The sequence below is a fragment of the Nocardiopsis sp. SBT366 genome, from assembly GCF_001083815.1.
Taxonomy (GTDB): Bacteria; Actinomycetota; Actinomycetes; order Streptosporangiales; family Streptosporangiaceae; genus Nocardiopsis; species Nocardiopsis prasina.
In genome coordinates this window covers 1-55,766 of record NZ_LAVM01000017.1, presented here as the reverse complement: position 1 = coordinate 55,766, position 55,766 = coordinate 1, and the positions used below count along the sequence as shown (strand labels likewise).

General features: G+C 70.7%; 51 protein-coding genes, 1 pseudogene and 1 riboswitch (1 of these 53 running past the window's edge). Of the genes and pseudogenes, 29 read left to right on the top strand and 23 right to left on the bottom strand.

What is annotated here, in order from left to right:
* On the bottom strand, window positions 1–932 hold the 5' portion of the coding sequence (locus ADX84_RS25965; protein WP_156208041.1) for a hypothetical protein. It extends 37 nt beyond the left edge of the window; only the first 932 of its 969 coding nucleotides appear in the window; its start codon is at window positions 930–932; the stop codon falls past the left edge of the window.
* Between the two features lie 312 nt (window positions 933–1,244).
* On the opposite strand from ADX84_RS25965, the gene ADX84_RS07490 reads away from it, so the two are divergent.
* Window positions 1,245–2,000, top strand: coding sequence for an SDR family oxidoreductase (locus ADX84_RS07490; RefSeq protein ID WP_049569577.1), 756 nt, complete (start codon window positions 1,245–1,247; stop codon window positions 1,998–2,000).
* 147 nt (window positions 2,001–2,147) lie between these two features.
* On the top strand, window positions 2,148–3,782 hold the full coding sequence (locus ADX84_RS07485; protein WP_369801062.1) for an AMP-binding protein: 1,635 nt from the start codon (window positions 2,148–2,150) through the stop codon (window positions 3,780–3,782).
* A gap of 109 nt (window positions 3,783–3,891) precedes the next feature.
* On the opposite strand, the gene ADX84_RS07480 is transcribed toward ADX84_RS07485, so the two are convergent.
* Both ADX84_RS07480 and pfkB read right to left on the bottom strand, forming a co-directional pair.
* A complete protein-coding gene (locus ADX84_RS07480; RefSeq protein ID WP_049569569.1) occupies window positions 3,892–4,161 on the bottom strand; it encodes an HPr family phosphocarrier protein in 270 nt (89 codons plus the stop codon).
* A gap of 89 nt (window positions 4,162–4,250) precedes the next feature.
* Entirely contained in the window at window positions 4,251–5,195 is a 945-nt protein-coding gene (gene pfkB / locus ADX84_RS07475) for a 1-phosphofructokinase (protein WP_049569566.1), read from the bottom strand.
* A gap of 363 nt (window positions 5,196–5,558) precedes the next feature.
* On the opposite strand from pfkB, the gene ADX84_RS07470 reads away from it, so the two are divergent.
* The 6 genes from ADX84_RS07470 (at window position 5,559) to ptsP (ending at window position 11,159) form a co-directional block, all read left to right on the top strand.
* Window positions 5,559–6,320 carry a DeoR/GlpR family DNA-binding transcription regulator gene (locus ADX84_RS07470; protein ID WP_017544105.1) on the top strand — a complete coding sequence of 254 codons (762 nt, stop codon included), beginning with the start codon at window positions 5,559–5,561 and terminating at the stop codon, window positions 6,318–6,320.
* A gap of 67 nt (window positions 6,321–6,387) precedes the next feature.
* Window positions 6,388–7,485: a PTS mannitol transporter subunit IICB gene (gene mtlA, locus ADX84_RS07465; RefSeq protein WP_049569563.1), complete on the top strand. Its 1,098-nt coding sequence runs from the start codon at window positions 6,388–6,390 to the stop codon at window positions 7,483–7,485.
* A gap of 42 nt (window positions 7,486–7,527) precedes the next feature.
* On the top strand, window positions 7,528–7,836 hold the full coding sequence (locus ADX84_RS26270; protein WP_017544103.1) for a PTS lactose transporter subunit IIB: 309 nt from the start codon (window positions 7,528–7,530) through the stop codon (window positions 7,834–7,836).
* On the top strand, window positions 7,826–8,266 hold the full coding sequence (locus ADX84_RS07455) for a PTS sugar transporter subunit IIA (RefSeq protein WP_017544102.1): 441 nt from the start codon (window positions 7,826–7,828) through the stop codon (window positions 8,264–8,266). Before ADX84_RS26270 ends, ADX84_RS07455 begins: the two co-directional genes overlap by 11 nt.
* 79 nt (window positions 8,267–8,345) lie before the next feature.
* Complete coding sequence (locus ADX84_RS07450) at window positions 8,346–9,386, top strand: zinc-dependent dehydrogenase (protein WP_049569560.1); 1,041 nt, start codon at window positions 8,346–8,348, stop codon at window positions 9,384–9,386.
* A gap of 84 nt (window positions 9,387–9,470) precedes the next feature.
* On the top strand, window positions 9,471–11,159 hold the full coding sequence (gene ptsP / locus ADX84_RS07445) for a phosphoenolpyruvate--protein phosphotransferase (RefSeq protein ID WP_049569557.1): 1,689 nt from the start codon (window positions 9,471–9,473) through the stop codon (window positions 11,157–11,159).
* Between the two features lie 92 nt (window positions 11,160–11,251).
* On the opposite strand, the gene ADX84_RS25335 is transcribed toward ptsP, so the two are convergent.
* Window positions 11,252–11,446, bottom strand: a complete 195-nt coding sequence (locus ADX84_RS25335) for a DUF397 domain-containing protein (protein WP_082206336.1) — start codon at window positions 11,444–11,446, stop codon at window positions 11,252–11,254.
* A 233-nt stretch (window positions 11,447–11,679) separates the two neighbouring features.
* Between ADX84_RS25335 and ADX84_RS07440 the strand changes: the two genes are divergently transcribed.
* From ADX84_RS07440 to ADX84_RS07430, 3 genes are all read left to right on the top strand, one after another.
* On the top strand, window positions 11,680–12,909 hold the full coding sequence (locus ADX84_RS07440) for a helix-turn-helix transcriptional regulator (protein WP_049569554.1): 1,230 nt from the start codon (window positions 11,680–11,682) through the stop codon (window positions 12,907–12,909).
* Between the two features lie 159 nt (window positions 12,910–13,068).
* Window positions 13,069–13,290, top strand: coding sequence for a hypothetical protein (locus ADX84_RS07435; RefSeq protein ID WP_049569551.1), 222 nt, complete (start codon window positions 13,069–13,071; stop codon window positions 13,288–13,290).
* Window positions 13,290–13,796, top strand: a complete 507-nt coding sequence (locus tag ADX84_RS07430) for a hypothetical protein (protein WP_049569548.1) — start codon at window positions 13,290–13,292, stop codon at window positions 13,794–13,796. Before ADX84_RS07435 ends, ADX84_RS07430 begins: the two co-directional genes overlap by 1 nt.
* Before the next feature lie 38 nt (window positions 13,797–13,834).
* On the opposite strand, the gene ADX84_RS07425 is transcribed toward ADX84_RS07430, so the two are convergent.
* Both ADX84_RS07425 and ADX84_RS07420 read right to left on the bottom strand, forming a co-directional pair.
* Window positions 13,835–14,170, bottom strand: coding sequence for a glyoxalase superfamily protein (locus tag ADX84_RS07425; protein WP_049569545.1), 336 nt, complete (start codon window positions 14,168–14,170; stop codon window positions 13,835–13,837).
* Window positions 14,160–14,801: a TetR/AcrR family transcriptional regulator gene (locus tag ADX84_RS07420; RefSeq protein WP_049569542.1), complete on the bottom strand. Its 642-nt coding sequence runs from the start codon at window positions 14,799–14,801 to the stop codon at window positions 14,160–14,162. The genes ADX84_RS07425 and ADX84_RS07420 overlap by 11 nt, the downstream gene beginning before the upstream one ends.
* A 161-nt stretch (window positions 14,802–14,962) precedes the next feature.
* On the opposite strand from ADX84_RS07420, the gene ADX84_RS07415 reads away from it, so the two are divergent.
* Window positions 14,963–16,579 (top strand): MFS transporter, encoded by a 1,617-nt coding sequence (locus ADX84_RS07415; protein WP_049569539.1) that lies wholly within the window; start codon window positions 14,963–14,965, stop codon window positions 16,577–16,579.
* An 80-nt stretch (window positions 16,580–16,659) separates the two neighbouring features.
* Here ADX84_RS07415 and argJ read toward each other — a convergent pair whose 3' ends face one another.
* The gene (gene argJ, locus ADX84_RS07410) at window positions 16,660–17,820 is read right to left on the bottom strand and encodes a bifunctional glutamate N-acetyltransferase/amino-acid acetyltransferase ArgJ (protein ID WP_049569536.1); all 1,161 of its coding nucleotides are present in this window, start codon (window positions 17,818–17,820) and stop codon (window positions 16,660–16,662) included.
* A 380-nt stretch (window positions 17,821–18,200) separates the two neighbouring features.
* Here argJ and ADX84_RS07405 point away from each other — a divergent pair, with 380 nt between their 5' ends.
* Window positions 18,201–19,172, top strand: a complete 972-nt coding sequence (locus ADX84_RS07405; protein ID WP_017544092.1) for a serine hydrolase domain-containing protein — start codon at window positions 18,201–18,203, stop codon at window positions 19,170–19,172.
* Here the strand turns inward: ADX84_RS07405 and otsB are convergent.
* Together otsB and ADX84_RS07395 are read right to left on the bottom strand one after the other, a co-directional pair.
* Window positions 19,141–19,986: a trehalose-phosphatase gene (gene otsB / locus ADX84_RS07400; protein ID WP_049569526.1), complete on the bottom strand. Its 846-nt coding sequence runs from the start codon at window positions 19,984–19,986 to the stop codon at window positions 19,141–19,143. The two genes, ADX84_RS07405 and otsB, sit on opposite strands and share 32 nt — an antisense overlap.
* Window positions 19,987–20,097: 111 nt before the next feature.
* Entirely contained in the window at window positions 20,098–20,382 is a 285-nt protein-coding gene (locus ADX84_RS07395; protein ID WP_017544090.1) for a DUF3263 domain-containing protein, read from the bottom strand.
* Between the two features lie 230 nt (window positions 20,383–20,612).
* On the opposite strand from ADX84_RS07395, the gene ADX84_RS07390 reads away from it, so the two are divergent.
* The 3 genes from ADX84_RS07390 to ADX84_RS07380 all read left to right on the top strand — a co-directional run bounded on the left by ADX84_RS07390 (window position 20,613) and on the right by ADX84_RS07380 (window position 23,439).
* Window positions 20,613–21,770 carry a S8 family serine peptidase gene (locus tag ADX84_RS07390; RefSeq protein WP_049569522.1) on the top strand — a complete coding sequence of 386 codons (1,158 nt, stop codon included), beginning with the start codon at window positions 20,613–20,615 and terminating at the stop codon, window positions 21,768–21,770.
* Window positions 21,771–21,927: 157 nt separating this feature from the next.
* Window positions 21,928–22,719 (top strand): class I SAM-dependent methyltransferase, encoded by a 792-nt coding sequence (locus tag ADX84_RS07385; protein WP_049569519.1) that lies wholly within the window; start codon window positions 21,928–21,930, stop codon window positions 22,717–22,719.
* A gap of 114 nt (window positions 22,720–22,833) precedes the next feature.
* A complete protein-coding gene (locus ADX84_RS07380; RefSeq protein ID WP_049569516.1) occupies window positions 22,834–23,439 on the top strand; it encodes a GrpB family protein in 606 nt (201 codons plus the stop codon).
* Window positions 23,440–23,660: 221 nt separating this feature from the next.
* On the opposite strand, the gene ADX84_RS07375 is transcribed toward ADX84_RS07380, so the two are convergent.
* Complete coding sequence (locus ADX84_RS07375) at window positions 23,661–25,100, bottom strand: trehalose-6-phosphate synthase (protein ID WP_049569608.1); 1,440 nt, start codon at window positions 25,098–25,100, stop codon at window positions 23,661–23,663.
* Between the two features lie 270 nt (window positions 25,101–25,370).
* Window positions 25,371–25,511: riboswitch (SAM riboswitch) on the top strand.
* Window positions 25,512–25,524: 13 nt separating this feature from the next.
* Here ADX84_RS07375 and thrC point away from each other — a divergent pair.
* The 3 genes and pseudogenes from thrC to ADX84_RS07360 form a co-directional block, all read left to right on the top strand.
* Window positions 25,525–26,784 carry a threonine synthase gene (gene thrC, locus ADX84_RS07370; protein ID WP_017544085.1) on the top strand — a complete coding sequence of 420 codons (1,260 nt, stop codon included), beginning with the start codon at window positions 25,525–25,527 and terminating at the stop codon, window positions 26,782–26,784.
* Between the two features lie 62 nt (window positions 26,785–26,846).
* The gene (locus ADX84_RS07365; protein ID WP_017544084.1) at window positions 26,847–27,125 is read left to right on the top strand and encodes a ubiquitin-like small modifier protein 1; all 279 of its coding nucleotides are present in this window, start codon (window positions 26,847–26,849) and stop codon (window positions 27,123–27,125) included.
* 111 nt (window positions 27,126–27,236) lie between these two features.
* Window positions 27,237–27,452 (top strand): annotated as a pseudogene (locus ADX84_RS07360) (PadR family transcriptional regulator); the annotation flags it as partial.
* A gap of 149 nt (window positions 27,453–27,601) precedes the next feature.
* Here the strand turns inward: ADX84_RS07360 and ADX84_RS07355 are convergent.
* Entirely contained in the window at window positions 27,602–27,961 is a 360-nt protein-coding gene (locus ADX84_RS07355; protein WP_049569511.1) for a hypothetical protein, read from the bottom strand.
* A gap of 370 nt (window positions 27,962–28,331) precedes the next feature.
* On the opposite strand from ADX84_RS07355, the gene groL reads away from it, so the two are divergent.
* Window positions 28,332–29,963: a chaperonin GroEL gene (groL, locus tag ADX84_RS07350; protein ID WP_049569508.1), complete on the top strand. Its 1,632-nt coding sequence runs from the start codon at window positions 28,332–28,334 to the stop codon at window positions 29,961–29,963.
* A gap of 123 nt (window positions 29,964–30,086) precedes the next feature.
* Here groL and zwf read toward each other — a convergent pair whose 3' ends face one another.
* From zwf to ADX84_RS07335, 3 genes are all read right to left on the bottom strand, one after another.
* A complete protein-coding gene (zwf, locus tag ADX84_RS07345; protein ID WP_049569503.1) occupies window positions 30,087–31,514 on the bottom strand; it encodes a glucose-6-phosphate dehydrogenase in 1,428 nt (475 codons plus the stop codon).
* A 324-nt stretch (window positions 31,515–31,838) separates the two neighbouring features.
* A complete protein-coding gene (locus tag ADX84_RS07340) occupies window positions 31,839–32,330 on the bottom strand; it encodes an NUDIX hydrolase (protein WP_049569500.1) in 492 nt (163 codons plus the stop codon).
* 76 nt (window positions 32,331–32,406) lie between these two features.
* Entirely contained in the window at window positions 32,407–32,730 is a 324-nt protein-coding gene (locus tag ADX84_RS07335) for a hypothetical protein (RefSeq protein ID WP_199776502.1), read from the bottom strand.
* A gap of 512 nt (window positions 32,731–33,242) precedes the next feature.
* On the opposite strand from ADX84_RS07335, the gene ADX84_RS07330 reads away from it, so the two are divergent.
* Complete coding sequence (locus ADX84_RS07330) at window positions 33,243–33,530, top strand: hypothetical protein (protein ID WP_017544075.1); 288 nt, start codon at window positions 33,243–33,245, stop codon at window positions 33,528–33,530.
* Between the two features lie 151 nt (window positions 33,531–33,681).
* Here the strand turns inward: ADX84_RS07330 and ADX84_RS07325 are convergent, their stop codons facing one another.
* The 3 genes from ADX84_RS07325 to ADX84_RS07315 all read right to left on the bottom strand — a co-directional run bounded on the left by ADX84_RS07325 (window position 33,682) and on the right by ADX84_RS07315 (window position 38,099).
* Window positions 33,682–34,437 carry a cyclopropane-fatty-acyl-phospholipid synthase family protein gene (locus tag ADX84_RS07325; RefSeq protein WP_049569496.1) on the bottom strand — a complete coding sequence of 252 codons (756 nt, stop codon included), beginning with the start codon at window positions 34,435–34,437 and terminating at the stop codon, window positions 33,682–33,684.
* 102 nt (window positions 34,438–34,539) lie between these two features.
* Window positions 34,540–36,387 carry an ABC transporter ATP-binding protein gene (locus ADX84_RS07320; RefSeq protein ID WP_049569494.1) on the bottom strand — a complete coding sequence of 616 codons (1,848 nt, stop codon included), beginning with the start codon at window positions 36,385–36,387 and terminating at the stop codon, window positions 34,540–34,542.
* Window positions 36,384–38,099 carry an ABC transporter ATP-binding protein gene (locus ADX84_RS07315; protein WP_049569490.1) on the bottom strand — a complete coding sequence of 572 codons (1,716 nt, stop codon included), beginning with the start codon at window positions 38,097–38,099 and terminating at the stop codon, window positions 36,384–36,386. The genes ADX84_RS07320 and ADX84_RS07315 overlap by 4 nt, the downstream gene beginning before the upstream one ends.
* 142 nt (window positions 38,100–38,241) lie before the next feature.
* On the opposite strand from ADX84_RS07315, the gene ADX84_RS07310 reads away from it, so the two are divergent.
* A complete protein-coding gene (locus ADX84_RS07310; RefSeq protein ID WP_049569483.1) occupies window positions 38,242–39,096 on the top strand; it encodes a CPBP family intramembrane glutamic endopeptidase in 855 nt (284 codons plus the stop codon).
* A 244-nt stretch (window positions 39,097–39,340) separates the two neighbouring features.
* Here ADX84_RS07310 and ADX84_RS07300 read toward each other — a convergent pair whose 3' ends face one another.
* Window positions 39,341–39,766, bottom strand: a complete 426-nt coding sequence (locus ADX84_RS07300) for an NUDIX domain-containing protein (RefSeq protein WP_049569475.1) — start codon at window positions 39,764–39,766, stop codon at window positions 39,341–39,343.
* 136 nt (window positions 39,767–39,902) lie between these two features.
* On the opposite strand from ADX84_RS07300, the gene ADX84_RS07295 reads away from it, so the two are divergent.
* From ADX84_RS07295 to ADX84_RS07285, 3 genes are all read left to right on the top strand, one after another.
* Window positions 39,903–41,003: a zeta toxin family protein gene (locus tag ADX84_RS07295; RefSeq protein WP_049569473.1), complete on the top strand. Its 1,101-nt coding sequence runs from the start codon at window positions 39,903–39,905 to the stop codon at window positions 41,001–41,003.
* 11 nt (window positions 41,004–41,014) lie between these two features.
* A complete protein-coding gene (locus ADX84_RS07290; RefSeq protein ID WP_049569470.1) occupies window positions 41,015–41,602 on the top strand; it encodes an LURP-one-related/scramblase family protein in 588 nt (195 codons plus the stop codon).
* A 209-nt stretch (window positions 41,603–41,811) separates the two neighbouring features.
* Window positions 41,812–42,048, top strand: a complete 237-nt coding sequence (locus tag ADX84_RS07285; RefSeq protein WP_017544066.1) for a hypothetical protein — start codon at window positions 41,812–41,814, stop codon at window positions 42,046–42,048.
* 25 nt (window positions 42,049–42,073) lie between these two features.
* On the opposite strand, the gene ADX84_RS07280 is transcribed toward ADX84_RS07285, so the two are convergent.
* The 4 genes from ADX84_RS07280 to ADX84_RS07265 form a co-directional block, all read right to left on the bottom strand.
* Entirely contained in the window at window positions 42,074–43,720 is a 1,647-nt protein-coding gene (locus ADX84_RS07280; protein ID WP_049569469.1) for a DNA repair helicase XPB, read from the bottom strand.
* Between the two features lie 117 nt (window positions 43,721–43,837).
* Complete coding sequence (locus ADX84_RS07275) at window positions 43,838–44,080, bottom strand: hypothetical protein (RefSeq protein ID WP_233515740.1); 243 nt, start codon at window positions 44,078–44,080, stop codon at window positions 43,838–43,840.
* A gap of 339 nt (window positions 44,081–44,419) precedes the next feature.
* Entirely contained in the window at window positions 44,420–44,842 is a 423-nt protein-coding gene (locus ADX84_RS07270; RefSeq protein WP_049569462.1) for a hypothetical protein, read from the bottom strand.
* Between the two features lie 153 nt (window positions 44,843–44,995).
* On the bottom strand, window positions 44,996–47,449 hold the full coding sequence (locus tag ADX84_RS07265) for a helicase-associated domain-containing protein (RefSeq protein WP_049569460.1): 2,454 nt from the start codon (window positions 47,447–47,449) through the stop codon (window positions 44,996–44,998).
* A 153-nt stretch (window positions 47,450–47,602) separates the two neighbouring features.
* On the opposite strand from ADX84_RS07265, the gene ADX84_RS07260 reads away from it, so the two are divergent.
* From ADX84_RS07260 to ADX84_RS07245, 4 genes are all read left to right on the top strand, one after another.
* Window positions 47,603–48,361, top strand: coding sequence for a hypothetical protein (locus ADX84_RS07260; RefSeq protein ID WP_049569452.1), 759 nt, complete (start codon window positions 47,603–47,605; stop codon window positions 48,359–48,361).
* Window positions 48,362–48,866: 505 nt separating this feature from the next.
* Window positions 48,867–49,250, top strand: a complete 384-nt coding sequence (locus ADX84_RS07255; protein ID WP_049569450.1) for a cold-shock protein — start codon at window positions 48,867–48,869, stop codon at window positions 49,248–49,250.
* A 339-nt stretch (window positions 49,251–49,589) separates the two neighbouring features.
* Window positions 49,590–50,345: a DUF3027 domain-containing protein gene (locus tag ADX84_RS07250; RefSeq protein WP_049569448.1), complete on the top strand. Its 756-nt coding sequence runs from the start codon at window positions 49,590–49,592 to the stop codon at window positions 50,343–50,345.
* Window positions 50,346–50,591: 246 nt separating this feature from the next.
* On the top strand, window positions 50,592–53,723 hold the full coding sequence (locus tag ADX84_RS07245) for a sacsin N-terminal ATP-binding-like domain-containing protein (RefSeq protein WP_049569445.1): 3,132 nt from the start codon (window positions 50,592–50,594) through the stop codon (window positions 53,721–53,723).
* Between the two features lie 972 nt (window positions 53,724–54,695).
* Here the strand turns inward: ADX84_RS07245 and ADX84_RS07240 are convergent.
* Window positions 54,696–55,541: an MOSC domain-containing protein gene (locus tag ADX84_RS07240; RefSeq protein ID WP_049569438.1), complete on the bottom strand. Its 846-nt coding sequence runs from the start codon at window positions 55,539–55,541 to the stop codon at window positions 54,696–54,698.
* Between the last annotated feature and the right edge of the window lie 225 nt (window positions 55,542–55,766).

Here is a 55,766-nt window from a genome sequence, read left to right as displayed (position 1 = left end):
ACCAACCCGATGTTGACTGAATCTAGAAGGTCACGCAGATCGGGATGCGGCTCCTGGGGGAGGAGGACAGCAAGGTTGGGGTCGCTGGGGGTCACGTGTCTGCGATAGTCCATGAGTTGGCCAATAGCCATGCGTACTGATTCACGAGAACTTGCGCCCTTTGCTTCGTACAAAATGTGAGAGTCTGCGTCGTACAGGTCTGTTAGAAGGCTTGAGGAGAGTCCCGCGACCCTGATCTGAAATCTTTTCACCTCGCGCTCGTGTTCTTCGAGTAGAATTCGGAATTCATCACAAAGTGAAGCTTCGCGCCTGCTCACGTCGGTGCGAGGAAGTGCTGACCTGGAGATCGGCCCCCCGTGGTTGGCTTCGGGTTCTACCATCGCGCTGGTTGTGAGCTCGGCCGGCACTGGCACCGATTCTGTTTTTGGAAGAGGAGTGATGGAATCCCGATCGGCCACTTCCAGAGTATCGATGGGGCGAAGTCGAAAGACAATGACCCTTCGAAGCTGCCCTTTCGTGTTTGGCGCCTGGCGCACAACATAGGGAAGTTCTGTGTCGAGCTCGAACAGTCCAATATACCTTTGCCGTTTTGCTCCACTGCCAGGAACCTTCCCGTCGGCCTTGAATAGTCGCAGTCCACGACCATCGTCGACATGCATGAGAATGGCACGGTTCCTCTGCCCGTGGCGACCTTTAAATACCTGATCTCCGTCCCCGTCGCCGGTGTACTCGAAGATTGGGCCGGTCCCGTCGTCGGTCGGGGCCCAGCCGTCGTAGTATCCCCATTGCTCGCCAGAGGAAGGATCTGTGTAGAGCAAAACATTTGGCGTGGTCGAAGATGGATGAATTCCCATTCCCTGGCCGCCGCCAAAAACGGATTTCATTTCCAGGCGTGTGGTGAACTCGCCGGGCCTGATGTTTCTGTCGATCATATGCCCAATGTACAACTTCACGAAGAATTAGTCATCCCCTCTGTCGGGTTCGTGAGTGAACTGCATGAATGGTCTTGTGTGAGGAGCGTGCATTTGTGCAGTTCAGAGGCGTGAGAAATCTGGTTGCTAGCCTCCGTCAACCACCCCCGCAACAGAGGGGCAGCGGTGACACTCATGCTCGATCCAAGCTCGAACACGTTCAGCGCCTGCAGGGGGCTTCAGCTTTAGGGTCCACCTCTGCGGCCCCGCCACGTGGTGGGGACCCCGTCCCCGGATACGCTCGGCGCGACACCTGACCTTGGGAGGAACCACATGACAGCGACCGCGGTCGTCACCGGAGCCAGCAGCGGGATCGGTGCCGCCACCGCTCGCGGGCTCGCCGCCGAGGGCTACGAGGTGGTCCTGGTGGCCCGCCGCGCCGACCGGATCGAGGCGCTCGCCGAGGAGATCACCGGGAACGGTCACTCGGCCCGCGCCCGGGTCCTCGACGTCACCGACCGCGCGGCCGTCGACGCCTTCGCCGAGGAACTGGGCTCCTGCGACGTCCTGGTCAACAACGCGGGCGGCGCGATCGGCACCGAGACCGTCGCCAACGGCGACCCCGCCGACTGGCGGCGCATGTACGAGGTCAACGTCCTGGGCGTGCTCAACATGACCCAGGCCCTGCTGCCCAAGCTCATCGCCAGCGGGGACGGCACCGTCCTGGTCGTCTCCTCCGTGGCCGGACACGGCGTCTACGAGGGCGGCGGCGGTTACGTGGCCGCCAAGCACGGAGCCCACACCTTGGCCGCCACCCTGCGCCTGGAACTGTGCGGGGAACCGGTCCGTGTCCTGGAGGTGGCCCCCGGCATGGTCAAGACCGAGGAGTTCTCCCTCAACCGCCTGCGTGGGGACGCCGAGGGAGCCGAGGCCGTGTACGCAGGGGTTCCGGACCCGCTGAGCGCCGAGGACGTGGCCGACACCATCGTGTGGGCGATCACCCGGCCGCCGCACGTCAACGTCGACTTGCTCGTGGTCCGTCCGCGCGCCCAGGCGGCCGCGCACAAGGTGCACCGAGTCAAGGAGTAGGCGTCGTCCCGGGGTGGAGGGGAAGGCCTTCCCCCGGGCCTGGGCGCGTGATAGGTGTGATCTGGCTTACACGCCCGGAGGGGTGCGGCAGCACTCCTCCGGGCGTGGGATCCACTGTCCCGCACGGCTAGGAGCCTGGACTTGAGTGTGAACGCCGCCCTTCCCAGCTACGCCTCCGGCACCTCCACCACCCCTCTGCTCGGCGACACCATCGGCGGCGACCTGGCCCGGACCGTGGCCGCGCACCCCGACCGGGACGCCCTGGTGGACCGGGCCTCCGGGCTCCGGCTCACCTACCGGGAGTTCGGCGCGGAGGTCGAGCGGGTGGCGCTGGGACTGCTCGACCTCGGCGTGGTGAAGGGGGACCGGGTCGGCGTCTGGGCGCCCAACCGGTCCGAGTGGGTCCTCGTGCAGTACGCGACCGCCCGCGTGGGCGCCGTCATGGTGAACATCAACCCCGCCTACCGCACCCACGAGTTGGAGTACGTGCTCAACCAGGCGGGGATCTCGGTGCTGGTCGCCGCGCCCTCGTTCAAGTCCTCTGACTACGCCGCGATGATCGAGCAGGTGCGCGGCGAGTGCCCCGAGCTGCGCGAGGTGGTGCTCTTCGACGGCCCGGCCTGGGCGGCGCTGCTCGCCGCCGGTGACGGGGGCGATCCGGACGGACTCGCCGCGGTCGAGGCCACGCTCTCCCCGGACGATCCGGTCAACATCCAGTACACCTCCGGCACGACCGGGTTCCCCAAGGGCGCGACCCTCTCCCACCACAACATCCTCAACAACGGCTACTCCGTCGGTGAGCTGCTGGGATATACCGAGGCCGACCGGATCTGCATCCCCGTGCCCTTCTATCACTGCTTCGGCATGGTGATGGGAAACCTGGCCGCCACCAGCCACGGCGCGTGCATGGTCATCCCGGGCCCCGGGTTCGACTCCGCAGCCGCGCTCGACGCCGTCCAGGCGGAGCGCTGTACCTCGCTCTACGGCGTGCCCGCCATGTTCATCGCCGAGCTGGCCCTGCCCGACTTCGACTCCTACGACCTCTCCACGCTGCGCACCGGCATCATGGCTGGGTCACCCTGCCCGGTCGAGGTCATGCGCCAGGTCATCGACCGGATGGGGATGGCCGGGGTGTCGATCTGTTACGGGATGACGGAGACCTCCCCGGTGAGCACCCAGACGCGGACCGACGACTCGTTGGAACGCCGGGTGTCCACCGTGGGCAGGGTCGGGCCGCATCTGGAGGTGAAGGTCATCGACCCGGCCTCCGGGGTCACGGTCCCTCGCGGTGTCCCCGGCGAACTGTGCACCCGGGGCTACTCGGTGATGCTCGGCTACTGGAACCAGCCGGACAAGACGGCCGAGGCGGTCGACGCGGGCCGCTGGATGCACACCGGCGACCTCGCCGTCATGGACGACGACGGCTACGTGAGCATCACCGGGCGGATCAAGGACATGGTGATCCGGGGCGGCGAGAACATCTACCCGCGGGAGGTGGAGGAGCTGCTGTACACCCACCCCGACCTGCTGGACGCCCAGGTCATCGGGGTCCCGGATCAGAGGTACGGCGAGGAGCTCATGGTATGGGTGCGCATGCGCGACGGCGCCGAACCCCTCACCGCCGAGGCCCTGCGCGTCTTCTGCGAGGACCGGATCGCACACTACAAGATCCCGCGCTACGTCCACGTGGTGGATGAGTTCCCCATGACGGTCACCGGCAAGGTCCGCAAGGTCCAGATGCGCGAGGAGGCCGTCCGTCTACTCGACGGCGGGCTGATCTGAGGGGACGGGTCGGCCTGGAGCGGCCAGTTGGCTTGGGGCGGGTCCGCCCTGCCCGGCGGAGGGTCGGCCTGGAGGGGCGGGCGGGGACGGCCGCCCGCCCCGGTCCCGGCTACTTCGGGTCCAGTTCCTTGCCGAGCATCTCCACCAGCCCGTCCAGGGCCGCGTCCGAGCTCTCTTCCTCGCAGGTCAGCGTGACGGTCTCGCCGTGCGAGGCCCCCATCGCCATGACCGCCAGCACACTGCGGGCGTCCACCGGCTTGTGGTCCGCGCGGGAGACGGTCACGGGCAGACCGGTCTCGTTGACCGCCTGGACGAAGAGTGTCGCGGGCCGGGCGTGCAGGCCGAGGAGGGATCCGATGACAACGGTGCGCTCGGGCATGTCAGTCCTTGGGGGTGTCGGGCGGGGCCGGGAGGTCCGGCCCCGGTCACGGTGGTCGGTGGCTGTGGCTGTGGCTGTGGAACGGGTGGTCACGACGACGGTTCGATGCGCCAGTCCGGGTCGGGCTCGGTCGCCGCGCTGACGCCGTCGGTGGCGACGTCGTCGGGGTGGGGGACGGTCGTTCCCGGAAGCGCGACGGCCGCGGTCCCCCAGGCCACGGCCTGACGGAGGCGCTCCTCAGGGGAGCCGTCTCCGGCGAGGAATCCCGCGAGCGCGCTGTCGCCCGCGCCCACGGTACTCCGGGTGCGTACCCGGGGACCGCGTGCCCAACGTACGTCCCGCTCCGTGACGAGGAGCGCTCCGTGGCCGCCCAGGGTGACCAGGGCGGACTCGTTTCCCCAGGCGAGGACCTCGCGGGCCGCCTCGGTGACGTCGCCGAGGGTGGTCAGCTCGCGGCCGACCAGCGCCGCGAGCTCCTCCTGGTTGGGCTTGAGCAGGGTGATGGATCCGGCCTTGGCGGCGGCGGTCAGCGGCGCACCGGAGGTGTCCAGGGCCAGGGGCACGCCGTGGGCGGAGGCCAGGCTCGCGACCCGCACGTAGAGGTCCTCGGGGACCCCGGCGGGGAGGCTGCCACTCGCCACCACCCAGGCGGGGGAGCGGGTCAGCTCGTCCTCCAGGGCGCCGAGCAGGGCCTCGACCTCCTCGGGGGACATCACGGGGCCGGCCGCGTTGAGCTTGGTGGTGGTGCCGTCGGACTCGGTGACGGTGACGTTCCCGCGGGTTTCTCCGGCGATGGGCACGGTGACGCGGGGCAGGTCGCCGAGGAGGGTGACGAGTTCGGCCCCACCGCCGCCGCCGATAGGGAGGAGCGCGCGGGTGGTGACCCCGTTGCCGAACAGGGCTCGGGAGACGTTCACTCCCTTGCCGCCCGCCTGAGAGCGGGTGTCGCGCACGCGGAGCACCTCGCCTCGGACGAGGCGGTCGACCTCAAGGGTGTGGTCGACGCTCGGGTTCGGGGTGAGGGTCAGGATCATGGGTGCTCTCTTCGAGGGGTGTGACGCGCCCGGTCCGGGTGCCTCCGCAGTGGAAGGGTGCGCCCGAGGAGGTGGGGTTCCGCTGGCTGGTGGGTGGCTCCATGGGGGATGTGGTTCTGTCTTTGATTATGTGTGTTTGTCTGTGTGTGTCAATGGTGTGACGCGGATCGGATGGATGCTCCTCGGTGGACCGAGGGTCGGGTGACCCGTGCTGTCTCCTGGTCACAACGCCCGAGGGTCGGATGATCCTTCTCCTGACAACCTGGTGGGGTTGCTGGGATATTGGGGGGAGATACCCCTTGTGTGTCCCATGCAACACCATTAAACTCACCGAAAACCACACCGAAACACAGGTGATCCAACATGTACGCGGAAGAACGCCAGAAGGTGATCCTCGAACGCGCCCGGCACGACGGCCGGGTCGACGTGACGGGGCTCGCCTCGGAGTTCGACGTGACCTACGAGACCGTCCGCCGTGACCTCACCGCCCTTGAGCGGCACGGGGTCCTGCGCAGGGTCCACGGTGGCGCGATCCCCGTTGAGAGACTGGGTTTCGAGCCCGCTCTCACTGTGCGCGACTCCGTCATGACCCAGGAGAAGGAGCGGATCGCCAAGGCCGCGCTCGCCGAACTTCCGGACGAGGGCGCCATCCTCCTGGACGCGGGATCCACCACGGGGCGTCTGGCTGAACAGCTGCCCACGGACCGCGAGCTCACCGTCGTCACCAACTCCCTCTCAATAGCTCTCACCCTCACCCCACGAACCAACATCAACCTCATGCTTCTCGGCGGCCGCATCCGTACCCGGACCCAGGCCAGCGTCGAGTCCTGGGCCCTGCGCGCCCTCGCCGAGTGCTACGTCGACGTGGCCTTCATGGCCTCCAACGGAGTGTCCGTCGAACGAGGCCTGACCACCCCCGACCCGGCCGAGGCCGAAGTCAAGAGGGCCATGATCGCCTCCTCTCGGCGCTCCGTGCTCCTCGCCGACCACACCAAGGTCGGCAACGACCACTTCGCCCGTTTCGCCGCTGTCGAGGACCTCGACCTCGTCATCACCGACAACGGACTCGCCGACGGACTCGCGGACGAACTGGAGACGGCCGGTCCCAACGTCCGCGCCGTCTGACCACCCCACCATCACTCTCTCCCCGGCCGAGGCAGACCGCCCGCCGGACCTCCCAGGAGGTTCCCCCATGTCAACCCAGCAGAGCAGACTCGTCAACGTGCGCTCGGGAGTCCAGCGCTTCGGCGGCTTCCTGGCGAGCATGGTGATGCCCAACATCGGCGCGTTCATCGCCTGGGGCCTCATCACAGCGCTGTTCATCCCTGACGGCTGGTGGCCCAACGAGCACATGGCCCAGCTCGTCGACCCGATGATCGGCTTCCTGCTGCCGCTGCTGATCGGGTACACCGGCGGTCACCTCATCTACGACAAGCGCGGCGGCGTGGTCGGCGCCATCGCCACCATCGGTGTGATCGTCTCCGCCGACATCCCGATGTTCCTCGGCGCGATGCTGGCCGGTCCGCTCGCCGCGTACCTGATCAAGCAGATCGACAAGGTCCTCCAGCCCAGGACCCCCAGCGGCTTCGAGATGCTGGTCAACAACTTCAGCGCCGGCATCCTCGGTGGCCTCATGGCCATCACGGGGCTCTACGCCATCGGCCCGGTGGTCACGACCATCGCCTCCTGGCTCGGCCGGGGCGTGCAGTTCCTCATCGACCTGTCGCTGCTGCCGCTGGTCTCGATCCTCATCGAGCCCGCCAAGGTCCTGTTCCTCAACAACGCCATCAACCACGGTGTCCTCGGACCCCTGGGCGTGGTGCGGGTCGCCGACCAGGGCAAGGCCATCGAGTTCCTCATCGAGACCAGCCCCGGCCCGGGCCTGGGCATCCTTGTGGCCTGCATGCTCTTCGGCCCGAAGCTGAGCAGGGCGACCGCCCCCGGTGCGATCATCATCCACTTCTTCGGTGGCATCCACGAGATCTACTTCCCGTACATCCTCGCCCAGCCCAAGCTCATCCTCGCGGCGATCGCCGGCGGCATGTCCGGCATCACCACGTTCCTCCTCTTCGACGTCGGCCTGCTCGCCACCCCGGCGCCCGGCAGTATCTTCGCCCTCATGGCGGTCACCCCGCGCGGTGACCACATCGGGGTCCTGGCCGGAGTCCTGGTCGGAACGCTCGCGTCGTTCGCCGTCGCCTCGCTGCTCCTCGGCTTCGGCCGGGCCGAGCGCAAGGCTGAGCGGGAGGCCGCCGAGGCGGAGAAGGCCAAGGCAGACAAGGGCGAGTAGCCCACCGAAACCCCAACCACCACAGAACTGGGAGAACCGTTCATGGCCACCATCGAAGGCTCCGACATCAAGAAGGTCGTCGTCGCCTGCGACGCCGGGATGGGCAGCAGCGTCCTGCTCACCTCGCAGCTCAAGAAGAGCCTGTCGCCCCACGGCGTCACCGTCGAGCACTCGCCGGTCGACCGCATCCCCGAGGACGCCGACCTCGTCCTCTGTCACGCCGGTCTCGTCGACCGCGCCCGCCACCGGGCGGGCGACACCGTGGTCGTGCCCTTCCAGATGTTCCTCGGCGACCCGGCGTTCGCCCGCGTGGAGGCGGCCATCCGGGACGGTGGCACCCTTGGCGACTGACCTCACCCTCACCGCCGAGTCGGTGCGGCTCGGCGGGACCGCCAAGGACCGCGCCGACGCCATCGACCAGTGCGGGGCCCTCCTCGTGGAGCTCGGCGCCGTCGAACCCGGCTACGTGCCCGCCATGCACGAGCGCGAGGCCTCCATCCCCACCTTCGTGGGGGAGGGGGTGGCCATCCCGCACGGCACCGACGCCTCGCGGACGATGGTCAAGAAGACGGCCCTGGCCGTGATCCAGTTCCCGGAGGGGATCGACTGGGGCGGGCCCACCGTGCACGTCGCCATCGGCATCGCGGCCTCCGGCGACGAGCACCTCAAGGTGCTGTCCTCGCTGGCCGGGGTCCTCACCGACCCCGAGCGCGCTGCCAGCCTGCGCGGAGCGACCAGCGTCGAGGACGTCCTCGAGCTCCTCGCGCCCGCCGCGGGCTGATCCCCCACCACCGAACAGACGCTCCACCGGTCGGGGCGGAGAACCCGCCCCGACCAAGCCCCACCAGAAAGGCCCGAACATGCTCGTCGCCCGCTTCTACGCCCCAGGTGACATCCGTCTGGAGCAGGCACCCGAGCCCACCCCCGGACCGGGGCAGCTCAAGATCGCCGTCGCCAACTGCTCCACCTGCGGCACCGACGTGAAGATCTCCAAGCACGGCCACCACCACATCCGCCCGCCCCGGGTCATCGGCCACGAGATCGCGGGCCGGATCGTCGAGGTCGGCGAGGGCGTCGACGGCTGGGCCGAGGGCGACCGGGTCCAGGTCATCGCGGCCATCCCGTGTGGGAAGTGCGTGGAGTGCTCCGACGGCCGCTTCACCGTCTGCTCCAAGCAGGAGTCCATGGGCTACCACTACGACGGTGGTTTCGCCGAGTACATGATCATCCCCGAGGCCGTCCTCGCGGTGGACGGCGTCAACCGCGTGCCGGACAACATCGACCTCGCCGAGGCCTCCGTGGCCGAGCCGCTGGCCTGCGTGCTCAACGGCCAGGAGATCGCCGGTGTGGGCGAGGGCGACACGGTCGTGGTCATGGGCGCCGGTCCGATCGGCTGCCTGCACGTGCGGCTGGCCCGGGCCAAGGGCGCGGCCAAGGTGTACCTGGTGGACCTCAACCGCGGCCGCCTGGACATGTCCGCCGCCATCGTGGAGCCGGACGCCTCGATCTGCGGCGAGGAGACCGACGCCGTCGCCGAGGTCCTGCGCCTCACGGGTGAGCGCGGCGCCGACGTGGTCATCACCGCCGCCGCCTCCGGCAAGGCCCAGGAGGACGCGCTCCGCATGGTGTCGCGCAGCGGCCGGATCAGCTTCTTCGGCGGCCTGCCCAAGGACGCGCCCATCATCCAGCTGGACGCCAACGTCGTGCACTACAAGGAGATCTCGATCTTCGGTGCCAACGGCTCCAGCCCCGAGCACAACAAGCGGGCCCTCGAACTGATCTCCTCGGGTGCCGTCCCGGTCGCCGACCTCATCACCGAGCGGATGCCGCTGTCGGACGTCCACAAGGCGATCGAGACCGTGGCCTCGGGCACGGCCGTCAAGGTCACCATCCAGCCCTGACGCTGACCCTTCCCCGGTTCGGTCCGGCACACCAGACCGTTTCCGGGTAGCTACTCGAAAACAGACCCCCTCAGGAGAGCACACATGGAGCAGACGAACCCCACCCGGGCACTGGAAGGCATCGCGGCTGGTCCGGGTGGGGCCGTCGCTCCGGTGGCCAGGATGGCGGCACCACCCTCACTCCCGGAGACCGAGCCCGAGGTGACGGACGTCGGGGCCGAGCAGGAGTCGGCCCGCGCCGCCCTGGAGAGCGTGGCGACCGACCTCGAAGGCCGGGCCGCCGGACTCGACGGTGAGGCCGCCGCCGTGCTCAACGCGCAGGCGCTCATGGCCCGCGACCCGGAGCTGCGGCGCCAGGTCGAGGAGGGCATCACCGAGAACCGGGCCGCCGCGTGGGCGGTGCGGGACGCCTGTGGCCGTTACCAGGACCTGCTTCTGGCTGCGGGGGGCTACCTGGCCGAGCGCGCCGCCGACCTCGCCGACATCCGGGACCGTGCGGTCTCTGTCCTGCTCGGGCTGCCCATGCCCGGGCTGCCCGACCCCGGTCACCCGCACGTGCTGGTGGCCGAGGACCTCGCGCCCGCCGACACCGTGCGCCTGGACACCAGCCAGGTGAAGGCCATCGTCACTCGCCTCGGTGGTCCCACCAGCCACACCGTCATCCTCGCCCGTTCCCTGGGTCTGCCCGCCGTGGTGGGCTGTCCGGGGGCGGAGGAGCTGACCGACGGCACTCTCGTCGCCGTGGACGGGGACAAGGGAACCGTCGAGGTGGACCCGGACCCCGAGGTGGCCGAGCGGGTTCGCCTGCGGGCCGAGCGGCGTCGGGCCGTGCTGGCGCAGAGCTCCGGTCCCGGCCGCACGTCCGACGGTGTGCCGGTTTCGCTGCTGCTCAACGCGGGCGAGGGCGACCCGGACGAGGCCGGTGCGCACGACAGCGAGGGCATCGGCCTGCTGCGCACCGAGTTCCTGTTCCTCGACAGGGCCGAGCCGCCCACGGTCGCCGAGCAGACCGAGTCCTACACCAAGCTGTTCCGCGCCTTCGAGGGCCGCACCGTCACCGTGCGGACCCTGGACGCTGGCTCGGACAAGCCGCTGGCCTTCGCCGACACCGGCGAGGAGGACAACCCGGCGCTGGGCGTGCGTGGCTTCCGCACCACCCGGGTGCACCCGAACCTGCTCTCCGACCAGCTCACGGCCATCGCGGCCGCGACGAAGGCCTGCGAGCACACCCGGGTCCGGGTGATGGCGCCGATGGTGTCCACGCCCGCCGAGACCGAGGAGTTCGCGAACCTCGCCCGTGAAGCGGGGATCACCGAGGTCGGCGTGATGGTGGAGGTGCCCGCCGCGGCTCTTCTGGCGGACCGGCTGCTGTCCCGGGTGGACTTCGTGTCCATCGGCACGAACGACCTGGCCCAGTACACGATGGCGGCCGACCGCACCCTGGGTTCGCTGCCTGACCTGCTGGACCCCTGGCAGCCCGCGCTCCTGAGCCTGATCGGCCAGGTGGGGGCGGCAGGGAAGAGGGCGGAGCGTTCCGTGGGGGTGTGTGGCGAGGCCGCCGCCGACCCGCTGCTCGCGGTGGTTCTGGTGGGGCTGGGCGTGACCAGCCTGTCCGCCGCGCCCCCGGCGCTGCCCGCCGTGCGCTACGCGCTGGCGCGGCACACCGAGGAGGAGTGCCGCGCGCTGGCCAACCTCGCCCTCAACGCCGAGACTCCGGCGCAGGGGCGGGAGGCCGTCAGGAAGGCCGCTCACGCGGAGGTCACCGACCTCTGATCGCGACAGGGTTCAGGAATGCGGCGTCCGGACTCCTGAACCGCTGTAGCCACCGAAGAGGCCCTGGGTTTTCCCGGGGCCTTTTTGTGTTCCTAGCTCCCGGCGCGCACCCCGGTGAGGAGGGCTGGCCATTCCTGGCCGGGGAAGAGGAGGTGTCCGGCCTCGCGGTTCTGGGTGTCACGAACGGCAGTGCCATGGGGAAGGTCAGCGACCTCGACACAGTTGCTTCGGTCGCTGTAGCTGGAGGTACGGAAGCCGAGTACACCAGGGTTGAGAATGGGGTTCACGGATGCCTTTCAGGATGCTTCGACGATCCCGTGCAGGGCAGCTGACGCTGGACCGCAGCGCTCTCTGAGAGAGCTACCCACAGGTGAGGCCGCCCATCCCGAGGTCGCCTGACTCTGATCTTCCTGGGAACGGGATTCCTCATTGGTGGGAGCGGAGTTCCGTGGATTCCTTTCATGGCAAAGGCCCCGCCCCGTAGCCTGACAGTGCGACCTGATCAGGAAGGGGAGGGGCCATGCCCAACAATTGTACCCCGACGGAAGTGCCCGATTTCGGAAAACGCCTACGGCACCACCGCACACGGAAAGGCCTGACCCGTGCGGTCCTGGGCGGGCTCGTCGGCCGCTCGGCCGAATGGGTCAAAGCGATTGAAACCGGCCGTCTGCAGGTGCCCCGGCTACCGCTACTGCTGCGGATCGCGGAGGTGCTTCAAGTGAAGGATCTCGCGGACCTCACTGGAGAACAACGGTTGTCGGCCACCACTGTCACACGTGACGCTCACGAGAAGCTGCCCGCGATCCGCACCGCGTTGACCACCTATCACCTGACCTCCTCGGACAAGGAACCTCTGACCTCTCGTCAGGTGGCCGACCGGGTGCGGCATGGATGGCAGCTGTGGCACGGCAACCGGAACCACCGCAGTGGGGTGGCCGCAGTGATTCCGGACCTGCTGGCCGACATCCAACGCACCGTGCGCCAGGTCGAGGGGAATGAGCGGCGCCGGGCCCTCACCGCCCTGGCGCAGGTGTACCACCTCGCGCAGCTCTACGTGAGCTTCCAACCCGCGCAGGAACTGGTGACCCTTACCGGGGACCGGGCGATGGCGGCGGCCCAGGACGCGGACGACCCGCACGCCATCGCAGTGGCTGCCTGGTACATGAACCATGTGTTCCGCGACGCCGGCGAGCGGCATGAAGCCCGGGTCGACCTCGCCATGAGCGCGGCACGTTTGGTCAAGCCCGCCCAGGGTCCCGAGGATCTTGCTCGGTGGGGTCTGCTCCAACTCGGAGCCGCTCTGTCACACGCCAAAGTCGGCAAGTCCGGGGACGCGTGGCGCTACTGGGACCGAGCTGACGAAGCGGCCCGGCGGCTCGGGGATCAGTACGCGCACCCCTATCTGATCTTCGGCCGTGGGATGGTCGACGCGTACGCCGTCACCATGAACGCCGACCTTCTCCAGGGCGGGTCCGCCGTTCGGGCGGCGGCCAGGATCGACCTCGCGTCGATGCCCTCTGCCACCCGGAGGAGCTTCCACCTGATCGAGTCGGCTCGTGCGCACGATCTCCAGAACGAGGACATCGCGGTCGTCCACCTGCTCAACAAGGCCTACGAGGAGTCCCCCGAGACCGCGAGGTACAACCGGTTCGCGCGCTCAGCCGTGATCAGGCTCAGTGAGTCGAGGAACGGCATGATTCGCGACGACGTACGCTCGCTCGCTCGCTCGCTCGGAGTACGGGTCGCCTGAGTGGCACGGGTCCAGGGGTACGACTTGTACCCCTTGTCGAGGGGGTAGCGACGCTACCCCCTCCCTCGCGTTCGGAGACCTAGGGTCAGGGAGTCCAGACCCCGGCGAGCCGGTAGGAGGGCTCCCGGGGCACGGCCAACGCTGACTAGGAGCGCTGACATGCCCGACCTTATCCCCTGCCTCGCCCCGCGAATCAATGGCGCTGCCGGAGACCTCTCGCACCGCCCCCGCCGCCCGCGCAGGGCTGGGCGCGTGCGGGGCTACGCCGCGTTCCTCCGCCCGCCGCTCATCCCCTCGCCCCGACGGCCGTTGGACACCGCACCCCTGGACGTCCTCCACGCCGTCCTGGCCGGGCTACGCCGACTGGGGGTGTCCCTCTGATGCTGGACACCTACACCGGGGACCTTCTCGCCGCTGTCGGGGACGCCCTGCTCCCTCCAACCCGCCTCACCCCTCAGGAGCTGGCCGAGTGGCACGCGCACACCCTGCGCAACCGGCTCCCACTGATCCACGAGGCCCTGCGCATAGCTCAGGAGGAAGACGACGCCGAGCTGGCAACCCAGACGATCGACCAGGCCATTACCGACCACCCCAACCTCACGGCCGGTCCCCGGGCTGAGCGACGGGTCCCGCGTGAAGACTCATCCGGCGGCGAGCTGCCCGTCCCGGAGCACGTCCTCTGTGATCTGCTCTACCGGCACTGGGCGATGACCATCGAGGGGAAGCCACCGCACGAGAAGTACGTGGCGCGTCGACCCCTCGGCTGGACGGGCGAGGGCGACCCCTTCGAGCGGATCACCGCACCCACGCGAACGGAGCTGCTGAGGCTGCTCGCCCACCGTCACCTCGGCGTGGGGAAGCCGGACCCCGGACCGCCCACCACCTGATCCCAGCCGTTCGCGCGTCGGAGGGCGCGCGAGCGGCCTCAGTCCTTCGGGGTGCCCACGCGCAGACGATTCCCATCGGGGTCGCGGAGTTCGATCTCGCGCGCCCAGGGTGCCTCCTCCACGGTGGTCCCGAACTCGGCCGCGATCGCGTCCACATCCCTCACCCGCAGGTACACCAGGGTGTCGGGGCGAGCATCACCCGTGTGCTCCGACAGGAACAGCCGGATCGTCCCCCGAACGATCTCCACGAAGGCCGGGAACCCCGGCTCGAAGCGGTGCTCCCACTCCTGAGCGAACCCGAGCCTTCCGTACCAGCGCACGGCCACGGAGGCGTCGGCCACGCGCAGGATGGGGACGACCTCCTCAGGCGTCATCAACCCTGCTCCAGGTCCCACAGACAGCGTCGGGGACCAGGTCGAGCTGTTCCAGAAAGGCCTCCAGCAGCCCGTCGGTCTTGTCTCCGCACCCCGAGTCCGCCCAGGCCTGGAATCCGTTGTTGAGCGTGGCGTAGAACACCGCCGCCACCAGGGCGGGCCGGTGGTCGGTCGGGTCCACTCCGGCGCGTTCGGCGATGACGCGGGCGAGCCGGGACTGGCGGCGGGCGCAGTAGCGCATGTTCACCTCGATGAGCTCGGGGCTCCGTGAGATGAAGTTGGCCGCACTGCCCTGGAGATGCAGCTCCTCGCGCTCCAGGACCTCCCAGTGGTCGCGCATCGCGTTGCGCAGCGCACGGAAGGGCGGTTCGTCGGCGGGACGGTCGCGCACGAACGCGCAGAGGAGCTCGTCGACCTCCTCGATCGCCTCCAGGACCACGTTCTCCTTGGAGGCGAAGTACCGGAAGAACGTCCGCTGGGAGACCCCCGCGCACGAGGCGATCTCCTCGGTGGTGGTCGCCTCGTACCCCTTCTCGTGGAAGAGGCGCAGGCCGGACTCGATGAGGGTGTTGCGCAGTTCGGCCTTCTTGCGCTCGCGCAGTCCGACGTTCTCGGGGCTCGTCGTGCTCATGGACGTGCCTCCACTCCCGGGGTGACGCCTTCTTCCTGTCCCTGGAGGATACACGCGAGCAGAAGTGACGTCAGTCACTGACAAAAGTCAGCGATTGTCAAATGTCAGCCGCTGACATAATGTCGCCTGGTACGGGAAGCCAGAGAAGACACGGGGCACACATGACCACCCAGGCCGAGCAGAGTCCACGGGATCCGAGAGATCAGCAGCACCCTCAGGCCGCGACCGAGACCAATCCCCGCCCCCGCTTCACCGAGAGCCCCTGGGCCACCCTGGTCGCGATCGCCTTCGGCGTCATGATGGTCGCCCTCGACGGCACCATCGTGGCCGTGGCCAACCCCGCGATCGGCGCCAGCCTCGGCGCCTCCCTGGCCGAGCTCCAGTGGGTCACCCACGGCTACCTGCTCGGACTCGCGGTCTTCCTCATCACGGCGGGCAAGATCGGTGACCGCTTCGGCTACCGGAACACCTACCTCGTCGGCGTGGTCGGGTTCGTGTTGTCCTCGGTGGCGATCGCGCTGTCGTCCGGTGTCATCATGCTCATCGCCTTCCGGATCGTCCAGGGGATTTTCGGCGCCCTGCTGCTGCCCTCCGCGATGGGACTCCTGCGCGCCAGCTTCCCTCCCTCCAAGCTCGGCCGCGCCTTCGGCGTGTTCGGCAGCCTGATCGGCGCGGCCACGGCTGGCGGACCGATCCTCGGCGGACTCCTCGTCAGCGCTCTCAGCTGGGAGGCCGTGTTCTACATCAACGTCCCGGTCGGCGCCCTCGCCCTGGGTCTGGGCCTGTGGCTGCTGGCCGCCAACCGCGCCACCGACGCCGGGTCCCGCATGGACGTGCCCGGCATCGTCCTGGTGAGCGTCACGATCTTCGCGCTGGTCTGGGCGCTGGTCGAGGCGCCCAGCATCGGTTGGGCGCACCCGGTCACCCTGGCCTCCCTGGGTGTGGCCGTGCTCTTCGGTGCCGCCTTCCTCGTCTGGGAACGCCGCCCCGAACAGCCGCTCGTCCCGCTCGCCCTCTTCGCGCACCCCTCGCTGTCGATCGGCGTGGTCCTGACCGTGGCGATGGCGCTGGGCCTGATGGGCTCGCTGTTCTTCATCACCTTCTACCTTCAGGGCGTGCGCGGCCTGAGCCCCGCCCAGACCGGGCTCCAGCTCATCTCCATGACCGCGATGATGGCGATCACCTCACCCATCGCCGGTCGCCTCCTGGACCGGGTCGGTGCACGCCCGCCCACCACGGCCGGGCTGCTCTCCGCCTCGGCGGGCATGTTCCTGCTCTCCCGGCTGGAGGCCGACACCGGCGTTCCGTACGTCTCGATCGCCTTCGTGCTGCTGGGCGTGGGCCTGAGCCTGGTGATGACCGGCGCGACCGCCGCGATCATCGGCAACGCCCCGGTGCGCTACGCGGGGGTAGCCGCCGCGCTCCAACAGGCCGCCATGCAGCTCGGGGGATCGCTGGGAACGGCGGTCCTGGGCGCGGTGATGTCCGCGACCATCGTCTCCAGGCTGCCCGGGCACTACGCCGTCGCCGGTCTGGCCGAACCCTCCGCCGACGACCTCTCCGCCATGCAGAGCACCGTCGCGCAGGGCGGGGCGGTCCTGCCCGAGGGCGCGGACGCCGCCACCGCCGCCGCGATCACCCAGGCGAGCAACCTCGCCTTCCTGGACGGGCTCCAGCTGGCCTTCGGGATCGCCGCCGTGGTGATGCTGGTGGCGGCCGGACTCTCCCTCTTCATGAAGGCGGGCCGGATGACGGACGGCCCCGCCGTGCACATCTGATCGGATCAGGCCCATGGAACGTGTGAAGGCCCTGGCGGTGCTCCCACCAGGGCCTTCACACGTTCCCGAGTCGTCGTGGCTCAGGTCGTGTAGTCGGCGTTGATCCGGATGTAGCCCTCGGTCAGGTCGCAGCCGTAGACAGTGAAGGCGCCCTCGGCGATGCCCAGGTCGACGGTGATCACCACCTCGTCGCCCTTCATGTGCTGGGCGGCGCGCTCCAGCGTCTCCTCCGTGGCCTCGGTCGGGAAGGTCTCCACGTCCCCGAACACGATCCGCACGTTCTCGGGGAACACGTCGGTCTCGTCCGAGCACTTGCCCACGGCCATCGCGACCCGACCCCAGTTCGGGTCGGCACCGTGCACGGCCGTCTTGACCAGGGGTGAGTTCACCACGGCCTTGCCGATCCGCTTCGCCTGGGCGTCGTCGCGCGCACCGGTGATCCGCACCTCGATGAGCTTGCCCGCGCCCTCACCGTCGGAGGCGATCATCCGCACCAGGCTCAGCGCGACCTCGTACAGGGCGTCCTCGAACTCGGCGACGTCCACCGGACCGGCCAGCCCGTTGGCGAAGATCGCGGCGGAGTCGCTGGTGGAGGTGTCCGTGTCGATGCTCAGGGCGTTGAAGGTCCGGTCCACCACCCGCCGGAACACCGCGTCAAGGACGGGCTGCTCCAGTTCGGCGTCGGTGAAGAACCAGGTCAGCATGGTCGCCATGTTGGGTTCGATCATGCCGACGCCCTTGGCGATCCCGGTCAGGGTCGCGTCGCCGACCTTGGCGGTGGCGACCTTGGGGTGGGTGTCGGTGGTCATCATGGCCGCCGCGGAGCGGTCCAGGTCTGCCGGGGGGAACTCGGCAGGGAGGTCCTCCAGGTAGGAGCGGACCCTGTCCATGGGGTAGGGGCGGCCGATGACCCCGGTGGAGGCGATCAGGATTTGGTCGGGGTCGACCCCGGCGGCGCGGGCCACGCCCTCCTGGACCTCGCGAGCGTCGGCCGTCCCGATCTGGCCGGTCGCCACGTTGGCGTTGCGGGCGATCACGGTGACGCCTCGGGCCCGGCCGTCGGCGGCCGCCTCACGGCTGAGCTGGACGCTGGGCCCGGCGAACCGCGACTGGGTGAACACGGCGGAGACCGCCGTGGGGACCTGGGAGACCACTGTGAAGAAGTCGTCCTGCGGGTCCTTGATCCCGATGTTGCCGGCCACACCGACGAAACCGGCGGGAACGGGGGTCTTGCTGCTCATCGTCCTCCTCGGAACTTCGTGGGCGCCAGCCTACTTCTCCCCACCCGCGGAGTCCGAGGCCGGAGTGGTGCTCAGGAGCCCGTGCTCACCCTCTGTTCACCCCCTGCTCAGTCCCGAGCCCACCCCCCGTGCTCACCCCAGTGCACACCCCTCCGCGCACCCCTTCGTACGGCCCTGGGCAACGCCACGCCACAGCGGTGTGGTTACGGCCATGACCTGCGAGGGTTTCGTACTGTTCGGAGACGGCACGGGTGTGACAAGCCGGAGTGAACGGGGTATCCGCCGAGAAGTGGGGGAGACCGCTCGGGGGGAGGCGTGTTGTGCGTGATGGTGACTGGCTCACGGAGACTGGGGCGCGGATACGTGGCGTCCTGAAGGTGATGGTGGACGCGGACTGGTTGCCAGGCGGGGCCGCCGTGGTCGGCACCGGCGGAATGTGGGAGTTCGTGGCCGTGGGCCGGACCGACGGAGAGCACGACACCGCTCCCGACGTCTCCTACGACGTCGCGAGCCTGACGAAGGTGATGGCCACCTGGCCGCTCGTGGGACGGGCGATCGCCGAGGGGGTTTTGGACATCAACGCCCCGATGTCCGAATACTTTCCCGGTGAGGACCTCCCCGGGGCCTGGGTGACCACCCGGCAGATCCTCACGCACACCAGCCGCCTCAACCCGGTGTCCTGGATGGAGCGGTACGTGGGCACCGACCAGGACCTCGCCGAGGCGATCCTGTCGGACCCGCTGGAGGAACCCGGCTACCAGTACATCGACCGCGGGTTCATCCTGCTCGGCCTGCTCCTGGAGCGCCTGTACGGCGGCACCCTGGACCGGCTGGCCGACGACCTGTGGACCGATCTCGGCCTGCGCTCCACCACCTACGGGCCGCTGGCGAGGTCGCCCAGTGTGGCGCCGACCGAGCGGCGCCTCGTCGGCGCGGCGCCCTCCTGGGGCGTGGTGCACGACGAGGCGGCCGCGCTGATGGGCGGAGTGTCCGGGCACGCCGGTGTGTTCAGCAACGCCATCGACCTCGGTTCCTTCGCCCGGGAGATGCTGCGCCTGCACGACGGCGGGAGTGGGATCATCCCGTCGTCGTTCATCCGGGAGAGCTGGTCACCACACGTGGACGCGGGGGCCCGGCTGTCGAGGGGGCTGGCCTGGCTGGTCACCCCGGAGGGCGTGGTCTACCACAACGGGTTCACCGGCACGAGCCTGTTCCTGCACCCCGAGAGCGGGCGCTACGTGGGTGTGCTCACCAACGCCGTGCACTACGGGCGCGACCGGACCGGTCTGGTGGACCTGCGCTCGGCCGCGCGTTCGGCGCTCACCCCGCAAGCCCACGAATCGTCGCCGTGAGCTGGCCGAGCAGGGTGGTCAGCCCGGCCGGTCCGGGGACGACCAGGTCGGCGGCGTCGGCGACCTCGGTCACCTCGTCGGAGGAGGAGCACACGGTGAGCCCGGGGATCCCGTGTCCGCGCAGGGCCGCCACGGCGGAGAAGGCGGGCAGGTCGCCGAGGTCGTCACCGGCGAAGAGCACGCTCCGGGCCGCTCTCTCCGCCACGAGGGAGGTGAGGGCGGCGCCCTTGTCCACACCCTGTGGACGGAGCTCGATCACCAGCCGACCGGGCTCCACCTGGAGTTCGGCCCGCTCGGCCAGCTCGGTCAGGGGACCGGCCAGCAGTTCCAGGGCCCGTTCGGGCTCGGCGGCCCGGCGTGTGTGCACGGCCAGGGATCGGCCCTTGTCCTCGACCCACGTGCCCTCCGGCGCGCCGGAGGAGTCGATGAGGGCCGGGAGCTCCTCCCTGACCAGCGCCACTCCGGGCGGCGGGTCGGCGGCCACCACGCGGCCGTCCGTCCACCGTTCGGCGCCGTAGTGGCCGAGCACGACGATCCCGGGGACCCGCTCCAGGCCGCCGAGCCGCACGACGGTGTCTGCGGGGCGGCCGGTGATGACCGCGACGGTGCCCACCAGGGACGCCAGATCGGCCAGCGCGGCCACGATCCCCGGTTGGGGAGCGGAGTCACGCGGATCGGCGACGATGGGCGCCAGGGTGCCGTCGAAGTCGAAGGCGACCAGCGCCCGGTCGGGGTCCGAGACCAGTGCGTCGAGCGCGCTGCGACCGGCGTCGGTGGTGGGCACGGGACGGTCGTCTGCTGTGGACGGGGGCATACGGGGACCTTGTCGCTGTCGGGGGCACTGTGGAGTTCCCAGGCGGGTGCGCTGCCTGGGTCGGTGGCCTGCTCCGCGGGTTCTCCGGAGCCCGTGGCCCGCTCGGTCGCCCTACAGGTGGATGCCCAACTGGCGGGCGTTGCGCTGACGTCTGCGGTCGGCGCGCAGGCGGCGCAGGCGCTTGACGGTCATGGGGTCGAAGGCGAGCGCCTCGGGGCGCTCGACCAGACCGTTGAGCAGTTGGTAGTAGCGGGTCGCGGAGAACCCGAACTCGTCACGGATCGCCTGTTCCTTGGATCCCTCGAACTTCCACCACTGGCGTTCGAAGGCGAGGATGCGCTGTTCGCGCTCGGCGAGGGCCGACTGACCGTCGTCGGACGGACCGATGTTCGGCATGGGACACCCCCTGGACGGGTCATTGGTTTGTCCGGATCGGCGCGACTCATGCTAGCGACTCGCCATGCCGGATGAGGAGCGCGAAACCCAGGACTGGCACCAGGGATACAGTTACGTGTCCTACCCCCCGGGTCACTTGTCCAAGCCTGGATCCTGTGCGCATGACAGAATCGCGAGGGTCCGGGGAGGGCCCGGCGCAGCACCGACCGCAACGTTCGAGGGAGCCTGACGTGCTCGGGGGCAACAGCCGTAGCAGGACACACCAGCGCCACGTGTTGGGCGCCACGGCGGGCGCCTGCGCGGCGCTCACCGTACTGGGACTGACGGCGGTTCCAGCCGCCGCCGACGTACCCGACTTCCGCCCGGAGCAGTGGGCCCTGACCTCCATCGGAGCCCAGGAGGCCTGGGAGACCAGCCAGGGTCAGGGCGTGACCGTGGCCCTTCCGGGGGTCTCCGTGGACGAGGACCACCCCGACCTCCGGGACAACCTGGTGGTCGACACCGAGTTCGGGACGAACGGCAACGACACCGATCCCGGCACGGCGGCGGGCGCGCTGGTCGTCGGACACGGCCACGGCATGGACGCGGACGGCGGGGTGCTGGGCGTGGCCCCGGCCGCGAGGCTGCTGGTCCTGCCCACCGACGACGGCCCCGCGGACGTCATCGGCTACGCCGTGGAGCAGGGGGCCCAGGTCGTCCTGCTCCAGGACGAGGTCGAACAGGACGAGGACCTCCAGACGGCGACCGCGTCGGCCGCGCGGAGCGGGACACTGGTCGTCGCCCCGGCGGGCGGCGAGGCGGACCCGAACGTCCTGGCGGTGGGCGGTGTGGACGAGGAGGGCGTGCTCCTGCCCGACTCGCCCCCGTCCGAGTCGATCGACCTCCTCGCGCCCGGCGCCGAGCTGTCCACGGCCGGCCCGGACATGGGTCAGACCGACGTGACCGGCCCCCCGTACGCCGCCGCGGTGGCCGCGGGTGCGGCCGCGTTGCTGACCTCCGAGTACCCGCAGCTGGGCGCCGAGAAGCTCCGTGAGGCCCTGGTGCAGGGCTCCCAGCAGGGCGGGCAGGGGCTGGCGTCCCTGTACCTGCCCTCGGCCGTCGCGCAGGCCTCAGGGAACGCCCAGGACATGCCGCTCGTCGACGACAACCTGGTGCAGGACGACTCCCCGACCGTTCCGGTGTGGATGTGGTTCGCGCTGGTCGGCGTGGTGCTGGCGCTGATCGTGATCGTGCTGGTGCTGTGGGTGCGCCGGACCAGCAAGGACCCCTACGGGGTGGCGGCCGAGCGGCAGGAGGAGGACCAGCGGCTCGCCGCAGAGCGGGCCGAGCAGGCCCGGGCCGAGGAGCGCCCCTCCCGGCGCAAGGGCGGCCGCCGCCGCAAGAAGTAGGCGCGGCGTCGAGTCGGCTGAGGTCACACGCCCCCTGGCGGGGCGAGCCGTGGCGGATCGGGCGAAAAGCCCGTGACGCCACGGCTTTTCGTTGGTTAGGGTCCTTGCGGCACCACACTTAGCTCGGCTCGGCGACACCTCGACGGTGGGAGACAGCATGGTTCGGATGCGGGACGGCAGCGCGGGCGACGCGGACTACGGGGTCATCGCCCGCACGTACACGGACCACCGGCAACCGGAACCGAGGATCGCCGAACTCCTCCACACCGCCCTGGGAGACGCCCGGACGGTGCTCAACGTCGGTGCCGGGGCCGGGTCCTACGAACCCGCCGACCGCGACGTCACCCCCGTGGAGCCCTCGGCCAGCATGCGGGCCCGGCGCCCCGGGCACCTGCCCGCGGCGGTCGACGGCACCGCCGAGTCGCTGCCGTTCCCCGACGACTCCTTCGACGCCGCCATGACCACCTTCAGCGTCCACCAGTGGTCCGACCTCGGCAGGGGCCTGGCGGAGGTCCGGCGAGTGACCACGGGCCCCGTCGTGGTGCTGACCTGCGACCCCGCCCTGGTACGCGACTTCTGGCTGTACGACTACTGCCCGGAGGTCCTGGACACCGAGGCGCGCCGCTACCCGGAGCCGTCGGTTCTGGCCGAGGGGCTGGGCGGCACGACCACCGTCACCCGGGTGCCCATCCCGCTCGACTGCTCGGACGGCTTCAACGAGGCCTACTACGCGCGCCCCGAGGTGCTGCTCGACCCCGGGGCCCGGCAGGCCTGTTCGGCGTGGAGCTTCGTCGACGAGGCCGCGCACACCCGCTTCCACGAGCACCTCTCCCGCGACCTCCGCGACGGCACGTGGGACGCGCGCCACGGCCACCTGCGCGAACTCCCCGAGTGGGAGGGCTCGCTCGTCCTGGTGGTCTCCACCCCCGAGGGGCGCTCCAAGGCCTGACCGTCGCGTTCGGTCATGCCGATCCGACGGTCGGTAGTGTCACGTATGCGCGTGCATATGTAAGGCACGTCGAAAGCCTTGACGCGGGTACGCCGGACGGCAAGGCTTTGTGGAATGTCGCCTCTCGAAACGCCCTCTCTGCCCTCACGAGGAGACAGGCGGGTCGCCTCCGACCCCATGGCACGCAACCTGGTGAACGGTCGCGTGCGCCTCTCCGAACCCGACCCCAAGTGGCCCTACCTGTTCCGCCAGGAGGAATCCCGTATCCGGGGCGCGCTCGGGGACCGCGTGCTGTCCCTGGACCATGTCGGCTCGACCTCGGTGCCCGGCCTTGCCGCCAAACCCTGCGTGGACCTGGTCATGGCGGTCGCCGACCCCGCCGATGAGTCCGCCTACCTGAACGACCTGGAGAAGGTGGGATACACCCTGGTCATCGCCGAACCCGACTGGTACGAACACCGGGTCCTCAAGGGCCCCAGCGTCAACCTCAACCTCCACGTGTTCGGCCAGGGGTGCGAGGAGATCGACCGCATGCGGCTCTTCCGCGACTACCTCATCGCGGACGCCGGGGCCCGGGAACGCTACACCGCGGTCAAGCGCGAACTCTCCGAGCGCACCTGGAAGCGCATCCAGGACTACGCCGACGCCAAGTCCGGCATCGTCACCGAACTCCTCGCCGAGGCCGAGGCCTGGAAGGCGGCCACCTCCCGGACTCACTGACCGGATACCGGTCGGGCGCCCGGTGACTTACCGGATGACCGGAGTCCGACCGAGAGCCAGCCGGTCGTGGACCGGAACGCGACCCCGCCGAAGGGCGTGTCCAGCACGGGACACGCCCTCGCGTTGTTCCTGGCGTCCTGCGTCTTGGCGTCCTTGGCCGACGCGTCCCGACGCCCGGCACCCGGCCCCCGCCGCGGCCGAGCGGCCCACGTCGAACCCCGTCAGCCGTCCAGGGAACGCAGCTGGTCCTGGAACCAGCGGCGCGGCGGCAGTGCCACGGCGGCCTCGGCCAGCCGTCCCCGGCGCTCCTTGCGCTCCCCCTCGGGCATCGACAGCGCCCGGTGCAGCGCCTCGGCGGTCTCCACGGTGTCGTAGGGGTTGACCAGCAGGGCGTCCCCGCCCAGCTCGTCCGCCGCCCCCGCCTCACGCGAGAGCACCAGCACCGAGTCCCGCTCCGAGAGCACCGGGCCCTCCTTCGCGACCAGGTTCATACCGTCCCGGATCGGGTTCACCAGCAGCACGTCGGCCATCTGGAACGAGGCCAGCGACCGCGGGTAGTCGTCGTTGACCTCCAGCACCAGCGGCGTCCACTCGGGTGTGGAGAACTCCTCGTTGATCTCCTTCGCGATCCGCAGCACGGAGTCCGTGTACTCCCGGTACTCCGGCACGTCGCCCCTGCTCGGGTAGGCGAAGGCCAGGTGGGTGACCCGGCCCCGCCACTCCGGGTGCGCCGTCAGCAGCTCCCGGTACGCCTCCAGACCACGCACGATGTTCTTGGACAGCTCCGTGCGGTCCACCCGGACGACCAGCCGGGTGTCGCCCACGGCCTCACCCAGCGTCCGCCTGCGGTCCGCCACGGCGGGCTCCGACGCGCTCTCCCGCAGCCCCTCCTCGTCCGCGCCCAGGGCGTGCACGCCCACCTCGACGATCCGGCCCCCGTGCTCCACGGTGCGCCGTTCGAGGTCGACGTCGGCGCGCAGGATCTCGGCGCAGCAGCGCAGGAACGCGTCGGCCCAGCGCGGGCTCAGGAACCCCAGCCTGTCGGCGCCGAGCATCCCCTCCAGCAGCTCCCGGGCCACCTGGGTGGGCAGCATCCGGAAGTACTCGGGCGGGGCCCACGGAGTGTGCGAGAAGTGGGCGATCCGCAGGTCCGGTCGGCGGGCGCGCAGGATGCGCGGCACCAGCGCCAGGTGGTAGTCCTGCACGGCCACGCGCGCGTTCTCGGCGGCACCGCTGACCAGCGCCTCCGCGAAGGCGTTGTTGTAGGCGGCGTAGTCCTCCCACTGGCTGCGGAACTCCGAGCCGAAGGAGGGCTTGTTCGGGGTGTCGTACAGCATGTGCTGCACGAACCACAGGGTCGAGTTGGCCACCCCGGTGTAGGCGCCCGAGAAGGTCGTCTCAGGGATGTCCAACATGTGGACTCGCATGCCGTCGAGGTCGTGCGCGAGGTCCAGGCGGGCCCCCGGCGCCTCGGTGGCGGCGCGGCGGTCGGCGTCCGACAGGGCCGCGCACACCCACAGTCCGTCGATCTCGGTGGCCACGGAGATCATCCCCGAGACCAGTCCTCCGCCGCCCCGACGGTGCTCAAGCGAGCCGTCGTCGGCGGTGGAGAAGGAGACCGGGCCCCTGTTGGAGGCTATGAGGATCTGAGCCTTGTCCACGTGGTCGTCCTCTCGACGAAGGATGCTCTGGGGATCACGCACTCCTCCTAGGTCTCGCCTAGGGACAGTCGCCCCAAACCCCCTCGCGGGCAACGGTGGACACCGTCACAGGGGAGCCGGTTCCGTACTCGGGTCGCGCCGCACGTGGACGGTGTCGTCTCAGCATTCGAGCCGCTTTGTGTAATCCGGATCACCCGGCGTGGAAAATCGGTCAGCACCTCAGTTACAGTGACGGTGCGTTCTCGGAGAAGAACCGCCACAACTTCATATTGCTCATCCAGAGGGGTGGAGGGACCGGCCCTGCGAAGCCCCGGCAACCATCTCGACATGTGGAACCGCGATCAACGCGACCCGTCGAGGCAGGTGCCAACTCCGGCCTGGGGTCAAGGTGGCCACCAGGGAAGATGAGGGGAGACGCCTCGCCATGGCGATTGCCGCCGCTGAACCCACCTCCGTTCGCGCCTTCGGTCCCGGGACCGCGCTGTCCTGTCGGGAGTGCGGTGAGCGCTACGAACTCTCGCCGAGCTTCGCCTGCCAGTTCTGTTTCGGCCCCCTGGAGATCGCCTACGACTTCGGGCCCGTCACCCGCGAGCAGATCGAGAGCGGCCCCAAGAACATCTGGCGCTACCGCTCCCTCCTCCCGGTCCCCGACAACGTGGCCGACCTGCCCAACATGAACCCCGGCCTCACCCCCCTCGTCCGGGCCGACCGCCTCGCCGCCGAACTCGGCCTGCGCTCCCTGCACGTCAAGGACGACTCCGCCAACCCCACGCACTCCTTCAAGGACCGCGTGGTCGCGATCGCAGTCGAGGCCGCCCGCACCTTCGGGTTCACCACCCTCTCCTGCTCCTCCACCGGCAACCTCGCCGGTGCCGTGGGCGCCGCCGCCGCGCGTGCCGGATTCGACTCGTGCGTGTTCATCCCGGCCGGTCTGGAGGAGGGCAAGGTCGTGATGGCCGCCGTCTACGGCGGGAAGGTCGTGGCCATCGACGGCAACTACGACGACGTCAACCGCTTCTGCTCCGAGCTCATCGGCGACGAGGCGGGCGAGAGCTGGGGCTTCACCAACGTCAACCTGCGGCCGTACTACGCCGAGGGCTCCAAGACGCTGGCCTACGAGATCGCCGAGCAGCTCGGCTGGCGCCTGCCCGAGCAGATCGTCATTCCGATCGCCTCCGGATCGCAGCTCACCAAGATCGACAAGGGCTTCCAGGAACTGATCAGGGTCGGCCTCGTCGAGGACCGCCCCTACAAGGTGTTCGGCGCGCAGGCCACGGGCTGCTCGCCGGTCGCCCGCGCCTGGGCCGACGGGCACGACGTCATCCAGCCGGTCAAGCCGGACACCATCGCGAAGTCGCTGGCGATCGGCAACCCCGCGGACGGCCCGTACGTGCTGGACATCGCCAACCGCACCGGCGGGGCGATCGAACACGTGGGTGACGACGAGATCGTCGACGCCATCAAGCTGCTGGCCCGCACGGAGGGGATCTTCGCGGAGACGGCGGGCGGTGTGACCACCGGTGTCCTCCGCAAGCTGGTCCGCGAGGGCAGGCTCGACCCCGAGGCGGAGACGGTCATCGTCAACACCGGCGATGGGCTCAAGACCCTCAACGCCGTCGACTCGGGCGTCACCGCCACGATCAAGCCGTCCCTGGAGGCCTTCAAGGCCGAGGGCCTGGCCTGACCCGGACTCGCCCCCACGTCCACCACCCCGCGCAGCACCCACGTCCCAGGAGTACGAACACCATGAGCGTCAGCGTCCGCGTGCCCACCATCCTGCGCACCTACACCAACGACGCGTCCGAGGTGACCGCCGAGGGCGGCACCCTGGCCGAGGTCCTGGACCACCTGGAGGCCAACCACCCGGGCATCCTCGCCCGCGTGCTCGACGACGGCGGCAAGGTCCGCCGCTTCGTCAACGTCTACGTCGGCGACGAGGACGTCCGCTTCGAGAAGGGCCTGCAGACCGAGGTCCGGGACGGCCAGCAGATCTCGATCATCCCCGCCGTCGCCGGGGGCTGCTGACCGCACGGGCAGTGGGCGAACCACAGGGCGGGCACCGGTCGGTGCCCGCCCCGCCGCGTGCCCGGACCCTCGTAACCTGGGAGGAGGTTTCTCCAGGGGACGAGGGTGGCGATGTCGGCGACGCGGTTGTTGGTGCTGGGTGTGGTGCGCGTCCACGGGCAGGCACACGGTTACCGGGCGGGCCGCGAACTGATGGACTGGGGCGCCGAGGAGTGGGCCAACGTCAAATGGGGCTCCCTCTACCACGCGCTCCGCAAGCTCTCCGAACAGGGAAGACTCCGCGAGTTCGTGGCTGAGGGCGAGGTCACCGACCGCACCTCCTCCGCTGCGAGCTGTGCACCCGGCTGCAAGAAGACCGGTCTCTCCTCGGTCGGGTAAGCGTCCACGTCCCCGAAGACCAGGCCCGTGATGTCCTCGTCGAAGATCATCCGCAGCTCTTCGGATCGCACCTCGTCAGGGTTGGGGCCGACCACCAACTACCCCTTCTCCAAGCGGGACAGGTCCTCCTGCGTGCGCAGAATGTGCTCCACCATCTGCTCCCGGCTGAGGGAGAAGTCGCTCTTGAGCCTCCAGACCTCCCTCATCGAGGCTTTGTACTCCCGTGCGGCCGCCGGGCTGGTGGCGGCACGGGCCGCGCGCATGTACGCGCCCGCCGCACGGGCCGCGGTCTCGTCCAGGACCTCTCGGATCACTTCGTCGGAGGTGCTCGGGTCGTAGAGCACTGCCTGGTCGTCTCGCATGGGGTCTTCCTTCCGTTGGGGGGCGTCTACGTGGACGACCTTGCCGTCCAGCAGGGCGTAGGAGCCGGGAGCGACGGGCACGTCGTCGGCCAGCATGATGCCGTGGTCAGTCTGGCTGAACCGGCGGGCCCCTGGTCACCGGGCGGGCAGGACCTGGCCACCCGGTTCCACCAGGGGTTCGTCCGTTGTTCGCCGAGCGCTCAAACCGCCCTGTGGAGGGAAGTCCGCGCTGTTCAGGGCTGTTTCCGAAGCTGGGGAAATCGTGACCACATCGTTTGCACTCTCCATGGCCGAGTGCTAAAAAAGGGAGTGGTTAGCACTCACCTATACCGAGTGCTAACCGGATCGAGGCTGCGAGATCGTGGTCCTCCGGCAGCAGGGTTGCCGGTGCGAACGCGGTCGTCCGTCGCGGGCGCACGCCTCGTCCCATCGCGTATCAGCCCGGTCACGGGAGGACAAGAACTCAATGGCAGCCAAACTGATCGCGTTCGACGAGGAGGCCCGTCGCGGCCTCGAGCGCGGCATGAACCAGCTCGCTGACGCCGTGAAGGTCACGCTCGGCCCGAAGGGTCGCAACGTCGTCCTGGAGAAGAAGTGGGGCGCCCCCACTATCACCAACGACGGTGTCTCCATCGCCAAGGAGATCGAGCTCGAGGACCCCTGGGAGAAGATCGGGGCCGAGCTGGTCAAGGAGGTCGCCAAGAAGACGGACGACGTCGCCGGTGACGGTACGACCACCGCCACCGTCCTGGCCCAGGCTCTCGTCCGCGAGGGTCTGCGCAACGTCGCCGCTGGCGCCAACCCGATCGGCCTCAAGCGCGGCATCGAGGCCGCCGTGGCCCGCATCAACGAGGAGCTCGGCAACCTCTCGAAGGACGTCGAGACCAAGGAGCAGATCGCCTCCACCGCCTCCATCTCCGCTGGTGACACCCAGATCGGTGAGACCATCGCCGAGGCGATGGACAAGGTCGGCAAGGAAGGCGTCATCACCGTCGAGGAGGGGCAGACCTTCGGGCTCGAGCTTGAGCTCGCCGAGGGCATGCGCTTCGACAAGGGCTACATCTCGCCCTACTTCGCCACCGACCTTGAGCGCATGGAGACGGTCCTCGAGGACCCCTACATCCTCATCGTCAACTCGAAGATCTCCAACAACAACGAGTTCCTGCCCGTTGTCGAGAAGGTCCTCCAGTCCGGCCGTCCGCTGATGGTCATCGCCGAGGACGTCGCCGACGGCGCCCTGCAGACCCTCGTGGTCAACAAGATCCGCGGCACCTTCAAGTCCGTCGCCGTCAAGGCTCCGGGCTTCGGTGACCGCCGCAAGGCCCAGCTCGGCGACATCGCCGTGCTGACCGGCGGCCAGGTCATCACCGAGGAGGTCGGCCTCAAGCTCGAGAACACCGAGCTCGACCTGCTGGGCCGCGCCCGCAAGGTCGTCGTCACCAAGGACGAGACCACCATCGTCGACGGTGCCGGTGACGCCACCGCCATCGCCGGTCGCGTGAACGAGATCCGCAACGAGATCGAGCGCACCGACTCCGACTACGACCGCGAGAAGCTCCAGGAGCGCCTCGCGCGTCTGGCCGGCGGCGTGGCCGTCATCAAGGCCGGTGCCGCCACCGAGGTGGAGCTCAAGGAGCGCAAGCACCGCATCGAGGACGCCGTCCGCAACGCCAAGGCCGCGGTCGAAGAGGGCATCCTGCCCGGCGGTGGCGTCGCGCTGCTGCAGGCCAGCGTCCCCGCGTTCGAGAAGCTGGACCTCGAGGGTGACGAGGCCATCGGCGCCGACATCGTGCGTCGCGCCATCGCCGAGCCGCTCAAGATGATCGCGGTCAACGCCGGCCTCGAAGGCGGCGTCGTGGCGGACAAGGTCAAGCACCTGGAGCCCGGTTTCGGCCTCAACGCCGCCACCGGCGAGTACACCGACCTGTTCAAGGACGGCGTCATCGACCCGACCAAGGTCACCCGTTCCGCTCTGCAGAACGCGTCGTCCATCGCTGGTCTGTTCCTGACCACCGAGGCCGTCATCGCCGACAAGCCGGAGAAGGCCTCGGCTCCCGCCGGCGACCCGACCGGTGGCATGGGCGGCATGGACTTCTAGCAGGTCCGTGACACCGGGCGTGAGCCCGTAGGCGCCTGAGGTCCGGATACGCGACCTCGCCCGCGACGACCGGGCGGTCCCCATGGGGACCGCCCGGTTTCGCTCTTTCCGGGACCCCGGGGGTCAACCCTGGGCGGGCCCGTGCGGACGGATCGCGTCGGCCAGTTGGTGCCAGCCCTGCGGTCCCGGGAGCACCTGCGCCGACTCCGGTCCGTAGGAGCCCGGAAAATAGGGTTCGGGCTCCGTCGCCGAGTCCATCAGCGGGTCGACGATCCGCCACGACTCCTCGACCACGTCGAAGCGCACGAACTGCTCCGGGCTGCCCACCACGGCGCCGTGCAGCACGTGGTCGTAGGCCTCGTGCCCCCGGCCCAGTTGGCGTTCCACGTCGGCCGCGAGCACGAGGCGCGCCGCCGAGTCGCTCTCCGCGCCGGGTTCGTTGAGCAGCATCTCGAAGGTCACCCCGGACCATGGCTCCAGCTGGAACCGGACCAGGTTGGCGGGCCCCGGGTAGAGGTCGGCGGCGGGGCGCTTCAGCTCGGCCACCACCTCCCATGAGGTGAGCGGCATGTGCTTGCCCGAGCGAACGTAGAAGGGCACGCCCGCCCAGCGGCGGTTGTCCACCCACATGCGCAGCGCGAAGAAGGTCTCCGTGGTGGAGCCGGGGCCGACCCCCTCCGTGCTGAGGTAGCCGTCGTAGCGGCCCCGGATCGCGTCGGCCGGTTCGATGGTGCGCACGGCGCGCAGCAGGCGCAGCGTCTCGTCCTTGACCGCCGAGGGGTCGGTGGAGACCGGCGCGTCCATCGTGAGCAGCGCGAACAGCTGGAGCAGGTGGTTCTGGAACACGTCCCGAACCGCCCCTGCGGCGTCATAGAACGACCCCCGGTCGTCCACCCCGAAGTCCTCGGCCATGGTGATCTGCACGTTGTCCACGAACGTCCGGTTCCACACGGGCTCCAGCAGGGTGTTGCCGAACCGGGTCACCGGCAGCCCCCGGACGGGTTCCTCGCCCAGGAAGTGGTCGACGAGGTAGAGGCTCTCCGAGGGGAAGCACTCCAGGAGCGCGCGGTGGAGTTCGCGGGCCGATGCGAGGTCGTGGCCGAAGGGCTTCTCCACCACCAGGCGGGCGTCACGGTTGAGCCCGGCGTCCGCCAGGGCGCGGGCCACCGTGGTGAACAGCGCGGGTGGCACCGCCAGGTAGTGGGCGGTGTGGGAACCGTCGGGCAGGGTCGCGGCGAGGTCCGCGTAGGTGCGGGGGTCGTTGAGGTCGCCGGTGACCAGCGTCATCCGGTCGGTCAGGGACCGCATGACGGACTCGTCCAGGGTGGTGGAGGCCTCGGAACCGGTCTCGGCGAGGTGCTCGGTGACGGCCTCGCGGGTCCGCCGCCGCAACTCCTCTGTGTCCCAGTCGGACTTGGCCACCCCCACGATCCGGGTGCGCAGCTCCTCCCGTTCCGCCAGGTGGTAGAGGGCGGGCATGAGGTACTTCCGGGCGAGGTCACCGGTCACTCCGAAGATCACCAGGGTGTCGGCGTTGGGTCCTGTGGTCATGCTGTCCCCTCGTCGGCGGCCGGTGCGCGGGCGGCGCACGTTGGCGGGGGTACCCGGTCCGGGCCGCTGACGTGCCCAAGGAAGGGCCAAGAAAGGGTGACCGGGCCGACCTGGGGCGTCCGCGCGGGGGCTCCTGCCAGCGTCCAGGAGCCCTGGGCGATCCGGTGCAGGTGGGCCAGCTGATGCCGCACCCCTCGTCCAGGACGTCGCGCGCCCCGCGGGCCGCCGTCCGGCGCACCACTCAGGGGGAAGGGCGGTCGTCGTGGCTCCACGGATGCCGCAGGTGGGCGGTGCGTCTCCGTGCCGTGGGCGTCCTGGAACCGGCTAAAGAGGGGCTGACCCCGCGTCCCGGCCGTCGAGCCAGGCGCGGACCGCCGCCTTCACCTGCGGGGTGAGGTCGCTGTCCGCGTACTCCTCGGCCGGTATCCAGCGCAGGTCCGTGTGCTCCTCGGAGAGCACCGCCTCCGCGCCGTCGTGGGGGAGCGCGAAGGTGAACTGGCGCTTGCGCACCCCGTGCCGGGAGACGTAGTCGAACCAGGTCACGAACGGTTCGAGGGGCAGCGCGCCGGGTGCCCGGCCGATCTCCTCCCGCAGTTCCCGCGCGAGGCCTTCCAGGATGGCCTCCCCGGGGTCCACCCCGCCCGAGGGGAGGCTCTCCGCGCCGGGGAAGGAGGTGTCGTCGTCGCGGCGGCGCAGCAGCAGGATCTCCCGCCCCGAGTCCCGGTGGACGATCGCGCCCGCCGCGTACCGTTCGATGCCCGCCGCTCGGGCCTGGTCGGCCAGGTCATCGAAGGCCGTCGGTTCCGTGGTGTCCATGGGGTGACCGTACCGAGCGGCGGGGCGGGCCGTCGGTGTCCGGCTCCGGTCGACACCGGAACCGGACACCCGTGCTCTACCGTGGGCCGGTAATGCGCAGGGCCACCAGGGTGGCGAGCATCCACGCGACCCCGGCCACGATCAGCGTGACGGCCGCGGGGGCTCCGACGACGTGGGCCAGGCCGCCGAGCGCGAGCGGGGGAAGGACGGTACCGCTCAGGGCGAGGAACGAGGCCGAGGCCCGCTCGGCGGGGGAACCGGCTCGGGCTTTGCCCTTGAAGCGGGCCGAGAGCCCCTCCGAGCTGAGACGCGCCTCCATCCCGTAGGTGAAGGGGGTCCGGTCGATGTCGACGTCCGCTCGCGAGCGCGGGGACTCGGCGTCCAGACGGAGTTCCCTCACGTGTGGTTCTTCCCGAGTCTCCCGCTGCTGCGGGGGCTGCCCCGGGGGATCTCCCATGAACGAACCTCCAGCCGTTGGCGTACAGGGGGGGTGGTGCCGCTCCCTGGTTCGATGGGGGCCAGGCCGGCACCTGGTGACGCCGAAGCGCCGAGTGTCCACGCTCCGTAGCCTACCATGTGGGTGTCTTTTGGTGCATGTGATGTGATGACGAATGATGCCTTGACTGCATCTCATATCAGTCTGTTAAGCTTTCCCTAGCCTTACCAAAGTCGCGGAAGTGCTGGGGGGAGATGCCGATGGCCGGGTTCAGCTCATGGACGTGCCCCGGCCCGTGCCGCTGTCGGAGGGATCTCCGCGTCGAGGCGTTCGACCCTCCGTGCGAGCCCCGTCGTTTCCCCGTGCCGACCGCGCCGTCCCGCGTGCGGTGTCTCCGGCACGCTCCGAGTTCGTGTTTCCCGCGGCTCCTCGCGGATCGAGCCCACCGCAGTCAAGCCAGAGAACGAGGTCGCGCCATGTCACCCAAGGGCACAGGAACAGAACTCACCGACGCCTCCCAGGGGCGGGGCCGCCCTGCCGGGAGAAGGGTCGCCGGATCCCCGGCGCGGGTCACCGTCAACCTCACCGCGCGCTCCACGAAGGCGATGGAGGAGGCCGTCGCCGCGACGGGTGACACCCAGACCGACGTCATCAACCGCGCCCTTCAGGTGTACGCCTACCTTGAGTCCGTCATGGCCGAGGGCGACCGCGTCTACGTCGAGAACGCCGAGACCCAGGAGCGAGAGCGCCTGCGCTTCTTCTGAACCCTCCCCTTCGGCGTGCCCGGCAAGCCCGGGTGCCGTGCCAGTGCCCCGACCGTGAGCGCCGAGTGTCCACACCACCGCCGCCCGGTCGGGCGCACGAACGCCGGGAGCAGCCGAACGTCATCCCGGTGTCGTGCGCGGTCGACTCGCCTCAGACCCGTAGCAGGGTGAGGTAGGCGAACCCTTGCGTCTCCCGCTGGGCGTGCACGCGCGCGTGGCGGTGCCGGTCGGCGCGGTCGCGGACCTCGTCGAAGTCGGGGGAGTCGGGATTCTCCCGCAGCCAGTCCTCCCAGCCCAGGCAGTGCCAGTTCTCGAACTCGTCCCACTCGTCCACGGTGGTCTCCGCCAGCGCGATCAGCCGGAAGCCGTGGGAGAGAGCGAAGTCCACCAGCTCTGGCATGGAACGGTACTGGTCGCGCGGGATGAACGGCATGGCCGCCATCTCGGCGTCGGTCGGCGGCCGCTTCCAGAAGCACTCGGCGAACGCCGCCCGGCCGCCCGGTCTGGTCAGGTCGGCCAGGGCCGCCAGGGCGTTGGCCGTGTGCACCACAGGGTCACCGCCCCACACGTGGCTGGCGCCGATGTTGAGCATGACGTCCGCGGGTTCGCCCCGCCACGCGCCGACGTTCCCGGCCACCAGTTCGACCCGGTCGGCCAGCCCGCGCTCCTTGGCGTTGGCCCGGCCGAGCCGGACGTAGTCCTCGCTGAGGTCGATGCCGAACCCGGTCGCGGTGGGTTCGGTCGCCAGTGTGCGGAGCAGCAGTTCGGCCCAGCCGCAGCCGACGTCCACCACGTGGCGATCCGTCAGGGGACCCAGTGAACGGATCAGACGAACGGCCCGCTCGTCGTTGAGCGGGCCGTTGAAGTCGACGTCGCGGTACAGCGGGGGAACCTCGGGGGTGGTCATCGGAGGAGGATCACTCGTGCGAGGGTGGTCTGTCAACGCTTTTCCGGCGCCCGCTTCCCGCGCCCCGTTTCCTACGCCCCGTTTCCGGCCCCTGCCCCGGGCTCAGCCCTCCCCGTGCCAGGCGTTCCACAGTGCCGCGTAGGAGCCGCCCCGGGCGATGAGTTCATCGTGGGTGCCGAGCTCGACGATCCGGCCGCCGTCCACCACGGCCACGCGGTCCGCGTCGTGCGCGGTGTACAGGCGGTGGGCGATCGCGACGACGGTGCGGCCCGCCAGGACTCCGGCGAGCGAGCCCTCCAGTCGGCGGGCCGAACGGGGGTCGATCATCGAGGTGGCCTCGTCCAGCACCAGGACCTGGGGGTCGGCCAGCACGACCCGGGCCAGGGCCAGCTGCTGCACGTGGGCGGGGTCCAGGGCGTCGCGCCCGGAGCCCACCAGGGTGTCCAGGCCGTCCGGCAGCGCGCGCACCCAGGCGTCGGCGTCCACCGCCTCCAACGCCCGCCACAGCCGGTCCCGGTCCACGCTCTCGTCGTCCAGCGCCAGGGCCAGGTTCTCGGCGATCGTGCCCCGGAACACGTGGCTTTCCTGGCTGAGCAGGATCGCCCGTTCCCGGCGCTCCTCGGGGGACAGCGAGGTCAGGTCCGCGCCGCCGACGCGCACGGTTCCGGTGCCGGGCAGGTACACCCCGGCGAGGAGCTTTCCGAGGGTGGACTTTCCGGCTCCGCTCGGTCCGACCATGGCGAGCCGTTCCCCGGGGCGCAGGTCGAGGTCCACCCCGCGCAGCACCTCCGTGCCGGGGGAGTAGCCGAACCGCACACCGTGGACGGCCACGGTGCCGGGCTCACCTGCCTGGGCCTCGGGTTCGGCGCCGGGGAGCGCGGGCCCGTCTGGTTCCTGGACCCCCAGGAGGCGTCGCATCGCGGTGAAGCCGACCATCATGTTGTCGATCTGGTCGATCATGCGCTCCAACGGCCTGGACATCTGCACGGTCAGGAACACCGCCGTGGCGATCTGTCCCAGGGAGAGCTCGCCCTGGACGTGCAGCACCCCCGCGACCAGGAAGGTCGTGGCCGAGGCGAACATGTACGAGAACTCCAGCGGCGGATACCAGACGGTCCGCAGCCACAGCGTGTACCGCTCGGCCAGGTACGCGCGGCGCACGTCGGCGTCCGTGCGCAGGTCCTGCCACCGCTGGCGGCCCAGCGCCTCCAGCGTGTGCGCACCCTCCACCGTGTCGGACACACCCTGGGTGAGCCTGGAGTAGGTGCCCATCTCGGCCAGGTACCCGTCCGGGGCCCGCCGCGCGTACCAACGCGTACTCACCCAGATGACCAGCGCGGACGGCACCCACGCGAGCAACAGCGCCGGGTGCAGGAAGGCCTGGGCCGCCATGATGACCAGCACCGTGGCCACACCGGTGGCGAACACCGGCAGCGACTCACGCACCATCACGCTCAGCGAGTTGATGTCGCGCCCGGTCCGCGAGACCAGGTCGCCGGTGCCCGCGCGCTCCACGGTGCCCAGGGGCAGCCGCAGGACCGACCGGACGAACTCCTCGCGCAGCTCGGACAGCAGCCCCTCGCCGAAGCGGATGGACTGGGCCACGGCCGCCAGCAGAAGGGCGGCGTTGACCAGCAGGGACGCCACGATGACCAGGGCCATGGCGTCCACGCGCCCCGGTGCGGCGCCGTCACGGACGGCGTCGATGACCATCCCGAGCACCCACGGGGCGACCAGCGCCGACCCCGTGGCCAGCGCGTACAGCGCGATGACCTGGATCAGGAGCGGTCCGTGGTCGCGGCCCGCGCGGCGCATCCGCCGCCACACCACGGGGAAGGGTGCCACCGGGAGGGCCGTCGGGTCGACCGCGACGGTGGGCGGACCCCCGGAAACGGAGGGCGGCGGCGCGGGTTCCTCGGCAGGGTGCCGGGGGTCGGCTGTCTGGGTCATACCCTCTCCTCCTCCAGCGTCGTGCGCAGGACGGTGGCGGCGTAGGCTTCCTCGGTGCGCAGAAGGTCCCGGTGGGCACCCTCTGCGGCCACCCGGCCCTCCACCACGAACTGGACGTGGTCGGTGCGGTCCAGCAGCAGCGGGCTGGTGGTGACCACCCCGGTGGTGCGGTCGGCGCGGACCCCTCGGAGCCGTTCGGCGACGGCGGCCTCCGAGTGAGCGTCCACCGCCGAGGTGGGTTCGACGAGGACCAGCACGTCGGGGTCCCTGAGCAGGGCACGGGCCAGGCGCAGGCGCTGCTGCTGTCCGCCGGAGTACTCGCGGGCGCGTTCGGTGAGTTCGACCTCCAGCCCCAGGGGGGACTGGGCGAGCACGTCCTCAGCCGACGCGGCTCGGAGCATGGCGGTGACGTGCTCGTCCGTGCCGGTGCCGTCGGGGTCGAGTTCGTCGCGCAACCGGCCGGAGAACAGGTGGGCGTCGTTTCCCGCGACCAGCACGCGGCGGCGGACCTCCCGCAGCGGCAGATCGTCCAAGGGGACGGCGGACAGCTCGGCGGCGCCGTTCCGGTAGCGGCCCAGCCGCTCGACCAGCGGGCCCACGTCGGTCTGGTCGGCGCAGACCACGCCGGTCACCCTCCCGTGGTGCAGGAGCACTCCACTCGTCGGGTCGTGCAGGTCGTGCGGCCCGGTGAGCGCCTGGGCCGGGGCAGCGGATTCCGTGAGGTCGTGCTCCAATCCCAGCACACGCACCACGCGGCTGGCCGCGACCCGGGCGGTCACCAGGTCGGAGGAGAAGAGCATGAAGTAGCGGACGGAGCTCGCCAGCGCGCCCGTGTAGCCGTAGAAGGAGACCAGCTGGCCCACGGTGATCTCGCCGACCAGAGCCAGCCGCGCGCCGTACCAGACGATCCCCACCAGGAGCAGTCCCGGGTAGAGGGTGCGGACGGCCTCCAGCGCGGCGTCCATCCAGCCCACCCGGACGCCCGCGGCCCGCACCCGCTGGGACTCGGCTCGGTACCGTTCGCCGGTCGACCGCTCACCGCCCACCCCGCGCAGGACCCGCAGTCCGGCCACGAGGTCGGTGGCGCGGGTGGTGAGCTCGGCCTGCCGGTCGCGGTGGGCGTGCGTGCGGCGGTTGAGCGGACGCAGCAGCGGGACCATGCCGACGACGATCAGCGGTACCGCCACCAGGACGATCAGACCGAAGGTGACGTGGGAGGTCAGCATCAGGAAGGCGACCATCAGGACCGCGACCATGGAGGAGACGGCCAGGTTGGAGCGTTCGTAGAAAGCGCCGAGCCGGTCGATGTCGTCGGTGCCGACCGCCACGACCTCGCCGGTGGGCAGCCGACGGGTGAGCGTCGGCCCCAGCCGTGAGGAGTGGCGGGTGATGAGCTGCATCGTTCGGTACGCGGACGCGTACCAGTTGAAGCAGCTCGCGCGTTCGAACAGGGGCGTCAGGGCCGCGCCCGCCACGGCGCACAGTCCGATGAGCGCGAACCAGTACATCAGGGTGCCGTATCCGCCGCCGTCCAGCCCGGAGTCGAGCGCCGCGCCGAGCACGAACGAAACCAGGATCGTGCTCAGGTAGTACGCGGAGGCGACCAGAGAGGCCCACAGCAGTGAGCGCCACTCCTTGCGGACGAGCCAGAGGAGGAAGCGGTTGGCGGAGCGGTGGTCCGGAATGCCCGGGGGCTGGGGAAGTACGCGCACAGTTACCGCACCCTAACCAGGTCCTCCGGAGGAGACCACTGGTTTTTCCGGCAGGCGGAGAACCCGTCGGCGGTCGTGTTCAGGGGGTTCTCCGGGTGTTCCCGGATGGTGCGCGGCGGCCCCGGAGCGGGAGGCTGGTGCCATGAACGACACAACCCTCCGTGAGGTCGGGCCCGCCCGGCCTGGTCTCCCCCTGCGGATCGCGGTCGTCACCGTCGGCGCCGTGCTGATCTGGGTCGCCATCACCCTGGCCAACGACCTGCTGTTCGTGGAACCCGGTGGCCGGGGCAACCTCACCCACTGGACGAACGCCGGGATCGCCGTCGTCCTGGGGACGGCGTTGGTCTGGGCGGCCCGCCGCCACCTGGATCGCCGCCCGTGGTCCGGTCTGGGGCTGACCGGCCCGCGCGAGGCCTGGTGGCCGCTGCTCGTGGGCGCGCTCGCCTGGCTGCTCCCGGCCGCGCTCGGGCTGGGGTTCGCCCTCGCCCTCGGGGCCTCGATCACCCCGAGCGTTCCCGCGAGCCGGATCGTGCTCTCCCTGGTGCTGCTCACGGTGCTGGTGCTGCTCTACGAGGCCCTGCCGGAGGAGCTGATCTTCCGGGGGTACCTCTTCCGCAACCTCAACACTGCGATGTCCGCCTGGTTGGCGGTGTTCGCGCAGGCGGCGCTGTTCACCCTGTGGGGGACCGGCCTGTGGGTCCTCACCGGCGGGTGGGAGGTCGTCGCCGAGAGGGTGCCGCTGTTCCTCGGTATGAGCGTGGTGCTGGGCTGCCTGCGGGTGGTCACCGGGAACCTCTGGGCCTGCGTGGGCTTCCACCTGGCCTTCCAGGTGGCGGCGCAGGCCGTGCTGAGCTGGGACCTGTTCGAGGTGAACGGGGTCGACACCGTCATGGCGACCGTGTTCCTGCTCCCGTTCGCACTCGGGGTCACCGTCGCCATGCTGATCCTGCGCGACACCGGCAGCTGGACCGGGCGGGTCCCCGACCCGTCGTCCTGAACGCGGCGCGGCTCATTGGGGAGGGCGGAACGGCCTGCCTCATTCATGGGCGGTGGAACGGTGTCCGACGTGCACCACCCAGATGATGAGCCGATCGTTCTCCAAGGTATGGATGAACCGGTGGTCCCCCACACGGAGTCGCCGCACCTCGGGACTACCGGCCAGGGCTGTGGTTCCGTGTCCCAGGGGGTCGCTCACATCGAATAGCGGATCCGCCACCAGCGAAGCATCCAGGAAACGCGTCCTAGGGAAGCTCACCGCGCTGGTGGAGGAGCTCGACCAGCTCGCGCACGGCCGGGGCGCAGAGGTCGCGCTCGGCGTGGGAGACCCACACCGCCTCCTGGATCTCGTTGTCCGGCACGATCTCCCCGTCGTGCTCGGCGGCGTAGCAGACCAACCGCACCCGGGTCCCGGGCGCCTGTGCGTGCGCCTCCTGGTCGATCTCCGCGACCGGGCGGAAGGTGCCGGGGCGCAGGACCACGCTGACCTCCTCCAGGGTCTCGCGGGCCACCGCCTCCTCGTCGCTCTCGCCGGGCTCACGCTTGCCGCCGGGGATGTACAGGAGGTCCCTGCCTTCGGGGCGCACGCACAGCAGGCGGCCGTCACGCACGTGGACCCAGGCCAGGGCCTCGATGACGGTGGGGGGTGAGGGAAGTGAGTTCGCGGACATGTGGCCACTCTAGGTCGCGGCGTGCTGGGGCGAACGGCCGCTTCCGGGTGACCTGAGACACTAACCTCGTCGGGTAGGCGGTTGCGTACACCCACGGCCCCGCGCACCGGCCGGGCCACGGCGAGAGCGGACGAACATGGCACCCTCCCCCTCCGGAACCGGCCCCGGCATGGGCCCCGACCCCTCGGCCGATCGCGCCGGGGCGGAGGTCATCCCCCTCCTCGCGGAGAGCTCCAGCGGCGGGGTCCCGCCCCAGACGACGGAGCAGCGCCAGGAGCGCGAACGCATCTACAACCTGTACAGCGCGGCGATCGGCGCCTGTACGGCACGTCTGGAGAAGGACCCCGAACTGTCCGAACGCGCCGCGCGACTGCTCTCCGAGGAGGCGCGGCTGCCCTTCATGTCTCCCGACGAGATCGCCCGCGCGAACGCCGAACTGCCCCGGACCATCGGAGAACTCCGGACGGACCCCGCGCAGCCGACAGCCGGTGCCACCCCCGGTGAACTGGGACGAGAGCTCACCGATGCCGAACTGGACTCGCTCTTCGACCTCGCCCTGCGGGACCGGCTCACCGGCGCCCCGCGTGAACGCCCCCGGCTTCTGCTCCTCGGAGGCCAGCCCGGCTCCGGCAAGTCCACCCTCCAGCGACTCCTGCTGCCGGTCCTGCCGCCGGGGACGGTCAGCTACGACGGCGACGACCTGCTGAGGCTCTCGCCCGACTACGAGTGGTCCATGACCGCCGACGACAGGGCCGCCTCCACCTCGGTGTCCATGCAGGTCGGCGGATTACACGGGCGAGCCATGGAGCACGTGCGCCGGGGCCGCCACGACGTCGTGTGCAGCCACCCGTTGGGTCGCGCGGACTGGGCCGCCTCATGGGTGCTGGGCTTCAGGGAGGCCGGGTACAGGGTGGAGGTCGCCTTCGTGGCCACGCACACCACCAACAGCCGGTTCTCGATCTTCGACCGCCACGAGCGCTCCACCCGGGACCAGGGGTTCGGCCGCTGGCTGCCGGAGATCCACCACGACCGCTTCTACCTGGGAGTGCCCAACACCGTCGAGTTCCTGGAAACCCACCACCTCGCGGACTCGGTGTACGTGCTCTCACGGGAGGGCGAGGTCCTGTACGCCAACCACCAGCGGGACGGGGCCTGGCGGTCCGAGCCCTTCGGCCGAATCGCGCTGGAGGCCGAGAGGGGCAGACGCGAGCTGTGGCGCCGCGAGGACACGCCCTAGGGTCGTGCCCCATGGACCTCCTCACCGCGAACCCCCTCCTGGTACGCCAACCCAGGCGCTTCATGGTCGACGTCTCCGACTACGAGATCCACGACCAGTCCGGACGGCGGATCGCCTGGGCGCGTGAGCAGGGCGCGGGCGGGGGCGTGCAGGTGTTGCGGCAGCTGTCCAGCAGCACCGAAGGGTTCGAGAGACGGGTGCACGTCACCGACCCGAACGGGGCGCTCCGGCTCGTCATCCGCAAGCACTGGTCCTGGATGACCGCGACCACCAGCGTGAGCCTGCCCGACGGCCAGCCGGTGGGCACCATCGAGCAGGATCTGACGTTCTTCCGGGCCAGATTCACCCTGGTGGACGCGTGGAAGCGCCGGCTCGGCACGATCGAGGGCGACCTCGTCGGCCGGGACTTCAGGATCAGCGACCACAACGGCCACGAGGTCGCCAGGGTCGACCGGCGCCTGCCCGACCTCGGGGAGTTCCTCACGGCGGCGGACAGCTACGCGCTGCACCACCGCTACCCCTCCCTTCCGGAGCCGTTGCGCACCCTGGTGGTGGCCTGCGCGATCGCCATCGACCTCGTGCTGCGTGAGGGGAAGTGACCCCCGGAGCGTGCCGGGCCGCGCGCTCAGGTCTCCAACCGGGCGAAGCCTTGGGGTGTCCTGGATCACCCGAATTCCGAACGTGGTTCGGTTTGGCTGGAAGGCCCGGTCACGACCGGGATGCGGTCGTGACCCGGGGCGATCCGGCACCGCCGAAACGGTACGGTCTTGGGAGTACGACCGCTTGAACGATCCGATCGGGGGACGACGTGTTCTGTGGTGATCCCGGCAGTCCCGGCTACACCGCGTGCGCCGCCCAGTCCCAGCTGTTCGCGCTGGCCTCGGTGATCCCCGCGCTGCTCGGCCTCGCCCTGTTGGTGGCCGCCTTCACGGCGCCCTCGGTCCGGGGTGACCGGTTGCTGCGCACCCGGACCCTCAGCTACTCCCTCATCGCCTGGGGCATCGCCGCAGGGACCTACGTGATCGGCGTCCTGCCCTCGCTCTGACCGGCGTGGCGGCACACCGCTCCGGTCAGATCTCCTCACCGGCGAGCAGGTCGCCCGCGTCGGCGATCCGGTACGCGTATCCCTGCTCGGCCAGGAACCGCTGCCGGTGCGCGGCGTAGTCCTGGTCCAGGGTGTCCCGGGCGACCACGGCGTAGAAGCGCGCGGTGCGGCCGTCCGCCTTGGGCCGCAGCACACGGCCCAGCCGCTGTGCCTCCTCCTGTCGCGAACCGAAGGAACCCGACACCTGGACCGCCACCCCCGCCTCGGGGAGGTCGATCGAGAAGTTGGCGACCTTGGACACCACCAGGGTGCGCAGCTCACCCGAGCGGAAGGCGTCGAAGAGGCGCTCACGCTCCTTGTTGCGGGTCTCGCCCTTGATCACCGGTGCGCCGAGCCGCTCGCCGAGTTCGTCGAGCTGGTCGATGTAGGAGCCGATCACCAGGACCTGCTCCTGAGGGTGACGCTCCACGATCCGCCGCACCACGTCGGTCTTGGTCTCCGAGGACGCGCAGAACCGGTACCGGTCCTCCGGCTCGGCGGTCGCGTACGCCAGCCGCTCGGAGTCGGTCAGGTCCACCCGGACCTCCACGCAGTCGGCCGGGGCGATCCACCCCTGGTTCTCCATGTCCTTCCACGGGGCGTCGTAGCGCTTCGGTCCGATCAGCGAGAACACGTCGCCCTCCCGGCCGTCCTCACGGACCAGGGTGGCGGTCAGGCCGAGCCGACGACGGGCCTGGAGGTCGGCGGTCATCCGGAAGATCGGCGCGGGCAGCAGGTGCACCTCGTCGTAGACGACCAGGCCCCAGTCCTTGGCGTCGAACAGTTCCAGGTGCGTGTAGACGCCCTTCCGGCGCGCCGCCATCACCTGGTAGGTCGCGATGGTGACCGGACGGATCTCCTTGCGGGTCCCCGAGTACTCGCCGATCTCGTCCTCGGTGAGGGAGGTCCGCTTCAGCAGTTCGGTCTTCCACTGGTGCACGGACACGGTGTTGGTCACCAGGATGAGGGTCGTCGCCCCGGTCATGGCCATCGCGGCCGCGCCGACGATGGTCTTCCCGGCGCCGCAGGGCAGCACGACCACGCCGGAGCCTCCCGCGTGGAAGCTCTCGGCGGCCTCCTGCTGGTAGCCGCGCAGTTCCCAGTCGCCGTCGGCGAGGTCGATGCTGTGGGCCTCGCCGTCCACGTACCCGGCCAGGTCCTCGGCGGGCCAGCCGATCTTCAGCAGGGCCTGCTTGAGGTTGCCGCGCTCGCTGGGGTGGACGGAGACCGAGTCCTCACTGATCCGCTCGCCCAGCATGCCCCTGACCTTCTTGGCCCGGACGACCTCCTCCAGGACGGCGCGGTCCGAGGACTCCAGGACCAGGCCGTGCCGGGGGTCGCCGACCAGCCGGAGCCGCCCGTAGCGGTCCATGGTCTCGGCGATGTCCACGAGCAGCGAGTGCGGCACCGGGAACTTCGAGAAGCGCAGGAGCGAGTCCACGACCTGCTCGGCGTCGTGCCCGGCCGCGCGCGCGTTCCACAGGGCCAGCGGCGTGATCCGGTAGGTGTGCACGTGTTCGGGGGCGCGTTCGAGCTCGGCGAACGGCGCGATGGATCGGCGGCACTCCGGGGCGAGTTCGTGGTCGATCTCTAGCAGGAGCGTCTTGTCGGACTGGACGATCAGGCAGGACACACGGGGCCTTCCGGCGGGTACGGGCACTGACACGGGGACGAGGGTCGCCCCAGGTGCAACACGGGAACCCCTCTGATCATGCCCGTACCCGGGTGGGGTTCGTTACGGTCGCGGGTGTCAGACCCCCAGATAGAGGATCAGGGACGCGATCACCATCACCGGGAGCAGGAAGACCACCGAGAACGCCGTGTAGGCGAAGGTTGCCGTCCATGTGTAGCGGATGTACCGCTCCACGGCGTCTGTGTCCGGGACCTTCGTCAGGGCCAGGACGCCGAGGACGATCCCGGGGACGTTGGCGAACAGCACGACGAACCACAGGCCCAGGGAGACGCCGAGGACCTGGACCAGCAGCGTGCTCACGGCCACGATCAGAGCCGCGACCGCCCCGCCCACACGGGGCGGCGGACCGGAGGGTGGCGGCGGTCCCGTCCAGGGCCGGTGGGCCGGAGCGACGGGCTGGTACGCCTGTGGCGCCGGTCCGGGAGGCGGCGGTGGCGCCGGACGCGCGACGGGGGTTCGCGCGGGCACGCCGGACCGGGGGACGGAGGTCCGTCCCCGCTCCCAGAAGGCCCTGGGGTCGCTCCGGTCGCCGTTCACCGCTGGTCCGTGCCCCCTTACGCCGAACACCGTCTGTGGTCGCATACCCGCCGCACCCGGGTGGGACGCGGACGATCCCGTACTCGTTGCCCCAAACCGGGGTCAGAAGTTCACCACGGGGACAATCTGCTGGATCCAGTTTCCCGCCTGGGTGAACATCACGAAGGTCAGCACCAGCATCACGAAGAACATCACTCCTGCGGCGCCCAGGCAGTACCAGGAGTACCGGGTGAGGACCTCGGCCTGGTCCGGGCGCCCACGGTCCCGGGCGTGCGCGGCCCGCACCGCGAAGGTGATCCCGGCGATCCCGAAGATCCAGTTCATGCAGCAGAGCGCGGTCACCGCGTGCAGGATGAGCGCCATGGTGGAGCTGTTGGCCCCACCCGTCGACCCTGCGGGGCCGGGCGTGCGGCGGTCGTCGTCGAGATCCCGCTCGGGCGCCCGGTCCCGCCCCTCGACGGTGCGGTCCTCGCGCGCCCGGTCGCGGGGGGAGGAGGCTCCGGGGGGCAGCGGTGCGTTGCTCATGGGGTGTCTCTCGCCGTCGTTGATCGACCTACGCCACTCTAGCCCGCCCGCCCCGCCGGTGTTCTCCGCGCCGGCGTCAACTGAGCCGGGCGTCAGCCGAGCCGCCAGACGAGGGCCCGGTCGCCATGCGGTCCCCGACCATGCCCGGGCGGGTCAGTCGGAGGGGGCCAGCTCGGCGACACCGGTGATGCGGTGGATGGCGAAGCGGTGCACGGCGTCGCGGGTGGTGTCGTAGGCGGTGAGGAAGCCACCGTCCACACGGGACGGCTCGACGATCCGGCTGACCTGGCGGCCGTCGGTGTCGGTGTACCCGATCCACACCCTGCGCTCGGCCATGGCGGCTTCCGCGAGGACCTCCATGACGGCGGAGGCGCGGGACCCGGCGGTGCCTCCCTCCGGCAGCGACACCGGCACACGGGCCACGGTGGCGGCCTCGTCCCCGGCGCGCAGCGCGCGTACGGCGGCCCGGGTGAGCTCCGGAGTCGGCGCGCCCTCGACGGCCGTGGAGGGCTCCGGGTCGGCGCGGCGTACCTCGGGGCGGCCCAGCCGCATCGTGCCGTCACCGCTCTCAGGCACCGGGTGGTACCCCAGCTGGCGCAGACGCTCGGTGAGCGCCGCGCGGTTCAGCCCGCTCACCACCACGGTGGGAGCCAGGAGCAGGAGTTCGAGGTCGGCGGCGCGGCGGTCGGAGACCAGCTCGGTGAGCAGCGCGGGTTCGTCGCAGCGCAGGTAGCTGGAGGCCGTTCCGGTGCGCAGCCTGCCGTGTCTGCGACCCGCGTCCGACACCAGGTAGCGCAGAGCCTGCGGCAGAGGGGTGCGCGAGTGGCGCTCCAACAGCCCGGTGATGTCGGCGACCCCGCGTCCGGCGTCCAGGGCCCTGCGCACGGAGTCCTCGGTGAAGCGGTACACGGTGGCGCCGCCGGTGGACTCCACGTCAGCGACCAGCGCCAGCTCCCGGGCGAGGTCGGTGACGAGCGGACCCGGCGCTACGGCGGTCAGGTCGCCCTGCACGAGGACGTAGTCCAGCGGTTGCGGGAGTTCGGTGGACAGCACGCGGGCGGCGGTCTCGTCGGCGTCCTCCTCGAGGGTGAGCAGGGGCCGCGTGTGCTCGGCCAGCGCCCCCATCCCGGTGAGTCCCAGCGCCGCGGCCTCGATCAGGGCGGCCCCGACCAGCTCCGAGTACACGGGGGACTGGCGGCGAGGGCGCCCCCACGCCAGCCGTGCCATGAGTGAGTCCTCGTCGGGAGCCAGGCCGGGTTCGGCCTCGCCCAGCTCGGTGAGGAGATCGCGGCGGGACTGCGGGGCCGCGGGCCGCACCAGCCCGGGGCCGAGCACGTTGCGCACGCGTCCGCCCGCGTCGCGCGAACCGGTCAGCGCGGCCACCCGGTCCGAGCCGAGCCAGGCCCGGGCCAGGAGCAGCCACCGGCGCTCCGGCGCGCGCTCGCGCCACAGGTCGTACTCGCGGGTCGGCAGCCACTCACCGGCGACCCGGTGGTCGGTCCCGATCAGCCCGGCGGCGCGGACCACCTCCAGGTACAGGGCGGCGGTGTCCTCGTCGGTGTCCATGGCCTGCGCGGCCCGGCGCAGGTCGCGCACGCCCAGGCCGCCGTTGCGCAGCACGGCGGCGGGTTCCTGGGTCCAGCGCTCCAGCAGCTCCTCCACCGCGCGCAGCACGTTGAAGGCCTGCCCGGCGGCGGCGCGGGCGACGGCCTCGGGAGGGACCGGGCGCCCCTCGAAGGCGGGCGGCGCGGTGTCGACCTCGCGGAACAGCACGCCGGAGCGCAGGTGCAGTCCGACCTCGCGGGGCATGGTCAGGGTTTCGTCGCTCGTGGCCACCAGCAGACCCCGGGCGATGAGCTCCTCGACCGGTGAGGCCGCCGTGGCCAGGCTGACCTCCCGGCGGGCGTCGGTGACGGTGCCGTTGGGCGGCCCCCACGCGAGGTTGTCCAGCAGACGCCGCGCGGGCGCCTCCACCTGGGCGGTCAGGGTGGAGAGCCGCGCGGGGTCGGACAGCGCGGTGGCGACCGTCTCCACCGGGGTGCTGGCGGTGCTGTGCGGGACGAGGTCGCGGGCCAGTCGACGGACGGCCTCGTGCGGGAGCGCAGCCAGGAGGGCCCGTGCGGGCGGTCCAAGCTGGGCCGGGTGGGGCAGGAGTTCACGCAGGACCTGGACGGGGCGCAGCCGCCCGTGGTCCGGCCAGACCAGCGCGAGGGAGAGCAGGGTGTCCAGGGCCGCGTCCAGTGCTTCCGTGCCCCGGCCACCGGTAGGGGTCAGGTCCAGCCCGTGGGCGAGCTCCGCGGGCTGGGCGCCCACCGGTTCCGAGAGCCGGTCGTCGCCCAGCGCGACCACGGCCTCCAGGACCTGGAGGGTGAACCGGTCGAGCCGTTCCAGGGCGCGCAGCGCCGCGTTGCGCGAGGTCGCGCGGTGGGCCAGGGCGCCGATGTCGGCGGGGACCGGCTGCGCCAGGTCCGGGCGCGCGTCCAGGAGGGCGGTCAGCTCCTCGTCGGAGCGCGAGCGCAGCCAGGAGGTGAACGTGGGGGGCCGCCCCGGCGGGTCGCCGGGGTCGCCCGTGCCCCGGCCGGACCCGGGTGGCGCGTAGTCGGTCATCGGATCAACGCTAAGTGATGGACCGGGGCGGAGCACACCCGCTCCCGGTGCCTCCCCCTTCACGGCGAGCCGAACCGTATCGGAGGAGAAGTCTGCGACCGAAAAGGAGGGGGAGGGGTTAAAAGGCAGGTCAATGTGGGCCAATATGGGGCCATGACCCAGCGCTCCGAACAACTCGTACTCGACTATCTCTCCGAGGTCGGACTCGCGCTGTACGGTCGTGTGACGGCCAGGGAACGGACCGCCTATCTCAGCAGCCTGCGGGCGCGCATCGACGAGCGCCGCGAGGCCGAGGGCGACGATGTCGACACCGTGCGGCGCGTCCTCCGTGGCTTCGGCTCCCCCGAGCACATCGTGCAGGAGGAGCTCACCGGCCGGGCGGTCGACCTCGAGGACGACGAGATGATCCCGCCCAAGCCACGTCACGCCGACCGTCCGGCACCGCCCTGGCGCGGCGGCCCCAACCAGGGGTTCATGTCCCTGTTGGAGGGTCCCAGCCAGACCGACCTGCGGATGGACGGCCGGGTCGCCCGCAAGCCCGGGGTGACCCGCAACAGCCTCATGCTGGTCCGGCACCACGCGCCCGAGGCCGTGGCCCTGGTGATGCTCGTCCTGGCCGGCGTGTGGTGGGACGTGGCCTTCCTGTGGGTGCTCGGCGCCGCCCTCGTCTTGCTCAGCCAGGTGTGGAGCACCCTGGACAAGTGGGTCGGCGTGGGACTCCCCCTGCTGGCCTGCGTGGTCGGCACGGCCCTGTGGACCGGGGAGGCGAAGTTCGTCGACCAGTACATCCAGCAGGCACTGCCGGCCACCGGGGTCCCCGCCCTCGCTCTCACCTCGCTGGCGTGCGTGGTGTACCTCTTCCCGAAGGCCGCCCGCGCGGCCCGGGTCGCGGACCGGGCGGCGCGGAGCTGACCCCGTCGGGGTGCCCGATCACCCCGAACCGGTCCGTTTCGTCATTGGTTGGCAAACCCTGGGGAATAACCTCTTCCGGCCCGCCCGTTGCCGCGTATCCGCCTGGGGTGCGTCGGGTATTCATGTCGGTACACCGCCGCTGTCGCTTCTGGGCGGTGCACGATGGGTGGTCCGGCCTCCAGCCCGGGCGCCGACTCGTCGACGGCGTCCCTGACTCCGCCGAGTCCCGTCCCACACTCCGCACCCAGCGGTGACGGGGACGACGTCGACCGCGAGGCCCGGGTGAGCCGTATCCGGGCCTCGTTCCGTGCCCCCTGCGCCCCTGGTCGCACAGGTGGCGCGCGGGAATCGGTCCCGCACATAACCCCTCGCCTTGGCCGGGCCTCGGGCACTAACCTGGGGGGACCACCCATGGAAACCAGGGGCCGCCCGGGGCGGGGGAACAGGTGGACGGCACCGTTTCCGACGTCGCGCGCGCCCGTCAGTGAAAGCATGAGGTCTCTACGTGCCCACCGGCAAGGTCAAGTGGTACGACGGCGACAAGGGTTTCGGCTTTCTCACCCAGGACGACGGGGGTGAGGTCTTCGTGCACTCCACCTCGCTGCCGGCCGGAACCACCACCCTGAAGCCCGGCCAACGGGTCGAGTTCGGCGTGGCCGACGGGCGCAAGGGCGCCCAGGCGCTCCAGGTCAGGCTCCTGGACACGCAGCACTCGGTGGCCAGGGCGCGGCGCAAGAAGCCCGACGAGATGGTGCTCATCACCGAGGACCTCATCAAACTCCTGGAGAACGTCTCCAACGGCTACCGCCGGGGCCACCACCCCGACAAGCGCGAGGCGGCCAGAGTCGCCGCCGTGCTGCGCGTGGTCGCCGACGACCTGGAGGCCTGACTCTCCGGGGATCGACCCGTGAGGCCTGGTCAGGGCCGTGGTGTACGTGTTCGGCGTGCGCCACGGCCTTCCCTCCTTCTCGGAGCCCTTCGTTCGCGTTGGGGGTGGGCTGGCCGAAAAAACGTGTGACTTCCTGTCCTGAACCCCCGGAATCACGGCGGGTGAGTGCCCAGATCGCCCGTATCCGCCGTCTCCGGTGGCACAAGACTCCGTCAAGAGGTCGTATCGGGCGAACCTTGACCCGCGTTATGGTCAAATCGGTGCCCGCGATCAGTGAGAATGGTGAACGTGAGCCCTTCTCGACGTTCTCCTGTACCAGACAAAGCATGTGTCGACGCGGTGGATCTGGCCCGCTCGGTGGCGGCGGAGGTCGGGCGACCCGAATGGGTCGGTGAGCACCTCATCGCCCAGGTCGAGGACACGCGCCTGGTCACCCACTACTTCCAGTGCCTGGACCCCTCCTACCCGGGATGGACCTACTCGGTCACCGTCGTCCGCGCCTCGCGCGCCAAGGACGTCACGGTCAACGAGGTCGTCCTGCTGCCCGGCGAGGGTGCCCTGGTCGCTCCCAACTGGGTGCCCTGGAAGGAACGGCTGCGCCCCGGCGACGTCGGTGTGGGGGACCTGCTCCCCACCGAAGAGGACGACGAACGTCTCGTCCCCGGCTACGCGCAGGTGCCCGACAGCGAACTCGACGCCGAGGGCATGGACAAGCAGATGGTGTGGGAGCTGGGCCTGGGCCGACGCCAGGTGCTCTCCGAGGTCGGCCGCGAGCAGGCCGCGGAGCGCTGGTACAACGGCGATCCCGGACCGCGCAGCCCCATCGCCACGGCCGCCCCGGCGGCCTGCGCCACCTGTGGGTTCCTGACCCCGCTCGCGGGTGAGCTGCGCCAGATGTTCGGCGTGTGCACCAACGAGTACGCCCCCGACGACGGCAGGGTCGTGTCACTCGACCACGGTTGCGGAGCCCACTCCGAGGTCCGTCGCCCCGGCCCGCAGAACGAGCCGGTCGCACCGGTCGTCGACGAGATGGGGTACGACCACATCGTCTTCGACGACACCACGGAACTGGAACTGGTCTCCAGCGACTCCTGACGACACCCGTCGCGGAGCCCGCCACACGGGCCGATCCACCTGATCAACGGGTCCCGTCGCACACGCGGCGGGGCCCGTTCCCGTGCGTGCCCCCACCCCCGCGCCACGCGAGCCGCCCGGACCCGAACCGCCGCGCTCGTGGGCTAGGGTCGACCTACCATCAAGCTCGCCCTGTCGCTCCCGTCCCGTGGCCGCGTACACGTGTCGGGCTGATCGGACCGCGCGCAGCGCAGGAGGAGACCCACCATGGCCGATCCGGTGACCGCTTCGGTGGCTGACACCTTCCACACGGCCGAACTGCGCCGTCGCGTGCTGTCGGCCTGGGCCGACGCACCCGCCCGGTTCCGTGAGGACGCCAACGCGGAGGAGGACTTCGCCCTCGGCGGCTACCGCGACCGGGTGGTGGTCGAGCTCGCGCAGAACGCCGCAGACGCGGCCCGCCGCGCGGGGGTGCCCGGCCGTCTGCTCCTGGCCCTGGAAGGTGACCGCCTCACCGCCGCCAACACCGGTGCGCCGCTGACCTCGGACGGCGTCGAGTCGCTGGCCACGCTGCGGGCCTCCAGCAAACGCGACGACCACGGTTCGGCGGGTCGGTTCGGGGTCGGGTTCTCCGCCGTGGTGGCGCTCAGCGGCGACGTCACCGTGGTCTCCGGCGGCACGGCCGTGCACTTCTCCGCCGAGCGGGCCCGTGCCGTGGTGACGGACCTGCTCGACGCCGACGGCACCCACGCCGCCCGCGCCGACGAGGTGGGCCGCCGCGCCGGGCACGTGCCCATGCTGCGCCTGCCCTTCCCCGCCGACGTCGTGCCGGACCGCCCCGAGGGCGACTACGACACCTACGTCACGCTGTCCCTGCGCGAGGGGACCCGTGACCGCGTCGTGGAGCTGTTGGACCGCACCGGCGAGGCGTTGCTCCTCGCCCTGGACGGGCTCTCCGAGGTTCGCGTGGTCGTCGACGGCGAGGAGCGCACGCTCACCCGCTCGGGCGGTGACGAGGAGGCCGGGACCGACCTGGTCACCACCCACTCCGACGCCGGTGGCAGCCGGGTCACGCCCTGGCGCGTCCTGCGCCGTTCCGGTGAGTTCGCCCCGCACCTGCTTGCGGACCGCCCCACCGAGGAACGCGAACGCTCCGCGTGGTCGCTGACCTGGGCCGCGCCGGTCTCCGCCGACGGCGGAGTGGGCGCGCTGCCCGCCGACGTCGAACACGTCGTGCACGCCCCCACCCCCACTGACACCGAGCTCGACCTGCCCGCCGTGCTCATCGGCACGTTCCCCTTGGGGGCGGACCGGCGCTCCGTGCAGCCGGGCGCCGCCACGGACCTGCTGCTCATGGAGGCGGCCGACGCCTACTGCGCGCTCCTGCGCCGCTTCACACCCGCGGCCGCCCTCGACCTCGTGCCCGCCACCCGGGTGGGCGGCGGCGCCGTGGACGCGGTCTTCCGCACCCGAGTGGCCGAGCCGCTCCAGGACACCCCGTTCCTGGTCACGGCGGCCGGTCATCCCCTCGCCCCGCGTGACGCAGTCCTCCTGGACAGCGGTGGAGCCAGCGGCGCGGCTGACCTCGTCGACCTGCTCGCCGAACTCGTCCCCCCGCTGCTGCCCGGCTCCTGGAGCCCACGGCACCCGGCCCTGGCCGCCCTGCGCGTGCGCCGTCTGGGCCTGGCCGACCTCGCCGACCTGCTCGGGGACACGCAGCGCCCGCCGGAGTGGTGGCGCGGGCTCTACGCGGCCCTGGGCAGCGCCGGGAACGGCGGCGCCGACCTCGACGAACTCGGATCCCTTCCGGTCCCCCTGGCCGACGACCGCCTGGTCCGGGGGCCGCGCTCGCTGCTGGTGCCCACCGAGGACTGGGCGAGGGTCACCGACGTCGACGGACACCGGCTCGACCCCGCCGCCCTGGCCACCCTGGGAGTGCGCGTGGTGCACCCCGAGGCGGCCCACCCGCTGCTGCTGCGCCTGGGCGCCGTGGAGGCCGGGGCCGCCACAGTCCTGGCCGACCCCAACACCGAGGCCGCGGTCCGGGAGTCGTTGGACGCCGAGGACCCCGAACCCGTCGCCGAGGCGGTCCTGGACCTGGTCGCCGCCTCCGGCACGACCGTCCGGGACGCTCCCTGGCTGTCCGAACTCGCCCTGCGCGACGACGAGGACGGCTACTCGATCGCCGCCGAACTCCTCGTGCCCGGCGCGCCCTTGGCCGACCTGCTGGTGGACGACGCGCCCTTCGGCACCGTGCACGACGACCTCGTCCGACGCCACGGCACCGACGCCCTGCGCGCGGTAGGAGCCCTGTGGGAGCTCACCGTGGTGCGCACGCAGGAGGCCGCCCTCGGCGATGCGTCGCTGGCCTTCGACGGCGCCGGTGACGAGGGACCGGACGGTCTGGACGACTGGACCGACGAGGTCCTGGAGCGCGTGGGCGACCCCGAACTCCCGCCGGTGGTCCCCGAACTGGTGTGTGTGGCCGACCTCGACTACGTCGCCGACGACGCCTGGCCGCAGGCCCTGGCGATGCTCTCCCGGGAGCCGCTGCGCGAGGCCGTCACCGAACCCGCCCGGCTGGTCATGCCGGACGGCCGGGTGATCGACGTCCCCTCCTACACCGCCTGGTGGCTGCGCACCCGGGCGCTCCTGGACGGCCGCGCCCCGGTCGAGCTGCGCACGGCCGACGCCGATCCGGCGCTGGCCGGGCTCTACGACGAGGTGCCCGCCGACGTCGACCCCGAGTTCGCCCGCGCGCTCGGTGTGCGCACGACCCTCGCCGAGCTGTTGACGGACCCGGACGGCGCGGACGACCTGCTCAACCGGTTGGCCGACCCCGCCCGGCACGCGAGCCGCTCCTCCCTGCGCCGCCTGTGGACCGTGCTGGCCGAGGCCGACGCGGACCTCGTCACCCCGCCCTCACTGGTGCGCGCGGTCAAGGACGGGTCGATCGTGGTGGCCGACGCCGAGGACGCCGTGGTGGTGGACTCACCGGACCTGCTGCCCCTGGTGGCGGACCGGCCGTTGGTGCTGGCCGAGGCGGTGGCCGCCGAGCGGCTGGCCGACGTGCTGGACCTGGACCTGGCCTCGGAGAGCGTGACCGGCAAGGTGAACTCGGCCGGTCGTATCCGCGCGGTCCCGGACGAGGCCGCCCTGTTCCTCGCCGGTGACCGGGAGCCGGACCGCACCTACCTGCACCACCAGCAGCTCACCGTGGACGGTGTGGAGGTGGACTGGTACACGGGCGACGGCTCGGTGCACGCCTCCGGAACCGAGGGGCTGGCCCGGGCCCTGTGCTGGCGGGCCGGTCAGTGGTCCCGCCGCCACCTGCTCGCGGCCGTGCTCCGTGACCCGTCCTCCGCCGCGCACCTGCTGGCCGAAGCCGACCTGGAGTAGCCCCAGGCGTGCAGCGCGCACCCCCGAGAAGCGCCCCCGAAGGGGGCGAAGAGGTACAGACGCGCAGCGCCCCGCACCCCTTGGGGGTTGGGACCTCGACCGTGCGCTGTAGTAGCCCGCACGGCGCAGTTCCCCTCAGACTCTGGGGGTCTAGAAACGGTTGGTGGTGTGCCCGCCTGGGTGTGTGCGGGTTGGCGGGAGTGCGGTGGGCGGCGCTGGGGCGGCGGGGGTTTTCGCCAGTGCTGGGGACACGTTCTTCTGGAGCACGTCAGTAGTCCTGGGGGGTGGGCCGGCTGCGTTCCTCGCGCTTTTTCATACTGCCGGTGGTAGAGGCCGAGGGCACGTCCAGCGAGGTGCGTAGCGGCCACTGATGGCTGCCACACCAACCTCCATCTGGCTCAGTTGGATGAACACCGGGCTCAGGTCACCACCGGGGGGTGGCCCGAACCCCCATCACAGACGCTCGAACGAAGAACCCACGCAGACCCCTCCACCCCGCACCCCAACCACGAACTCACCCCACACCCGCTCACCCAGACCCAGCCACCCAGAACCCAAGCCCAGGTCCAGGCCAAGTCCCCAGACCCAGCCCCCCTCAGACCCACCCCTATGGCGAGTTCTTGGACCCTTCCTCCCGCCCCTCGCGCGCCACCACCCTCAACCGAACTAACCCCTGCGCCCCGATGTCCCCGCGTTACCACCAGGCTGCCTCTGTCCGCGCCGATCAAGCCCTGACACCCAACCCCGGACGCCCGCTGCGCGACCTGCGCACCTGCGCGACCTGCGCACCTGCCGGACCTGCGCACCTGCCCGACCTGCCCGACCTGCGCGACGCGCGTGACCTGAGCGACCTGAGCGACCTGCGCGACACAGCGAAACCCCCTTCCCCGGACACTAGGGAAGACAGGCCCGCTCACATGGATGGCAGCTCTCCCGCTCCCCCACCAACAGCGAAAGCACCCACAACACCCCCTACGCCTCGGGAGCCTCGGCCCACTCCGTGACGTCCAGGGCGTCACCCACCGACACCACACCCGGGCCGGTCACCGCGAACTTGGTGCAGAAGGCCACGCCGCCGTCGGCTACGCGGCGGTAGGCGGCCAGGGCGCGCAGCGGCTCGGGCCCGCGCCGGTCCCCGGTCTCCTGGTCGACGGTGGTGACCGCACAGCGGGTGCACATCTTCGCGTAACCCAGTTCGGTGGTGCCCACGCGGACCCGGCGGATCAGGTCCTCCGTGTGCGGCTCCGCCCACCCGGTGACGACGACGTTCGGCCGGAACCGGGCCATCGGCACGGCCTGGGCGCCGTTGGCAACGATGTGCTCGTTGAGCTGCTCCAATGAGCGCGTCGACCCGATCACGGCGGCGTGGCCGTCGGCGAACCCGGCGGTGCCGGGGGTGACACCGTTGGTCACCCGCCGGTTGTCGTCGGGGACCCGCACCAGACGGCTGGTGCGGCCGAACAACTCGCTCAGCCACCCGGCCACCTCGTCGCCCTGGTCCACTCCGACGAGCGGGTTGTTGTGCACCGTCACGTCCACTCGGGGACCTTCGGGGTCCACGTCGACCTTGACGGGTGAGAGGCCCTCGGTGCTCAGGACCAGCCGGGAGCCGTCCCGGGTGAGGTCGGGCACGATCCGAGCCATGCGCGGGTCCCTGCGCTGGCTGCGGAAGTCACCTGAGTCGTCGACCACCATGAACGAGCGGTCGTGGGTGATCCCGGCGGGGGTGAACTCTGCGGTGCTCAGGGGGAGACCGGCGCATCCCTTGACGGGATAGACGACGAGGGAGGACACGCGGGCGGTCGGAGTAGGGCTCATGTCGAAGACGCTACCGGCCCGTCACCGCATCCGTCCGCCAGACCCTTCCGACGGGACCCCGACTGGTGCACCCGTTCAACGGGACTTATTCGTGTCGACCGCCCCGACCACCTGACCGCCCCAACCCACTTGACCGCCCCAACCCACCCGACCGACCCGGTCCATCCGACCCACCAGACCCTTCCGTCGGGACCCGATTGGCGCACCCGTTCAACGGGACCAATC

Excerpts from the sequence above, each read along its gene's own strand:
- argJ (WP_049569536.1), bottom strand. The coding sequence starts at position 17,820 with ATGAGCAGCAAGACCCCCGTTCCCGCCGGTTTCGTCGGTGTGGCCGGC.
- ADX84_RS07270 (WP_049569462.1), bottom strand. The coding sequence starts at position 44,842 with ATGAGCAACGCACCGCTGCCCCCCGGAGCCTCCTCCCCCCGCGACCGG.
- ADX84_RS07405 (WP_017544092.1), top strand. The coding sequence starts at position 18,201 with ATGGTGGACGCGGACTGGTTGCCAGGCGGGGCCGCCGTGGTCGGCACC.
- ADX84_RS07330 (WP_017544075.1), top strand. The coding sequence starts at position 33,243 with ATGTCACCCAAGGGCACAGGAACAGAACTCACCGACGCCTCCCAGGGG.
- ADX84_RS07420 (WP_049569542.1), bottom strand. The coding sequence starts at position 14,801 with ATGAGCACGACGAGCCCCGAGAACGTCGGACTGCGCGAGCGCAAGAAG.
- ADX84_RS07395 (WP_017544090.1), bottom strand. The coding sequence starts at position 20,382 with ATGCCGAACATCGGTCCGTCCGACGACGGTCAGTCGGCCCTCGCCGAG.
- otsB (WP_049569526.1), bottom strand. The coding sequence starts at position 19,986 with ATGCCCCCGTCCACAGCAGACGACCGTCCCGTGCCCACCACCGACGCC.
- ADX84_RS07245 (WP_049569445.1), top strand. The coding sequence starts at position 50,592 with ATGGCCGATCCGGTGACCGCTTCGGTGGCTGACACCTTCCACACGGCC.
- ADX84_RS07450 (WP_049569560.1), top strand. The coding sequence starts at position 8,346 with ATGCTCGTCGCCCGCTTCTACGCCCCAGGTGACATCCGTCTGGAGCAG.
- ADX84_RS07480 (WP_049569569.1), bottom strand. The coding sequence starts at position 4,161 with ATGCCCGAGCGCACCGTTGTCATCGGATCCCTCCTCGGCCTGCACGCC.
- ADX84_RS07310 (WP_049569483.1), top strand. The coding sequence starts at position 38,242 with ATGAACGACACAACCCTCCGTGAGGTCGGGCCCGCCCGGCCTGGTCTC.
- pfkB (WP_049569566.1), bottom strand. The coding sequence starts at position 5,195 with ATGATCCTGACCCTCACCCCGAACCCGAGCGTCGACCACACCCTTGAG.
- ADX84_RS07385 (WP_049569519.1), top strand. The coding sequence starts at position 21,928 with ATGGTTCGGATGCGGGACGGCAGCGCGGGCGACGCGGACTACGGGGTC.
- ptsP (WP_049569557.1), top strand. The coding sequence starts at position 9,471 with ATGGAGCAGACGAACCCCACCCGGGCACTGGAAGGCATCGCGGCTGGT.
- ADX84_RS07300 (WP_049569475.1), bottom strand. The coding sequence starts at position 39,766 with ATGTCCGCGAACTCACTTCCCTCACCCCCCACCGTCATCGAGGCCCTG.
- ADX84_RS07240 (WP_049569438.1), bottom strand. The coding sequence starts at position 55,541 with ATGAGCCCTACTCCGACCGCCCGCGTGTCCTCCCTCGTCGTCTATCCC.
- ADX84_RS07470 (WP_017544105.1), top strand. The coding sequence starts at position 5,559 with ATGTACGCGGAAGAACGCCAGAAGGTGATCCTCGAACGCGCCCGGCAC.
- mtlA (WP_049569563.1), top strand. The coding sequence starts at position 6,388 with ATGTCAACCCAGCAGAGCAGACTCGTCAACGTGCGCTCGGGAGTCCAG.
- ADX84_RS26270 (WP_017544103.1), top strand. The coding sequence starts at position 7,528 with ATGGCCACCATCGAAGGCTCCGACATCAAGAAGGTCGTCGTCGCCTGC.
- ADX84_RS07320 (WP_049569494.1), bottom strand. The coding sequence starts at position 36,387 with ATGACCCAGACAGCCGACCCCCGGCACCCTGCCGAGGAACCCGCGCCG.
- ADX84_RS07340 (WP_049569500.1), bottom strand. The coding sequence starts at position 32,330 with ATGGACACCACGGAACCGACGGCCTTCGATGACCTGGCCGACCAGGCC.
- zwf (WP_049569503.1), bottom strand. The coding sequence starts at position 31,514 with ATGACCACAGGACCCAACGCCGACACCCTGGTGATCTTCGGAGTGACC.
- ADX84_RS07325 (WP_049569496.1), bottom strand. The coding sequence starts at position 34,437 with ATGACCACCCCCGAGGTTCCCCCGCTGTACCGCGACGTCGACTTCAAC.
- ADX84_RS07430 (WP_049569548.1), top strand. The coding sequence starts at position 13,290 with ATGCTGGACACCTACACCGGGGACCTTCTCGCCGCTGTCGGGGACGCC.
- ADX84_RS07365 (WP_017544084.1), top strand. The coding sequence starts at position 26,847 with ATGAGCGTCAGCGTCCGCGTGCCCACCATCCTGCGCACCTACACCAAC.
- ADX84_RS07490 (WP_049569577.1), top strand. The coding sequence starts at position 1,245 with ATGACAGCGACCGCGGTCGTCACCGGAGCCAGCAGCGGGATCGGTGCC.
- ADX84_RS07295 (WP_049569473.1), top strand. The coding sequence starts at position 39,903 with ATGGCACCCTCCCCCTCCGGAACCGGCCCCGGCATGGGCCCCGACCCC.
- ADX84_RS07290 (WP_049569470.1), top strand. The coding sequence starts at position 41,015 with ATGGACCTCCTCACCGCGAACCCCCTCCTGGTACGCCAACCCAGGCGC.
- ADX84_RS07380 (WP_049569516.1), top strand. The coding sequence starts at position 22,834 with ATGTCGCCTCTCGAAACGCCCTCTCTGCCCTCACGAGGAGACAGGCGG.
- ADX84_RS07260 (WP_049569452.1), top strand. The coding sequence starts at position 47,603 with ATGACCCAGCGCTCCGAACAACTCGTACTCGACTATCTCTCCGAGGTC.
- ADX84_RS07435 (WP_049569551.1), top strand. The coding sequence starts at position 13,069 with ATGCCCGACCTTATCCCCTGCCTCGCCCCGCGAATCAATGGCGCTGCC.
- ADX84_RS07265 (WP_049569460.1), bottom strand. The coding sequence starts at position 47,449 with ATGACCGACTACGCGCCACCCGGGTCCGGCCGGGGCACGGGCGACCCC.
- ADX84_RS07415 (WP_049569539.1), top strand. The coding sequence starts at position 14,963 with ATGACCACCCAGGCCGAGCAGAGTCCACGGGATCCGAGAGATCAGCAG.
- ADX84_RS07355 (WP_049569511.1), bottom strand. The coding sequence starts at position 27,961 with ATGCTGGCCGACGACGTGCCCGTCGCTCCCGGCTCCTACGCCCTGCTG.
- ADX84_RS07425 (WP_049569545.1), bottom strand. The coding sequence starts at position 14,170 with ATGACGCCTGAGGAGGTCGTCCCCATCCTGCGCGTGGCCGACGCCTCC.
- groL (WP_049569508.1), top strand. The coding sequence starts at position 28,332 with ATGGCAGCCAAACTGATCGCGTTCGACGAGGAGGCCCGTCGCGGCCTC.
- thrC (WP_017544085.1), top strand. The coding sequence starts at position 25,525 with ATGGCGATTGCCGCCGCTGAACCCACCTCCGTTCGCGCCTTCGGTCCC.
- ADX84_RS07440 (WP_049569554.1), top strand. The coding sequence starts at position 11,680 with ATGCCCAACAATTGTACCCCGACGGAAGTGCCCGATTTCGGAAAACGC.